The sequence below is a fragment of the Psychrobacter sp. 1Y10 genome (assembly GCF_052259005.1).
Classification (GTDB): domain Bacteria; phylum Pseudomonadota; class Gammaproteobacteria; order Pseudomonadales; family Moraxellaceae; genus Psychrobacter; species Psychrobacter saeujeotis.
In genome coordinates, this window is sequence record NZ_JBQQES010000001.1 from 461,370 (window position 1) to 519,040 (window position 57,671).

47 protein-coding genes and 3 tRNA genes (1 of these 50 only partly in view) are annotated in these 57,671 nt (G+C 42.5%); 20 read left to right on the forward strand and 30 right to left on the reverse strand.

Going from position 1 to position 57,671, the window contains the following annotated elements; all coding sequences use genetic code 11:
• A protein-coding gene (gene purM / locus ACTXGH_RS01990; protein ID WP_439295900.1) for a phosphoribosylformylglycinamidine cyclo-ligase crosses the window boundary here: on the reverse strand, positions 1–470 show its beginning. Its footprint begins 580 nt before the window's first position; 470 of the gene's 1,050 nt are visible here — the first part of the coding sequence; it begins with the start codon at positions 468–470; its stop codon lies off the left edge, out of view.
• A gap of 360 nt (positions 471–830) precedes the next feature.
• On the opposite strand from purM, the gene ACTXGH_RS01995 reads away from it, so the two are divergent.
• The 3 genes from ACTXGH_RS01995 to ACTXGH_RS02005 all read left to right on the forward strand — a co-directional run bounded on the left by ACTXGH_RS01995 (position 831) and on the right by ACTXGH_RS02005 (position 3,869).
• Positions 831–1,937, forward strand: a complete 1,107-nt coding sequence (locus tag ACTXGH_RS01995) for an AI-2E family transporter (protein WP_439295899.1) — start codon at positions 831–833, stop codon at positions 1,935–1,937.
• A gap of 321 nt (positions 1,938–2,258) precedes the next feature.
• Positions 2,259–3,062, forward strand: coding sequence for a DnaA regulatory inactivator Hda (gene hda / locus ACTXGH_RS02000; protein ID WP_299217015.1), 804 nt, complete (start codon positions 2,259–2,261; stop codon positions 3,060–3,062).
• Between the two features lie 99 nt (positions 3,063–3,161).
• Positions 3,162–3,869 carry a DUF2057 family protein gene (locus ACTXGH_RS02005; RefSeq protein WP_439260435.1) on the forward strand — a complete coding sequence of 236 codons (708 nt, stop codon included), beginning with the start codon at positions 3,162–3,164 and terminating at the stop codon, positions 3,867–3,869.
• A 106-nt stretch (positions 3,870–3,975) separates the two neighbouring features.
• Here the strand turns inward: ACTXGH_RS02005 and ACTXGH_RS02010 are convergent, their stop codons facing one another.
• Entirely contained in the window at positions 3,976–4,461 is a 486-nt protein-coding gene (locus ACTXGH_RS02010; protein ID WP_439260436.1) for a Dps family protein, read from the reverse strand.
• Between the two features lie 213 nt (positions 4,462–4,674).
• On the reverse strand, positions 4,675–5,337 hold the full coding sequence (locus ACTXGH_RS02015) for a YcxB family protein (RefSeq protein WP_439260437.1): 663 nt from the start codon (positions 5,335–5,337) through the stop codon (positions 4,675–4,677).
• A gap of 527 nt (positions 5,338–5,864) precedes the next feature.
• Between ACTXGH_RS02015 and serS the strand changes: the two genes are divergently transcribed.
• The gene (gene serS, locus ACTXGH_RS02020) at positions 5,865–7,151 is read left to right on the forward strand and encodes a serine--tRNA ligase (RefSeq protein WP_439295898.1); all 1,287 of its coding nucleotides are present in this window, start codon (positions 5,865–5,867) and stop codon (positions 7,149–7,151) included.
• Between the two features lie 278 nt (positions 7,152–7,429).
• Entirely contained in the window at positions 7,430–9,427 is a 1,998-nt protein-coding gene (tkt, locus tag ACTXGH_RS02025; protein WP_439295897.1) for a transketolase, read from the forward strand.
• An 852-nt stretch (positions 9,428–10,279) separates the two neighbouring features.
• On the opposite strand, the gene ACTXGH_RS02030 is transcribed toward tkt, so the two are convergent.
• A complete protein-coding gene (locus ACTXGH_RS02030; RefSeq protein ID WP_439295896.1) occupies positions 10,280–11,542 on the reverse strand; it encodes an alpha-hydroxy-acid oxidizing protein in 1,263 nt (420 codons plus the stop codon).
• A gap of 247 nt (positions 11,543–11,789) precedes the next feature.
• Between ACTXGH_RS02030 and ACTXGH_RS02035 the strand changes: the two genes are divergently transcribed.
• From ACTXGH_RS02035 to ACTXGH_RS02050, 4 genes are all read left to right on the forward strand, one after another.
• Positions 11,790–12,743: an MBL fold metallo-hydrolase gene (locus ACTXGH_RS02035; RefSeq protein ID WP_439295895.1), complete on the forward strand. Its 954-nt coding sequence runs from the start codon at positions 11,790–11,792 to the stop codon at positions 12,741–12,743.
• A 149-nt stretch (positions 12,744–12,892) separates the two neighbouring features.
• Positions 12,893–13,603 (forward strand): pirin family protein, encoded by a 711-nt coding sequence (locus ACTXGH_RS02040; RefSeq protein WP_439260821.1) that lies wholly within the window; start codon positions 12,893–12,895, stop codon positions 13,601–13,603.
• Between the two features lie 169 nt (positions 13,604–13,772).
• Positions 13,773–14,456, forward strand: coding sequence for a nuclease-related domain-containing protein (locus tag ACTXGH_RS02045; protein WP_439260451.1), 684 nt, complete (start codon positions 13,773–13,775; stop codon positions 14,454–14,456).
• A 457-nt stretch (positions 14,457–14,913) separates the two neighbouring features.
• On the forward strand, positions 14,914–15,234 hold the full coding sequence (locus ACTXGH_RS02050; protein ID WP_439260453.1) for a hypothetical protein: 321 nt from the start codon (positions 14,914–14,916) through the stop codon (positions 15,232–15,234).
• A gap of 188 nt (positions 15,235–15,422) precedes the next feature.
• On the opposite strand, the gene ACTXGH_RS02055 is transcribed toward ACTXGH_RS02050, so the two are convergent.
• The 11 genes from ACTXGH_RS02055 to exaC form a co-directional block, all read right to left on the reverse strand.
• Positions 15,423–16,394 (reverse strand): peptide ABC transporter ATP-binding protein, encoded by a 972-nt coding sequence (locus ACTXGH_RS02055; protein ID WP_439295894.1) that lies wholly within the window; start codon positions 16,392–16,394, stop codon positions 15,423–15,425.
• Positions 16,391–17,467: an ABC transporter ATP-binding protein gene (locus ACTXGH_RS02060; RefSeq protein ID WP_439295893.1), complete on the reverse strand. Its 1,077-nt coding sequence runs from the start codon at positions 17,465–17,467 to the stop codon at positions 16,391–16,393. Before ACTXGH_RS02060 ends, ACTXGH_RS02055 begins: the two co-directional genes overlap by 4 nt.
• A complete protein-coding gene (locus ACTXGH_RS02065; protein ID WP_299216986.1) occupies positions 17,467–18,378 on the reverse strand; it encodes an ABC transporter permease in 912 nt (303 codons plus the stop codon). The genes ACTXGH_RS02060 and ACTXGH_RS02065 overlap by 1 nt, the downstream gene beginning before the upstream one ends.
• Before the next feature lie 139 nt (positions 18,379–18,517).
• Positions 18,518–19,534 (reverse strand): ABC transporter permease, encoded by a 1,017-nt coding sequence (locus tag ACTXGH_RS02070; protein WP_299216983.1) that lies wholly within the window; start codon positions 19,532–19,534, stop codon positions 18,518–18,520.
• Between the two features lie 164 nt (positions 19,535–19,698).
• Positions 19,699–21,339 (reverse strand): ABC transporter substrate-binding protein, encoded by a 1,641-nt coding sequence (locus ACTXGH_RS02075; RefSeq protein ID WP_439260460.1) that lies wholly within the window; start codon positions 21,337–21,339, stop codon positions 19,699–19,701.
• Between the two features lie 418 nt (positions 21,340–21,757).
• A complete protein-coding gene (locus ACTXGH_RS02080) occupies positions 21,758–22,084 on the reverse strand; it encodes a DUF779 domain-containing protein (protein WP_439260461.1) in 327 nt (108 codons plus the stop codon).
• Positions 22,085–22,124: 40 nt separating this feature from the next.
• Complete coding sequence (gene eutC, locus ACTXGH_RS02085; RefSeq protein WP_439295892.1) at positions 22,125–23,078, reverse strand: ethanolamine ammonia-lyase subunit EutC; 954 nt, start codon at positions 23,076–23,078, stop codon at positions 22,125–22,127.
• Between the two features lie 65 nt (positions 23,079–23,143).
• Positions 23,144–24,523: an ethanolamine ammonia-lyase subunit EutB gene (locus ACTXGH_RS02090; protein WP_439295891.1), complete on the reverse strand. Its 1,380-nt coding sequence runs from the start codon at positions 24,521–24,523 to the stop codon at positions 23,144–23,146.
• A 60-nt stretch (positions 24,524–24,583) separates the two neighbouring features.
• Positions 24,584–26,026, reverse strand: coding sequence for an ethanolamine permease (gene eat, locus ACTXGH_RS02095; RefSeq protein WP_439295890.1), 1,443 nt, complete (start codon positions 26,024–26,026; stop codon positions 24,584–24,586).
• Between the two features lie 231 nt (positions 26,027–26,257).
• Positions 26,258–27,286: an alcohol dehydrogenase AdhP gene (gene adhP / locus ACTXGH_RS02100; RefSeq protein ID WP_299216969.1), complete on the reverse strand. Its 1,029-nt coding sequence runs from the start codon at positions 27,284–27,286 to the stop codon at positions 26,258–26,260.
• Positions 27,287–27,423: 137 nt separating this feature from the next.
• On the reverse strand, positions 27,424–28,950 hold the full coding sequence (gene exaC / locus ACTXGH_RS02105; protein WP_439295889.1) for an acetaldehyde dehydrogenase ExaC: 1,527 nt from the start codon (positions 28,948–28,950) through the stop codon (positions 27,424–27,426).
• A gap of 456 nt (positions 28,951–29,406) precedes the next feature.
• On the opposite strand from exaC, the gene ACTXGH_RS02110 reads away from it, so the two are divergent.
• From ACTXGH_RS02110 to ACTXGH_RS02120, 3 genes are all read left to right on the forward strand, one after another.
• The gene (locus ACTXGH_RS02110; RefSeq protein WP_439295888.1) at positions 29,407–31,344 is read left to right on the forward strand and encodes an AAA family ATPase; all 1,938 of its coding nucleotides are present in this window, start codon (positions 29,407–29,409) and stop codon (positions 31,342–31,344) included.
• A 53-nt stretch (positions 31,345–31,397) separates the two neighbouring features.
• The gene (locus ACTXGH_RS02115) at positions 31,398–32,591 is read left to right on the forward strand and encodes a type I glyceraldehyde-3-phosphate dehydrogenase (protein ID WP_439295887.1); all 1,194 of its coding nucleotides are present in this window, start codon (positions 31,398–31,400) and stop codon (positions 32,589–32,591) included.
• 74 nt (positions 32,592–32,665) lie between these two features.
• Positions 32,666–32,756: transfer RNA gene (locus tag ACTXGH_RS02120), tRNA-Ser, on the forward strand.
• Between the two features lie 108 nt (positions 32,757–32,864).
• Here the strand turns inward: ACTXGH_RS02120 and ACTXGH_RS02125 are convergent.
• From ACTXGH_RS02125 to ACTXGH_RS02145, 5 genes are all read right to left on the reverse strand, one after another.
• Positions 32,865–33,680 carry a hypothetical protein gene (locus ACTXGH_RS02125; RefSeq protein ID WP_439260473.1) on the reverse strand — a complete coding sequence of 272 codons (816 nt, stop codon included), beginning with the start codon at positions 33,678–33,680 and terminating at the stop codon, positions 32,865–32,867.
• Between the two features lie 493 nt (positions 33,681–34,173).
• Entirely contained in the window at positions 34,174–34,503 is a 330-nt protein-coding gene (locus tag ACTXGH_RS02130; protein WP_299216955.1) for a CopG family transcriptional regulator, read from the reverse strand.
• Positions 34,504–34,740: 237 nt separating this feature from the next.
• A tRNA-Asn gene (locus ACTXGH_RS02135) sits at positions 34,741–34,816 on the reverse strand.
• A gap of 337 nt (positions 34,817–35,153) precedes the next feature.
• Positions 35,154–35,229: transfer RNA gene (locus ACTXGH_RS02140), tRNA-Asn, on the reverse strand.
• 248 nt (positions 35,230–35,477) lie between these two features.
• Complete coding sequence (locus ACTXGH_RS02145) at positions 35,478–36,680, reverse strand: pyridoxal phosphate-dependent aminotransferase (protein ID WP_439295886.1); 1,203 nt, start codon at positions 36,678–36,680, stop codon at positions 35,478–35,480.
• 336 nt (positions 36,681–37,016) lie between these two features.
• Here ACTXGH_RS02145 and ACTXGH_RS02150 point away from each other — a divergent pair, with 336 nt between their 5' ends.
• Positions 37,017–37,571, forward strand: coding sequence for an acyl-CoA thioesterase (locus ACTXGH_RS02150; protein ID WP_439295885.1), 555 nt, complete (start codon positions 37,017–37,019; stop codon positions 37,569–37,571).
• A gap of 155 nt (positions 37,572–37,726) precedes the next feature.
• Positions 37,727–38,791 carry a cation diffusion facilitator family transporter gene (locus ACTXGH_RS02155; protein WP_439295884.1) on the forward strand — a complete coding sequence of 355 codons (1,065 nt, stop codon included), beginning with the start codon at positions 37,727–37,729 and terminating at the stop codon, positions 38,789–38,791.
• A 161-nt stretch (positions 38,792–38,952) separates the two neighbouring features.
• Here ACTXGH_RS02155 and dps read toward each other — a convergent pair whose 3' ends face one another.
• Positions 38,953–39,435, reverse strand: a complete 483-nt coding sequence (dps, locus tag ACTXGH_RS02160) for a DNA starvation/stationary phase protection protein Dps (protein ID WP_439260476.1) — start codon at positions 39,433–39,435, stop codon at positions 38,953–38,955.
• Between the two features lie 542 nt (positions 39,436–39,977).
• On the opposite strand from dps, the gene uvrB reads away from it, so the two are divergent.
• The 4 genes from uvrB (at position 39,978) to ACTXGH_RS02180 (ending at position 45,435) form a co-directional block, all read left to right on the forward strand.
• Positions 39,978–42,089, forward strand: a complete 2,112-nt coding sequence (gene uvrB, locus ACTXGH_RS02165; RefSeq protein WP_299216926.1) for an excinuclease ABC subunit UvrB — start codon at positions 39,978–39,980, stop codon at positions 42,087–42,089.
• A gap of 244 nt (positions 42,090–42,333) precedes the next feature.
• Positions 42,334–43,386, forward strand: a complete 1,053-nt coding sequence (locus tag ACTXGH_RS02170; RefSeq protein WP_439260478.1) for a pyridoxal phosphate-dependent aminotransferase — start codon at positions 42,334–42,336, stop codon at positions 43,384–43,386.
• A gap of 280 nt (positions 43,387–43,666) precedes the next feature.
• Positions 43,667–44,719, forward strand: a complete 1,053-nt coding sequence (locus tag ACTXGH_RS02175) for a pyridoxal phosphate-dependent aminotransferase (protein WP_439295883.1) — start codon at positions 43,667–43,669, stop codon at positions 44,717–44,719.
• Positions 44,720–45,054: 335 nt separating this feature from the next.
• Positions 45,055–45,435, forward strand: a complete 381-nt coding sequence (locus ACTXGH_RS02180) for a hypothetical protein (protein ID WP_439260482.1) — start codon at positions 45,055–45,057, stop codon at positions 45,433–45,435.
• Positions 45,436–45,565: 130 nt separating this feature from the next.
• Here ACTXGH_RS02180 and ACTXGH_RS02185 read toward each other — a convergent pair whose 3' ends face one another.
• Both ACTXGH_RS02185 and ACTXGH_RS02190 read right to left on the reverse strand, forming a co-directional pair.
• Positions 45,566–45,952: a hypothetical protein gene (locus ACTXGH_RS02185; RefSeq protein ID WP_439260484.1), complete on the reverse strand. Its 387-nt coding sequence runs from the start codon at positions 45,950–45,952 to the stop codon at positions 45,566–45,568.
• A gap of 188 nt (positions 45,953–46,140) precedes the next feature.
• Positions 46,141–46,656, reverse strand: a complete 516-nt coding sequence (locus ACTXGH_RS02190; protein WP_439260485.1) for a hypothetical protein — start codon at positions 46,654–46,656, stop codon at positions 46,141–46,143.
• Between the two features lie 292 nt (positions 46,657–46,948).
• Here ACTXGH_RS02190 and recJ point away from each other — a divergent pair, with 292 nt between their 5' ends.
• A complete protein-coding gene (gene recJ / locus ACTXGH_RS02195; RefSeq protein ID WP_439260486.1) occupies positions 46,949–48,772 on the forward strand; it encodes a single-stranded-DNA-specific exonuclease RecJ in 1,824 nt (607 codons plus the stop codon).
• A gap of 30 nt (positions 48,773–48,802) precedes the next feature.
• Here the strand turns inward: recJ and ACTXGH_RS02200 are convergent, their stop codons facing one another.
• The 7 genes from ACTXGH_RS02200 to ACTXGH_RS02230 all read right to left on the reverse strand — a co-directional run bounded on the left by ACTXGH_RS02200 (position 48,803) and on the right by ACTXGH_RS02230 (position 56,176).
• Positions 48,803–49,468 (reverse strand): trimeric intracellular cation channel family protein, encoded by a 666-nt coding sequence (locus tag ACTXGH_RS02200; RefSeq protein WP_439260487.1) that lies wholly within the window; start codon positions 49,466–49,468, stop codon positions 48,803–48,805.
• A 24-nt stretch (positions 49,469–49,492) separates the two neighbouring features.
• Positions 49,493–50,128 (reverse strand): trimeric intracellular cation channel family protein, encoded by a 636-nt coding sequence (locus ACTXGH_RS02205; protein ID WP_439260488.1) that lies wholly within the window; start codon positions 50,126–50,128, stop codon positions 49,493–49,495.
• 101 nt (positions 50,129–50,229) lie between these two features.
• A complete protein-coding gene (locus ACTXGH_RS02210; RefSeq protein ID WP_439295882.1) occupies positions 50,230–51,339 on the reverse strand; it encodes a multidrug resistance efflux transporter family protein in 1,110 nt (369 codons plus the stop codon).
• 33 nt (positions 51,340–51,372) lie between these two features.
• Positions 51,373–52,104 (reverse strand): 7-carboxy-7-deazaguanine synthase QueE, encoded by a 732-nt coding sequence (gene queE, locus ACTXGH_RS02215; RefSeq protein WP_439295881.1) that lies wholly within the window; start codon positions 52,102–52,104, stop codon positions 51,373–51,375.
• Between the two features lie 326 nt (positions 52,105–52,430).
• Positions 52,431–53,252, reverse strand: a complete 822-nt coding sequence (dapD, locus tag ACTXGH_RS02220; protein ID WP_439295880.1) for a 2,3,4,5-tetrahydropyridine-2,6-dicarboxylate N-succinyltransferase — start codon at positions 53,250–53,252, stop codon at positions 52,431–52,433.
• A 125-nt stretch (positions 53,253–53,377) separates the two neighbouring features.
• Positions 53,378–54,304 carry an alpha/beta fold hydrolase gene (locus ACTXGH_RS02225; RefSeq protein ID WP_439260492.1) on the reverse strand — a complete coding sequence of 309 codons (927 nt, stop codon included), beginning with the start codon at positions 54,302–54,304 and terminating at the stop codon, positions 53,378–53,380.
• 114 nt (positions 54,305–54,418) lie between these two features.
• A complete protein-coding gene (locus ACTXGH_RS02230; protein ID WP_439295879.1) occupies positions 54,419–56,176 on the reverse strand; it encodes an amidohydrolase in 1,758 nt (585 codons plus the stop codon).
• A gap of 315 nt (positions 56,177–56,491) precedes the next feature.
• On the opposite strand from ACTXGH_RS02230, the gene arsS reads away from it, so the two are divergent.
• Positions 56,492–57,463: an arsenosugar biosynthesis radical SAM (seleno)protein ArsS gene (gene arsS, locus ACTXGH_RS02235; RefSeq protein WP_439295878.1), complete on the forward strand. Its 972-nt coding sequence runs from the start codon at positions 56,492–56,494 to the stop codon at positions 57,461–57,463.
• The last annotated feature ends 208 nt before the right edge of the window (positions 57,464–57,671 follow it).

A 57,671-nucleotide genomic window follows, 5' to 3' on the forward strand; every position in this document is an offset into this window, starting at 1 on the left:
GCTAAGTCATAATCATCATCTTGATACATGCCTGGCATCTCAGCCGTCTCGCCACCGATAAGTGCGCAGTTAGCAAGTTTGCAACCATCACCAATGCCAGTGACCACAGTTGCCGCCACATCAACATCTAGTTTACCAGTTGCATAATAATCTAAAAAGAATAACGGCTCTGCACCGCATACTAATAAATCATTAACGCACATGGCAACCAAATCGATACCGATAGTGTCATGACGGTTTAGTCGTAAAGCCAATTTAAGCTTGGTACCAACACCATCAGTACCAGATACCAGTAGCGGAGAAGTATACCCTGTTGGGATACGACATAACGCACCGAAACCGCCCAGACCACCCACAACTTCAGGGCGAGTAGTGGCTTTTGCTACGGATTTGATTCGTTGAACCAATGCATCGCCTGCATCAATATCAACGCCGGCATCTTTGTAGCTTAAAGAAGGCTTGTCACTCATAGTCATCTCACAATTGGGGATAGATAATTGGAATCAATAATTGAAGTTATTCATCAAAATGAATAGTTGTAGTCAGTGTTACAGAATCTGAATGTAGTGCGCGCATTATACCCAAAAATAGACCATACTCGCAAAGCAACTTACCAATATTTAGCCAAGATTCGCTATAAGTCACAAATAAAAAGCTAAGACACAAAAAATGACTGCTTTTTTACTGTACTTTGCGATAATAAGACGCCTAAGTCATTATAAAATTAACGTACTAATGATGGCTGCTATAGTAAATTATTCTATAAATGACATAACCAAACTTGGTAACGTTATTATTTTTAAATCAGATTAATTGTAGGATTGTCCTTAATGATAAACCAACCAATAGATCCATTTTTTCGGCGCTTATTTATTGTCGTTGCTATTGTTATAACCTTATTTCTGTTGTATTTAATGTTGCCAGTTATTATACCGTTTTTAATTGCTTTTATATTGGCATACTTACTAAATCCATTGGTTAGACGTTTATCCAAGTATGTTAGACGTTGGATAGCGATTATCGTTGTTTATGCCATATTGACGCTGAGTATGATACTGCTACTTTGGTGGATTGTGCCAACGTTATGGCATCAGTTGCAGGCAGCTTGGGAATATTTACCAAAGATTTTAAGTTGGTATGATGAGGTTGTGCGCGAATGGTTTAGTGCTAATACTCGTTTTCGTCTACCAGAGTTAGAGGCGAAAGGGCTGTCTGAGACATTAATGGATTATATGCAAACACATTATAGATTTTCAGACGCCAGTACTTGGATGACTCAAATAATCGCCTCAAGTATGAATTTTATTAATAGCGCTGGACTTATTGTGCTAGTGCCCATTTTGACTTTTTACTTTTTGTTTAATTGGGACAAACGTTTACTTAGCTGGAAAGTTGCCATCCCCACTGCTTATTGCAAAACAGTGATTGAGGTTGCTCAAGAGTGTGATCGTGCATTGATGGCTTTTATCAAAGGTCAGCTGTTGGTCATGGTATTATTGGGAATCATTTATGCTGTACAATTACAACTTATTGGGCTTGAGCTTGGTATAATCATCGGTATGGGAGCAGGTATCGCAAGCTTTGTTCCTTATCTAGGCTTTGGTCTTGGTTTTATTGCTGCCGTTATCGCTTGTCTCTTCCAATTTGGTTTAAATTGGACTTATCTGTCTTTAATAGTGGGTGCGTTTTTGGTAGGTCAGGCAGCAGAAGGTTATATTCTACAGCCGTTGTTGCTGGGTGATAAGATTGGCTTGTCACCACTGTGGGTGATATTTGCAGTATTAGCAGGCGCAAGTATATTAGGGTTCGTTGGTATGTTGATTGCCTTACCTGTATCCGCTGTACTAAACGTATTGTTTCATCATTTATATGATTATTACCGTTCTACGGATCTTTATAAAGGACGTAAACAGTTAAATTTATTCGAAAAAAAGTAAGTCATATAGTACCGGAGCTCATAGCCTACATTGATGGCAGTAGTCGGACAGCAGTCTGCATACAAATGGTTAATGTAGGTTAGGGAGTAAAAGAGTTGTCAGTCATTTTATAAATATGTTATATATAGGCGCAGTATTGACTAGAGTAATTGCTTATTCATTGTTCTTAAAAAAAGACATTCATTAACAAAATGTCGGTTAGAAAAGTCACAGTCAATAGCAGGAAATTCATGTTACACAGTATTCAAGTCAGTTAAAAGAAAGTCATTAATCAGGTGGTTTTTTCTTTTTTTTGTACGATGCAAAACGAGTTGATGATTCATGGCAGAAGCACAGCTAAGTCTTAATCTGGACATTAAACACGATGCAAGCCTCAGTGACTTTTCAGGTCCAGGTTGGATGTCGATTATTGATGCAGTGCGGCAACTACATGTCGGCCTGATAGGTCAGCTGTACTTATTTGGTAGCCCCGCTACTGGCAAATCTCATTTATTATCGGCTATTTGTGAGTCATTTATTGAGATGGACAAGACTGCAATTTGTCTATCGCTCAATGAATTGATCCATACAGATGTCCATGTACTGTCATCTCTAGAAAATTTTGATCTTATTGCTATTGATGATTTGGAAGTATTAGAACATAGTAGTCAATGGCAAGAAGCCTTATTCCATTTGATAAACCGTAGCCGAGAAGGGCAGCGGCAGTTGCTATTTGCTGCCAATCGACCAGCCAGTGAGCTGCCGTTTCAGCTGACTGACTTACTGACACGTTTAGCACAAGCGCCTACTTTTAAAGTACCTAATGGTCATGAGCTAGCTGATCGTCAAGCATTATTACAATCTATATTACGCAGGCGAGGTTGGCAGTTCGATGGGCGTATTATTGATCATCTGCTTACCGATGGTCCTCATCGTATCGGTGCAATGATGGAAGTACTCAATTATATTCAGCCGATGTTCTCTAATCTTGGACGTAGCAATATATCAAAAGCAGTCATAAGCGATGCTTTGCGTACTATTGATGAGCAAACGCTTGCCGCTGAGCTTGCAGACATTGCTCAAGAAGTCCATGACGATAGTGAAGCGGCAAATAATGATAATCATACAATACCCTTAGATTTTTAGATATCAAAGCTCACTAAGGTAAGCTCATTAAAGATAGATAGCTTGATGCTGTAACTGTTAATTTTCTCACTAAATTTTTTATCGTGGATAGGATGTCTTATGAAAATCTCTGCTTCTTTGCTCAAAAAAATGACCACCAGTATGCTATTTGTAAGCGTAGGTGCGGTATCTATGCTCTCACATGCAGAGGTTACTTTAAACGTTGATGATCATATCAAAGTAACGGCTATCAACGGACAGGAAGTCAAACAAAGTGCATTTCAGCCTTTAACGAAGACGTTTACTTTGCAGCCGGGTCAACATGCTATTACTGCTAAATACGACCGTTTATATAAATTATCTCATGATGAGCATGATTATTTGCGTTCAGGCAACATCAGCGTAACAGCAGGGTTGGCTGACAACCAAACATACCGTTTGGCTATGCCCAATCAACCAGAAGACTATAAAGCCGCCAAAGAATATGCTGAGCGTCCAACACTGGCGATACTAAGCAATGACACAGTGATTGCTAGTCAACAAAGTCTTGGTGGGAATAACGGTGGTTTACTCTCAGGCATCGGTAAGGCTCTAGGCGGCGTATTCGGTGGTGGCAATGATGCTGAACTACAAAATCAGCGTGCCATTGCTGCAATAGAACAGCCAAGCACATCACAAATTGTGACCACACAGCCTAGAGTAAACACTGGCGCGATAAGCTCTACAACTACAGCACAGACTACAAATACGCTTGATAGCTTTATGCAGATCTGGCTTAATGCAACCCCTGCTGAGCGCGAAAAAATGCGTCAATGGATCCAAAAATAAAGTCTTAGTATTAAAAAGCTTCACTATTATAAAAATAAGTAATAAAAAAGCACCTAATGATAGGTGCTTTTTTGTGTCTTGATTTCTATATGTTTTAATCAGACTATTAACCTAAGAATGCATTGTACATCCATATCAGTTTTTCTTGCTCTTGTACGTATGCATCTATCAAATCAGCAGTACCTTGATCCTCACCTTCTGCCGCTAGTGAAGACACTTTGCGTTGTTCTGCGATTAATGCTTGCAACCCTGAAACCACGCCTTTAACGCAGCTTGTGCCATCTTTAACGTTTTTATCTTCACTGATGCTAGTATGCTGCGTAAAATCGCTATAAGCATGGAGTGGCGTACCACCCAAGGTCAAGATACGCTCAGCAATCTCGTCAATCTGTAATTGTAGCGACGTATATAATTCTTCAAATTGAGGATGCAATGTAAAAAAGTGCTCGCCTTTTACGTTCCAATGATAACCGCGTACGTTTAAATAAAATACATGATACGTTGATAGTAGATTGTTTAACTGTGCAATGACTGCGCTCATGTCTGCTTTTTCTAGACCGATCTGATTAGTAGCGTTATTAGAATTACTCATAGTATCGTCCTTATAGTGTGAGTGTGGTTATACGATAATAAATAAAGAAGAGCAGGTGTTCTACTAAATTTGGTTATAGATAAAATACTTCGTCGTTCATCTATATCCATCAATATATACTCTATCTCTTCCTTTGATGCTTATAATAATAGCAAACTATGATGCATTAGTTAATTTTAATAAATATAACTATATGATTTATTCTATAAAACCTTACTGTGAAGGTGGTTGTAAGCTTTCAGGGTTTAAGCCGCGTATCGGCACGACTTCTTGTAAGTGCTGGCGGACAGTATCGATAGGGAATTTCTGTGCTTGTAAACGTTTGGGTACAATTTGACTGCCTTGTTGCCCTTTCATTTCAAACATCATAAAGATATAGTCATCAGTCTCATCCCAGCTTTTTATGGCAGTCCATGGGATGACCGCTTGTTGGGTAGCGCCAGCTCGCATCTGCATACCGCGCATCTTATTACTGTTCATCAAGTCTGGCTGATTGGAGGGCATTGCCATGACTAAGCCGTGTTTTTGCACTCCAAGCTTCATTTGACGCATCTCATCTGGCATCTCTTGTTCAGCGACTTGTTTATCAAACTGTTTTTTAACATACCATTTAAAGCCTAAAGTACGAACCAATAGGTAAATGACGACCGAGACCAGCATGACCCAAAATATAATAGTGGAATAGCCTGTCACGAATATTAGCCCTGCAACCGCCAGTATGACGACCACCGCCATAATAATCCATTCTTTCATTTTGATGCTTTTTAGACCGAAAGAGGGGCTGGCACTGGCAAATAGCTCATACTGTGCTTGATGAAATTCAGCCTCAGTCAGGTTTAGGGGGACAGGTTGTAGCGTGTAGGGGTACAGGGCCATAAAGGTTTCTCAAATACTTATATTAAAAGTGTTGGGTTGAAATTGCCAAAACGAAGCAGCTACGCATATTTGGCTGAAAGTGGAATAAAGGTATGCGCTTATCTTACCGAAAAGTACTCTTAAATGGAACATATAAGGATATCTGTTCACTGATAGATGCCATATTAATGATATTAATGCACGTATTTATAGCTCAATTGATTAAATAGTGAGCTCTACGTGTCAAAAGGGTAGTATAAAACCACTGCATTTTAGCGTGCTGCAATTGGAATAATTCAAATAATGTGCTGCAGGTAATGTACTGCAAATAATAATTAATCATCTTGTTAAAAAATGGTCGAAACTCAGTTTAAACAGGGTCGAAACATGGTCAAAACTGCTAGGTCTTGGTATTATAGCGACTACTATTTATTCTCATAACTAAATCAGCTGTCATCAAATTTGATTCTCACTCTCAGCTGTTCGATTATTATATTAATAATATTATTTAAACCTTTTATTCACACTCAGCGTTACAGGCAACTATTATGATTGATCCGAAACTCTTACGCGGCGATTTGAGCGATTTACAACAGCAGCTGGCCACTCGTGGCTACGAGCTTGATATGGAGTTCTGGCAAACCATCGAAAATGAGCGTAAATCGCTACAAGTCAAAACCGAAGAGTTGCAATCGCGCCGTAACGCGGGTGCTAAGCAAGTAGGCGCGCTAAAGAAATCAGGCGAAGATGCCAGCGAGCTATTGGCTGAGATGCAAAGTGTCAGCGGTGAGATTAAGGCAGCAGAAGACGAGCTGCGCACTCTACAAGAACGTATCAATCAAGCTGCCCTGCAAATCCCAAATACCCCAGCAGCAGATGTGCCAGTGGGGACGTCAGAAGATGATAACGTCGAAGTACGCAAGTGGGGCACGCCACGCGAGTTTGATTTTGAGATTCAAGACCATACTCACATTGGTGAGACGCTCGGTATGCTTGATTTTGAAGCCGCAGCGAAGCTTACTGGTAGCCGCTTTAATGTATTAAAAGGTCAGTTGGCACAGCTTCACCGTGCCTTGATTCAATTTATGCTCAATACGCATACCATTAAGTACGGCTATACAGAAACGTATGTGCCTTATATTGTCAACTCTGAGAGCCTGACTGGCACCGGTCAGTTGCCAAAGTTTGAAGATGATTTGTTTAAATTGACCAATCATACCAATAATGATGAGATGGATTTTTATCTCATTCCAACGGCGGAAGTACCGATGACCAACTTGGTACGCGGCGAGCGTTTAGATATCAAAGAGCTACCGCTTAAGTTCACCGCGCATACGCCTTGTTTTCGTAGTGAAGCCGGCTCACACGGCCGCGATACTCGTGGTCTTATCCGTCAACATCAGTTTGAGAAAGTTGAGATGGTCAATATTGCCTCAGCTGAGCAGTCAGATGAGCTATTAGAGGCGATGACGGGACAAGCTGAGTATGTTTTGCAGCAGCTTAACTTACCATATCGCACGGTCAAATTGTGTACTGGCGATATGGGCTTTGCCGCGCAAAAGACTTATGACATCGAAGTATGGTTACCAAGTCAAGAGACCTATCGTGAAATCTCAAGTTGCTCTAACTGCGGTGATTTCCAAGCACGCCGTATGGGCACGCGGGTCAAAGACGGCAAGCAGACCAGTCTTGCGCATACGTTAAATGGCTCAGGTTTGGCAGTCGGCCGTACCTTACTTGCGGTGATGGAAAATCATCAAAATGCGGATGGTAGTATCACTATTCCAGAAGTATTGCGTCCGTTTATGGGCGGTGCTGAGACTATATCAGCTTAATAAATGTTTTACTGTAGTAATGGCAAGTTAGCATGATAACTTGTCATTTATTACTTTTAGCCGATTGTTAAAGGTTGTTTGACAAAACCAATATAAGCCATAAGTTAAATACGAACGTTTTTATGATGCCGTTTTTGGCTTGGCTCATGGCAAATATGTTAATATTGCACCTTAATTAAATACCTTATTAGCAAGAGCGTTTATCGCGCTTTTATTTCATTGTTCAATCGATTTTCCTCTTATCCTCCATACTTCTCATTCGAATATTAGGACACTCTATGCCCACCCCAATTAACGAACGTAAATTAGCCAATGCCATCCGTGTACTCTCATTTGATGCGGTTCAAAAAGCCAACTCTGGACACCCAGGCGCGCCGATGGGTATGGCTGATATTGCTGAAGTTCTGTGGCGCAAATTTTTAAAGCACAATCCTGCTGACCCGCAATGGCACAACCGCGATCGCTTTGTGTTATCGAACGGCCATGGCTCGATGCTTATTTACTCGTTACTACATTTATCAGGTTATGATGTTAGCGTTGACGACTTAAAAGGCTTTCGTCAGCTACATTCAAAAACCCCCGGCCATCCTGAGCTTGGCTATACACCAGGTGTAGAAACCACGACTGGTCCACTCGGTCAAGGTATTGCCAATGCGGTTGGTTTTGCTATCGCTGAAAAGACCTTAGCGGCACAGTTTAATCGTGACGGTCATAACATCGTCGACCACCATACCTATGCGTTCTTAGGTGATGGCTGCTTGATGGAAGGTATCAGTCATGAAGTTTGCTCATTAGCGGGTACGTTAGGGCTTGGCAAATTGGTATTTTTCTATGATGACAACGGTATCTCTATCGATGGTGATGTCGAAGGCTGGTTCACTGATGATACTGAGGCCCGTTTTGAGTCGTACGGCTGGCAAGTCATCAAAGTTGATGGCCATGATACTGATGCGATCACGCAAGCAACTGAACAAGCGATTGCAGAGAAAACTCGTCCAAGTTTAATCATTTGTAAAACGACTATCGGTGCTGGTAGCCCGAACAAACAAGGTCTAGCCGCTAGCCATGGTGCGCCACTTGGTGATGATGAAATTGCCTTGACTCGTGATGCGTTATCTTGGAAGCATGCACCGTTTGAATTAGATGATGAAATCTATGAAGCATGGGATGCCAAAGCCAAAGGCGATGTCCAACAAAAGAACTGGGATGCGGACTTTGAAGCGTATAAAAAGGCCTATCCAGAACTGGCAAGTGAGCTATTGCGCCGTTTAAATGGTGAATTGCCAGCGGATTTTGATAAGCAAGCGCAGGATTATATCCAACAAACTCAAGAGCAGGGCGGTGATGTTGCCAGCCGTAAAGCCAGTCAAAACGCGATTAATACCTTGCAGCCATTATTACCAGAATTGTTGGGCGGTTCAGCGGATCTAGCAGGCTCAAACCTCACACTATTTAAAGGCGCGAAAGGCATCGAAACCGATGCTGATGGCAACTATATCTACTATGGCGTGCGCGAGTTCGGTATGACCGCGATTGCCAATGGTATCGCGCTACATGGCGGCTTTATCCCTTACGTTGCAACCTTCCTCATGTTCATGGAATACGCACGTAATGCCGTCCGTATGGGCGCATTGATGAAGCAACGTATCATCCACGTCTACACGCATGACTCTATCGGTCTGGGTGAAGATGGCCCAACGCATCAGCCAGTTGAGCAATTGACTAGCCTACGTACTACGCCAAACCTACGTACATGGCGTCCGTGTGATGCGACTGAATCTGCTACGGCTTGGGTAGAAGCGATTAAGTCAGAAAATAATCCGTCAGCGCTCATCTTTAGCCGTCAGAGCCTGCCGCATCAAGCACGTGATGCTGAGCAAGTTGCCGATATCACTAAAGGTGGTTACGTACTAGCGAAAGAACAGGGCGAGTTAAAAGCAATCATTATCGCGACCGGTTCAGAAGTTGGCTTAGCTATGGAAGCGTATGCAACGTTGAGCGCAAATGGCGTTGGCGTCCGTGTGGTCTCTATGCCGTGTGCAGAAATCTTTATGGAGCAAGATGCTAGCTACCGTGACGCTGTATTACCTGCCAATATCCGTGCTCGCGTCGCTGTCGAAGCGGCCCATGTCGACTACTGGTATAAGTTCGTCGGCCTAGATGGCAAAGTCATTGGCATGACCACTTATGGTGAGTCAGCACCAGCTAGCGATCTATATAAAGAGTTTGGTATTACAACTGACGCTGTGGTTGAGGCGGTAGATAGTTTGGTTTAGAAAGATCGTAGGCTGCGGCTTTAGTCCAGCATTTAGCTATGATTTTTAGTTAAGTTAATAATGTTGCACGAAAGAGAGCTGCTGGAGAAATCTGGCGGCTCTTTTTTTGGTTGGTTTTTGGTTTTAAATCATTAAAAATGAATCGATGGGTAGGTTGGTGTCGAAGTACGAGACCCAACGACTTGTTAAGCGGAACGTTGGGTGTCGCAAGCTCCACCCAGCCTACAGACTAAGCAATAAAATAGTGAGGTACGGCTATTAGATAGAATAAGCCACAGTATTGTAAACGAACACGCATAAAAGCATGCGGAGCATCATAATACTCTAAATCACCGTTAAGTTTATGACCAATAATCCATAATACGCCAGCGGATAATATGAGTAGAAAAGCGTAGGTGAACCCAATATCAGCGTCCCAGCCAAAAAACGATAAATGTATCAAAAAAGAAAAGGCTCAAAAGACAAGAGTTAATAAGCCGTAACCACGCCATGAAAGTACTATGTTCTACCTTTACTATTAGCTAAAAGCGTTTAATAAAATCCATTGAATTAAAACTGTTAGTTCTATTATTAACTGATTCATAAAATGCAATTAATGTACCAATATTGACTTCTAAACTAGAAACAGCCGACAAGACGAAAGCTATGCTTAAATGAAGGTACGAATAAACCTTTAAAGAAAACTGAGCCATGATTCGCATATTTCCTCACTCTTAAACCATTCAGATATCGAGGCCAATTTTTTTCTGACCTGTAATACAACCAAACCCCAAACCAAAAAAAAGAGCCACCAGCATCACTGGTCGCTCTTTTTCGCATCTCTAAAAGTTGGATTTAAAACCTCAAAAAGCCCTAACCTTTAAACGTACTATATTCTTCATTTTGTCCGACGATCTCAATATAGTCAGGATTCAAATCAGATAATTTTGCAGCGCCTGATAATAGCATCGTGTTTTTTAAGTCCGCATTTAAGAAGTTAATAACGGATTCTACACCTTGTGCGCCGCCCAGACCTAGGCCATACAGCATAGGACGACCTACTGCTACCGCATCGGCACCCATCGCAATCGCACGGACGATATCGATACCACGGCGGATACCACCATCTAAGATCACGGGTACGCGGTTATTAACGACTTTGACGATAGGCGGCAACGCGGTCATGCTGGCAGGAACGCCATCGATTTGACGACCGCCGTGATTGGAGACCTGAATGGCATCAGCGTCCGCGCGGATAAATCTGTCAGCATCATCTGGACGTAATACTCCTTTCACAATGACCGGCAGTCCTGTGAGTCGTTTGATGAACTGAATGTCTTTAGGCGTGAGTGCTGTTTTTTGATCAAAGAAGTCACCAGAGCCGCCTTTTTTAGGATCATGGTTGCCAAAGTTACGGTCGGGGCGGAACGGGCTACCCATCGCTTTGAAGTCATCAGGCTGTCCTGGTCCTAGGGCATCAGCCGTTAGGATAATTGCCGAATAGCCTGCTTTTTTGGCACGTGTTAATAGTGAGCGTGTGACTTGTATATCGTTGTTCCAATAGAGCTGAAACCATTTTGGACCGCTGGTAGCTTGAGCGATTTCTTCTAGCGTCGCGTTTGAAGCACCTGATGAGCAATACAAAGCTTTAGCAAGACTGGCGCCGCGAGCCGTATCCTTCTCTCCTTGGTCATGCACCATAGCATGCGCGCCCATGGGGGCAACCATGATAGGAGATGGCATGTCTAAACCTAACAAGCGCGTTTTGATATCAATATCTTTACTAGATAAGCCAACTAGGCGTTTGGCTGCAATACGATAATCATTAAAGGCACGGCGGTTTTCGCGTAGTGTCCACTCATCACCTGCGCCGCCTGAGACAAATTCATAACCTGCTTTTGGAATCGCACCGCGTGCTTCGACTTCTAAGCGATCAAGACTGATGATGTTGATTTTCTTTTCTGCGGTACTGGCGAGATAGGGAGTTGATGGTCTGCTAGCGTCATTGGCTGCTGCAAATACTTGCGTGCTCATCAATGGCAAGGCGCTAAGACCGATGCCAGCTGCGCCTAATAACTTACGTCTTGAGATGGTTTTTTTGGTTAATTTGCTAGTGTCGTTCACTGATAGTTCCATTATTCATCCTCTTATTAGTCAGTTATGGGTATGAGTATTTATGAACACATTATTATAAAAAACATTGTTTATTGTTAAATTATTGTTAATTATTAACGTATAAAGTTAATTTAAAATTTAAATAGCCCTCTGTTTATTATATATTATTACGAGTTAGTAACGTCTTGTGACTTACCTTTTCTATTCTCTAACTTTTTTTAGGGTTAAGTCAATACCAATATTATTTCAATAACATGAGGGGCTTATAATGAATTTATTCAAAAAATCCATCTTGACGCTTGCCAGTCTTGCCTTATCTGTGGCGGCAACTGCTGCTTCTGATACGGGTATCAGTGTTGATAAATCAAAAGTTGCTAAGCGTGCTGTATTGCCAGATTTTACGGTAGGTATGTGCGATGATGCAGCGCCAACGTTAACGAAGCTTAAAGACAACTTATATCGTCATACCAATGGTTCAGGCTTGGCTGTACATAGTGGTATCGTGATGATTACCGATGAAGGCGCACTAGTCGTTGATGGCGGCGCAACTTGTGCTACAGAATGGCTCAGTAAAGAGATCAAAAGTCGTTTTGGTGTCTCTGTCAAATACAATGTCTTAACCCATGCTCATGCGGATCACATGGCAGGTAGCCAAGTATTTCAAAAGCAAGGCGCGACCATCGTTGCACACAGAAATGTGATTGAGCCTGTGATTGGGGAAAGAATGCCTTATGCCATCCCTGATAGAGTGTTCGACGAAGACATGACCATTACTCTCGGCGGTGAGACGGTTGAGCTACACCGCGTCGATCCTAGTCATTCAAACAGTATGACCATGGTGCTATTCCCGCGTCAAAAAGCGCTACAGTGCACCGACGTCTGCCAAAACAAAACCATGCCTTACAATGATTTCTTAGACTTCTATTATGATGGCTGGATCAACACTTTAGATTGGGTGATTGAGCAAGACGTTGATATTATCGATATCGGTCATTACACCCCAGCGACTAAAGCTGAGCAAGTCGCACTGCGCGATTACATGGTTGATTTGCATAAGCAAGTATTGACTCTTGAACGTGCTGGACAAAGCTGGGATCAGTTATATCGCAATGTTGAGTTTAGCCCAGAAGTACAAAGCTGGACCAACTTTAGTAACATGAAAACACTGAACACGCTTGGTATGCACCGCTGGGTGAAAAACCATCGCCGCGGCATGTGGTAATTAGCGATTGAATCAAACTGTCATTTTAGAAAGCTTTTTGATTAGTCGTCTTCATAAAAGAGTTGTTAGAGTATTCTGGCAACTCTTTTTTATGAGATAAAATGTGGAATATCGTTTTTTTAGTAATTCAAACCAAACGAGGACTCATGATGAAAACCATCCATCATCCAGCAAATACACGCGGCGGCTCGTATCATGGTTGGCTCAGGAGTAAGCACACTTTTAGCTTTGCCGACTACTATGACCGTGAGCGGGTAGGGTTCGGCGTTCTCAAGGTGATTAATGATGATCATATCGAGGGTGGTCATGGCTTAAGCTCACACTCACACCGTAATATGGAGATTGTCAGTATCTCGTTGTCAGGTACGCTCTTGCACAAAGACGATATAGGTAATGAAAGTGTCATCAATAGTGGTGAGATTCAGATAATGTCCGCAGGTACAGGGGTAGTGCACTCTGAGAGCAATGCCAGCTCAGAGATACCTGTTAAGTTTCTACAAATTTGGCTTGAGCCAAACAAAAAAGATGTGACACCGCGCTATCAGCAAGTCAGCTTGGTTGAGCTATTAAACCGTAATCAGTTTAATCAAGTGCTCTCACCAAGTATGCATGATGCTGGCGTATGGCTTTATCAAAACGCATGGTTTAGTGTCGGTGAGTTTGATGCAGGCGTGACTAAAACCTATACGTTAAATGATGCTAGCAACGGCGTTTACGTATTTGTCATTTCAGGCAGTGTGGTCATTGATGGCAATGTCTTACAGCAGCGCGATGGATTAGGTATTAGTGAGACTGATAAGTTTACGATGGACGTGATTAGCAAGGCGCAGGTATTGGTGATGGAAGTGCCGGTTGGATAGCTGTTTTCGGCTATAAAAGCCAGTAGGTTAAACTCAATGTACCGATAATGAGTGCTCTATATTTTCAAAATTATTAAATGGTGCTTTTATCTCAAGTTTTAAAAACAGGTATGTTTTTTGCTAACTTTCTATTAACTATGATAATTCAATAAATAATAGGTAGTTAAAAGTGTCCCTTATCTCTAGCTTTAAAGGTATCCTAGGTGAAACCATTATCAACGTCGCTATGTGGCTAAAGCTTGATAAAGAGATCTATCACCGTTTAAACAATATTACCTTGCCAAGAGACAATGGCGGCAGCACCCAGATTGACCATGTCATCGTCTCGATCTATGGCATCTTCGTCATCGAAACCAAAAATTATAAAGGCTGGATATATGGTAGCGAGAAGCAAAGACAGTGGACGCAAGCCTTCCCAAATGGAAGGAAATTCAAATTCCAAAACCCATTGCGCCAAAATTATCTGCACATCAAGACGCTTGCAGATTTATTAGGATTGGAATTGAACTACTTTCATTCGATGATTGCTTTCATCGGTGAGTGTGAGCTAAAAACCCGTGATGAGTTACCTGAGCACGTATTGACGAGCGGCATGGTGTCTTATGTGAAGAAAAAGCAAGATAAGATATTAAACGATGAAGAAGTCAAAGCTATCGTCGAGGAGATTGAAAATAATAGATTTAGCAAATCTTGGAAAACTAACAGTCAGCATAAAGCCTATTTAAAAGATAAACATAGCAACCCAAGTAAGTCGCCTAACAATAAATTTGTAGAGTCTAAGCCAAAAACGCCTGAAACGGCAGCCGTTGAGATAATAGAAATCTTAGATCAAACACCAGTTTGCCCAAAATGAAACAGTAAGATGACTCAGTGCACCGCTAAAAAAGGCGTGCGCGAAGGTAAAGTTTTTTATGGTTGTAGCCAGTTTCCTAAATGTCGCGGTGTGATAAACACCGATTAATCATTTGATGCTAATAGGGCTTAATACGGTTATTCTATAGTTAATCTGCTATAAAACGATACAACGAGACTGGTATAAATTTTTTGTAGCCTCTGCCAGCGTAGACAAAGTAAGTAAGAAAAATTTATACCAGTTGCGCATCACGTTACAACGTATTGGTTTTATTTAGTAACGACTATATTTAGTAACGACTACATGATGAATAACGATCAATATTATGTTTGGTCTACCAATTCAAGGGCGCTTTGCGATGTGTATTTGTTTTGTACTAACACGTTGATTAGACAATGATATTAACTTAACATCAAGTATTTAAACGATTTATACAATACAATTGAGGAGTTGCCTTATGTCAGACAAATCTGCTAAGAATAATACAAAAGATGATATCACACTCAGTAAAAAGGTTAAGAAGCAGCTGAGTAAGCTTGATAAGCTGCGTCAAAAAGAACAAGATAAAATAGACAAGGCGCGTCAAAAGGAGCTTGGTAAAGTAGATAAGAAACGTCAAAAAGAGCAAGGCAAAGTAGATAAGATGATTCAAGGCTTAATTGACGATATCAATCAAAAAGCTAGTAAAAAACAGGAAAAAATAGATACCAAAATTAAGAAAAAAAGAAATAAATTAGACACGGCTGGTATAGAACAAGACCAACCATGGCAGTACTAAGTAATATATAAAAGTACCAAAATAAATATAAATTTGGTAGCACTCATTCAGACTTAGATGTGTATGACTTTATAGTTGCAATATTACCTTAGTCGGTAAATAAAAACTTTAATGTCAGCGCGTCTAAGTCTTTTTTTATCTCGTATTTAACATTGTATTGCAAACTAAAGACTAGGCGATTATTTATATCAACCATAAATCTCTTCCAACCGTAAACAAGAGACCAATCGACCGTCCCACTCTCGCAGCTTGGGCTCTATTTCGCTACACTTAGGTTTGGCATAAGGACAGCGTTTATGTAGCGCGCAGCCACTTGGCGGATTAAGTGGACTTGGAAGCTCACCATGTAAGGTTAAGTCATTTTTATGGCCAGTTACAGTCGGTGCTGCTGCTAATAAAGCAATGGTATAAGGATGTTTTGGTGCATTATAAATGGCTTCTTTAGGACCGTGTTCGACCGCCTGACCTAAGTACATCACCATTACATCATCAGCGACATGGCGTACCACTGAGAGGTTGTGCGAAATAAAGACGTAAGCAGTATGGTATTCGTCCTGTAAATCCATGAATAAATTCAATACTTGTGCTTGAATCGAGACATCGAGGGCTGAGGTAGGCTCATCAGCGACGACAATCTTTGGATTGAGCATCATCGCGCGGGCAAGGGCAATCCGTTGACGCTGACCACCTGAAAACATATGCGGATAACGACCAGCATGTTCGGGACGTAGACCGACATGCCTCATCATCTCATTTATCTTACTACGCTTTTCTTCCTTTGATAACTTGGTATGGATATCTAACGGTTCAGTCAATTGATAACCGATAGTATGGCGCGGGTTGAGGCTGCCATAAGGGTTTTGGAATACCATTTGGATTTCGGTGCGCAAATCTTTTAATGCTTTTCTACTATAACCAGTCGTCGCCTCATCGTTAATAAATAACTCGCCATCAGTAGGCTGTTCAATAAGTGTGAGCTGGCGGGCGAGAGTCGATTTACCGCAGCCTGACTCACCAACGACCGCAAGCGTCCTGCCAGCTTCAAGCTCAAATGAGATACCGTTTAAGGCTTTAACATAAGCTTTAGGTTTGCCCAAACCTTGCGATACTGGGTAATGCTTGTGTAGATTCACTGCTTTTAAGACCACTTTATTACTCATAACTGGGACTCCACAGTAGCAGTGTTAGCGATAGAAGTGCGAGAAGGTAAGTTTGGCAGGTCTGAGTGAATACAGCGTACGTTGCCATTAGGCGTCTCCAGAATGGGCGGTGGTACTTCACAAGCTGGCTCCTTATAAGGACAACGCGGAGACAATAAGCAACCGCTTGGGCGATCATATTGACTGGGTACGACACCCGGCAAACTATTGAGTCTATCTTGACCGATAGCCAGCTCGGGGATGGCTTGTAGCAAGGCTTCAGTATAAGGATGAGCAGGGGTTTTAAAGATCTCTGGCACGGTACTGGTTTCAACCACTTGCCCGGCATACATGACGACGACATCGCGTGAATTTTGTGCGACGAGGCCTAGGTCATGGGTAATAAGTACCATCGCCATTTGTTTTTCACGTTGTAGTCGGCTAAGCAAGTCCATGATTTGCGCTTGCACCGTGACATCAAGAGCGGTGGTTGGTTCATCAGCGATAAGGAGTTTTGGCTCGCAAGCAATCGCCATCGCAATCATAACTCGCTGACTCATACCACCTGATAGCTGATGCGGATAGACCTTAAGTCGGTTTTTGGCGTCAGGCATCTCAACCAATTCAAGCAGCTCTAAGATACGTGTCTGGACTGCTGAACCGCGCAGACCAAGGTGCTTGCGTAGTACTTCACCCAGTTGCATCTCAACCGTAAAACTTGGATTTAGACAAGACATCGCATTTTGAAAAATCATCGAGATGTCTTTGCCAATAATGCCACGCTTTTCTTTGGCTGACATACTCAGCATGTCTTTATTATCAAACATCACCCGCTTAGCACGAACCGTTGCAGAGGGCGGCAACAGTCCCATTAAGGCCATCATAGTGACGGACTTTCCTGAACCAGACTCACCAACTACTGCCACAACTTCGCTTTGCCTAATCGTTAACGACACATCATCTACTGCGCGAAAAGCACGCGCCCCTTCACCAAAGGTTACCGAGAGATTTTTAATATCTAGCAGTAATGGGGTATTGGTTGCCGCAGTATCTGTTGAATTTACTACAGCAGCATTGTTCAAAATCTCTGTCATTAGGTCACCTGCTTCAATTTGGGATCTAGCGCATCGCGTAGGCCATCACCAGTTAAATTAATTGACAAAGCAGCTAAGAAAATAGCGACACCTGGCCAAATGGCTAGCCAAACATTACTTTGAATATACTGACGCGCTGTACCAAGCATCGCGCCCCATTCTGCATCTGGCGGTTGCACGCCAAAACCTAAGAAACCAATCGCACCTGCTTCTAAAATAGCAGAGGAGAAAATCATCGTCGCTTGTACGATGAGCGGGGCCATACAGTTGGGCAGAATGGTCACGAACAATAAACGCAACACGCCAGCACCCATCACTTGTGAGGCAACAAAATACTCACGTTGTAGCTCTACCATCGCGGTAGCACGTGTCAGGCGGATAAAAGGTGGCGTACAAACCAAGGCAATGGTAATAATAGTGTTGGTCATAGAAGGGCCTAGGATAGCCGCAATGATGATAGCCAATAGCAAGCTTGGATAAGACATCAAAATATCATTGACTAGCATCACCGCTTTGCCCCAAACTTTTGGCCAAAACGCAGCGCTAAGTCCTAATGAAACACCGACTAGCATAGCGAGGGTAGTGGCACTTAGACCAATAAACAATGAGTAACGGGCGCCATACATCACCCGAGACAAAGTATCTCGACCTGCATCGTCAGTGCCGAGCCAAAACATTGCATTGCCACCGTCCAAGAAAGCAGGTGGGAGCTGCTCTTGGCCGGTGAATAGCTCATAAGGATCGTGAGGCGCAATAGCGGGCGCAAGTATGGCAATAATGACCATTAACGCGAGTACAATAAAACCAAGTACAGCGCCTTTATTTCGGCAAAATGTCGATAAAAACAGCTGCCAAGACGAGGGCGGTGTGGCTGCTAGATTGACATCGGAGGGAAGAACAGAAGGCTTCATGAGCAATTCCTGTAGTGGTCAGCACTTTAAAAGCGTTTAGAGTCTTATTCCTAAAAAATACTTAAAATTTTAAAATTGCTCTAAAGCATGTAAGCGCCAATCATCACTATTTGTAATATAATTATTTATCAATGTTAAATTAAGAAGTATGTCGAATACGTGGATTGATAAGACCATACAAAATATCAATAAATAAACTAACCAAGATCAAGGCGGTGGCGACCAGTAAAATACCGTTTTGCACAATTGGATAATCACGAGTAAAGAACCCATCAAGTAGCCAATTACCAACACCTGGCCAACTAAAGATAGTCTCAGTGATAATGGCTCCAGCAAGTAATGTGGCCATCTGTAAGCCAACGACAGTAATTACCGTAATTAAAGCATTGCGCATAACGTGCACTAATATCACTCGGCGCGGCGATAAGCCTTTGGCTCGTGCTGTACGTACATAGTCCTCATCTAACACCTCTAGCATTGCAGAGCGCGTCATCCGCGCAATCATCGCTAGAGGAATGGTTGATAAGGCAATAGACGGCAGAATAAAGTGTTTTACCACATCCCAAAATGCACCAGGCTCTCCTGACGTCAAAGAACCCAATAGCCATGAGCCATACAAGGGCTGAACATCCAAAAACTGAGCGACAGATATCACTCCAGCGACTGGTAAAAGACCTAAATAATGGGCGAATATACCTGTTAGGATAGGTCCCAATAGATAGATAGGCATAGAGTATCCTGCTAGCGCCCCTGACATCAAAGTGTAATCAATCCACGTACCACGCCGGAGTGCGGCGAAGATACCTAAGCTGACACCAATGACACTAGCAATGACAATGGCGCACAAAGCCAGCTCTAAGGTTGGGACAAAATGGGCAAAGAAGTCTTGTAATACTGGAGTACGTGTACGAAAGGACTGACCAAAATCACCGGTCAAGATGCCGGTTAAGTAATCCCAATATTGGACGATGAGTGGTTTATCTAAACCAAGTCTTTCTAAGGCACGGGCATGTAATTCTGGATCGACCATACGCTCACCCATCATAATCTCAACGGCATCGCCAGGGACGAGACGAATCAGGGTAAAGGTTGATAGCGTTAAGCCAAGGTAGACAGGAATTAAAATGGCAATACGGCGCAAAATATAAAGTAGCATGGGCTGCTCAATAGTTGTGGTTCAATGATTAGAGTGTTGACAGTGAAAAGAGTGCCCGTGACAAAACAGTTAGTTTATATAAAATCGGCTAGAGCAGAGGGTCTGACCTAGCCGAATACGAATTAAACAATCATGTATGTCGTACCGGACTTTATCAGTTCAGGTTATTCAACCTTGACACCATCGAAGCGTATTGAACCCAGTGGACTAATCTTATAATCGACAACGTTTGGTGCTGTGAATACGGTCACCACCGAATGTGCCATCGTCGTCCAAGGCAGCTGCTCTTTGAATATCTGCTGAGCTTGTACATAATCACTAACGCGATCATCTTGATTGGTAATCTGGCGGGCATTGGTCACTAAAGTGTCAAAGTCCTTATTACACCAGCGTGAGTAGTTGTTACCACCGACAGCATCACAAGATAATAACGTACCAAGCCAGTTATCTGGGTCCCCATTATCACCGGTCCAACCAGCTAGAATAACATCGTGCTCACCTTTAGCAGCGCGATTCAGGTACTCGCCCCATTCATAAGTGACAAGCTTGGTATCGACGCCAATCTTCGCCCAATCTGCTTGTAGCATCTCAGCCATTAGCTTGGCGTTAGGGTTGTATGGGCGTTGAACTGGCATATACCATAGGTCAATTTCAAGATTATTAGCGCCGGCTTCTTTGATGAGCGCTTTGGCTTTTTCAACATCATAAGAAGCGTCCTTAAGCGACTCATCATAACCCCACTGTGTTGGCGGCATAGGATTGGTCGCTTTGAGTCCTTCACTTTGATAAACCGCATTGATAATAGCGTCTTTGTTGATGGCCATATCCAATGCTTGACGAACTTTTAGGTCACTAAGCTTCGGTTTCTCAACATTGTAGCCCACATAGCCGACGTTGAAGCCAGGCTGATCAAGCACCGTGGCCTTACCAGATTTTTTGACAGAGTCGATTTCAGCAGGCTTAGGATAGGCGGACACATGGCATTCACCAGCTTGAACTTTTTGGGCGCGAACCGCTGAATCTTTAGTAATGACAAACACTAGATTATCGATGTGAATATCGTCTTTGTTCCAATAGTCTGGGTTTTTGGTGTAGCGAATTTGCGCGTCTTTTTGATAGGAAGTAAAGACGAAAGGTCCGGTACCAACAGGTTTAGTATTGATATCAGCGGCATTATCTGCAGCCATTAGCTGATCTGCGTATTCAGCAGAGTTGATGTAAGCAAAGGCCATTGCTAGGTTCTGTAAAAACGGTGCGTTGGTCTCACTAAGGGTAACTTTTACCGTATAGTCATCAACCTTTTCGATATCAGAGATGATATCAGGCAGCCCCATACCAACCGAATATGGGAATTCAGCAGGATAGGCTTTGTTGAATTCAAAGTCTGGATTGGTGATACGTTCTAGCGTAAAGACAACGTCATCAGCGTTAAAGTCGCGGGTTGGGGTAAAGTAGTCTGTTTTGCCAAATTTGACCCCTTTACGTAGATTAAAGGTATAGGTTTTGCCATCTTCGCTAATATCCCAGCTTTCAGCCAGCCCTGGTTGAATCTCGGTGTCAGCTCTTTTGAATTCTACCAAGCCGTTATAGATAGGGTAGGCGCTGGCATCAAAGTCAGTACCAGAAGTATACTGTGCTGGATCGAAGCCAGCAGGGCTGCCTTCTGAGCAATAAAGCAATGTTTTAGCTGCTTTGGCATCTGAGCTGGCAGCGGATTCATCAGTGGTTTTGTTGTCGCCGCTACAAGCGCTAATACCTAAAATAACCGTAGCCAACAAAGTAAGTTTGAAGAGTGATTTTTGCATTATTACATCCTATGTAAATGATAAGAAGTTTACCAATATATGCACAGGTTCATACCTAAACCATAAACACAATTGGCAAACTCTTAATTCCCTTTAAAGTTTTTATCAATATAATATTTTTAATATGCAATGCAGAACAAGAGTAATGTTTTGACCACTTTAGGTCAAGCATGCAAGAAAACAAATATAAATAAATTGTTTGAATATACTCTTTCAAACAGCAGTAATGCAAGTTATCTGTGAACTAAATTCAACAAACACTGCCTTATATTAAGAACGTTTGTTTTTTAATTGAGTATAAACAACTAAACAGTAACCAATATTTAATCAAAATAAATAAATAAAAATGACTAAGGCGTATTAATTAATTAGTACATCTTTGACAGCACAGGCATAATGAGCCAAGTTATTGAATCACTTATATTTCACATATCTCCGAGCGCACGATAAAGCGTTTGCCCTCTGGTATCTCAAGTGAAAAACTCGCACCGCGACCGTCTACCACATCGATAGTTAGATCGGTATGCTGCCATAGTTTATATTGTGCTTTACCCATATAAAATGGACAGCCTGCAAGCTCACCGACTAACACATCTTGCCCGCCAACTTTAAACTCGCCCAACGGATAACACATCGGTGAGCTACCATCGCAGCAACCACCAGATTGATGGAACATCAGGTCACCGTGCTTAGATTTTAGTAGTTCAATTAATTCTTTACAGGATTTTGTCGCTTCAAGTTTCATGTCGGACTCCTTGTCATGACAATAATTTATGCAATTTATTTTATAGCAGTTTTATCGCTGGTTGACTTTGATCTAGGGTTGGCAGCTCTTGCTCATCTTTTAAATCAACACCGGATAGTTTAAGTTCACAAGATTTTTTCATTAGTGCTAATAGTCGATTCGCTGCCATTTTAATGGGCAGTCCAGCAGCTCGCACATTAGAGATACAGTTGCGCATGGCGTCATGGCTATCAGTATGCGCGTCCCAAGTATAATAAATACCTAAGCTGTCAGGGGAGCTAAGACCGGGTCGCTCACCAATAAGCATTACCAGCATTTTGGCCTTGAGACGTTCTGCAATTTTATCGCCTAAAGCCACACGGCTGCCCGTTGCAATGACTAAGGGCGCGATGCTCCAGCCTTCTTCTTTAAATAATGGCAATAGCTCCGCGACCAGCTTTGGTCCATTTTCTTCTAGCGCCCGTGCTGACAGACCATCTCCCATCACGATGATGACATCATAAGATTTATCCGTGCCTGATTGCTCTAAAAAGTACTCTAATTTTTCAGAAGATTCAGTGTTTAATAGCCTTCCCCAATCTGGACGTTTAAGATAGTCAGATTTGTTTTCTGCCTGACTCGTTACTTTGAATAGCTCCCATGCCTCATCTGATTGTTCTAGAGCTTCCTCGTTACTTTTCTTTGAATCCTCTGTTGCATTCTCTGTGTCCATATCTTTAAAAGTAAGATGGCATTGTGTAGACAAATCATCAACTAAGCGTTCGATATCTAAGTCTTGTAGTACCGCATCTTTGGCTTCGGCATGATCAAGCTGAAACTTTAATAAAGGCTTGGTAGGAATACTACAGCCAACTCGTCCTAGCGCGATTCTAGAGTCTGTATATTCTTTTAACTTTTGCCAAGGATCTAGATGAACCAATTCAGATCGTTGACTCGTTTTGGGTTTGTCTTCGTCAATAATCGACTGCTTAACTTGCGAATCATTCACAGACATAGCATTCTCCTTTATGATTCGGTATTGCGTGACTTTATAGATTTATTTTAATCATTATTATAGGTTTACATAATGCCAGAAAGCAGGGACGATGGCTTGTCTGACCATTTGATACTGTTTTGCGTTTGAGTATAAATGCTGTTTTCACTGAGCCAATGCGCAAACTCAGGGGCAGGGGTCAACCCAAGCAGTTGCCGAGCGTAGAGGGCATCATGGAATGAGGTAGTTTGATAATTGAGCATGACATCATCGGAGCCTGGAATACCCATAATAAAGTTGATTCCAGCGGTCGCAAGCAAGGTCAATAAGGTATCCATATCATCTTGATCGGCATCGGCGTGATTGGTATAGCAAATATCACAGCCCATAGGGACGCCAAGCAGCTTGCCACAGAAATGATCCTCAAGGCCTGCGCGAATGATTTGTTTGCCATCAAACAGATATTCAGGGCCAATAAATCCAACGACCGTATTTACTAACAGTGGATTAAATTCTCTAGCCACTGCATAAGCTCTTGCTTCCATTGTTTGCTGATCGACATCGAAATGCGCATTGCTTGACAGCGCACTGCCTTGTCCGGTCTCAAAATACATAACATTTTGCCCGACCGTGCCACGATTTAGGCTGAGCCCCGCTTCATAGCCTTCTCTCAATAGGGCCAAATCTATACCAAAGCTAGTATTGGCTTTTTCACTGCCAGTAATTGACTGAAAGACTAAATCAACGGGCACTTTTTTCTCAATCAATTGGATAGCGGAGGTGATGTGAGTCAATACGCAAGATTGAGTAGGAATTTGATATTCAGATATCACATGGTCTAGCAGCTTAAGTAGTTCTGATAAATTTTGTAGATTGTCAGTGGCGGGGTTGATGCCAATCACAGCGTCCCCATTGCCATACATCAAGCCATCGATAATACTGGCAGAAATACCCAACATATCGTCGGTAGGATGATTGGGCTGTAAGCGCGTAGACAAGCAACCATCAAGACCGATAGTGTTGCGAAACTTAGTAACGACTTGGCATTTCTTGGCGACTAGAATTAAATCTTGCACGCGCATTATTTTGCTAACGGCAGCTACCATCTCTGGAGTAAAGGCATATTTTAATTGGGCTATTTCATCCCTTGTGGCAGATTCCCCCAATAACCAGTTTCTTAAGTCACCAACGGTAAAGCTGGATATTTTGGCAAAGGCTTGTTTGTCGTGCTGTGCCATAATCAGCCGAGTTACTTCATCGTCTTCATAGGGGATGGTGATGTCATCTAAAAAGTCGATTAATAAACAATCGGCTAAAGCCATTTGCGCGGCTACACGTTCAGTGGCATCAGAGGCTGCAACCCCAGCCAATTCATCACCTGAGCGTCGCGGTGATGCTTTGGCAAGTAACACTTTTAAACTCTCAAATTGGTAGGTTTTCTGCCCTACAGTATGTTGATAAGCCATTTTGTTCACCTTCTATCTATCAATTTTATAGGCTATAAAATATAAGCTCTATAAACATTATTAACTTAAATCATCTGACGCGGCTTGAATCTCGGCGAACTCTTCTTCTGGCGTGCCACTCACTAAGTGATGACGGCTAAATATGACGAAGTAGAGAATAAATACGATATAAATCCCCGCCGCCATAAACCAAACTTTGGGATCGACCATTAGCCCTGCGATTACGGCAAAAAAGGCGAGCACAAGTGCTATACCTGACGTCATGATGCCACCCGGTGTCTTATAAGGGCGCGGCAAGTCAGGACGCGATAAACGCAGCTTGATATGAGAGGCCATCATTAATACATAAGAGATAGTCGCACCGAATACCGCCATTAGAATAAGAAGATCTCCTTCACCAGTAAGTGATAATAGAAAACCTATAATGCCAGGAACAATAAGAGCCAAATAGGGGGCTTTATTGCTGTTAGTTAGCGATAGTTTTTTGGGTAAATAACCCGCACGCGATAAGGCGAAAATCTGCCGAGAGTAGGCATAAATGATGGAAAAGAAGCTGGCGATCAGACCTGCGAGACCAACGAAGTTTACAAAACTTGCCAACCACGTATTTTCACCATATACGGCGATTAGGGCATCAACCAAAGGCGCTCCTGAATCTTTTAAGGTATCTGCACCCGCAGCACCTGGTCCTAAGAATAAAATAAGCAGCGCGAATGACGCTAAAATCAACATGGCACCGATTAGCCCACGTGGTAATGACTTAGCAGGATCTTTAGCCTCTTCAGCCGCTAGAGGCACACCCTCAACCGCTAAAAAGAACCAAATCGCATAAGGAACGGCAGCCCAAATCCCGATATAACCAAAGGGTAGAAACGGACTTGCTCCTGCTTGTGTACCAACGGCAATATCAAATAGATTTTTACTATCAAAATGAGGAAACATCGATACGATAAATACCACTAAGGCAATACAGGCAACAGCGGTAATGCCAAACATAAGCTTTAATGCTTCGCCTGCGCCTTTTAAGTGGATAGCTATAAAGACGATATAGCATGTCAAATATATGATCCAGCCTCCGATACCGAATAACGACTCGCAATATGAGCCAATGAACACTGCGATAGCGGCTGGTGCGATGGCATATTCAATCAAAATCGCAGTACCAGTTAAATATCCTCCTAAAGGACCAAAAGCGGTACGGGCGAAACTATATCCACCGCCTGCTGTAGGCAACATGGTGGACATCTCTGACATCGATAAACACATGCACAGATACATGAGAGCTACGGCTATCAAGGCCACAAACATCCCGCCCCAACCACCTTGTGCTAGGCCAAAGTTCCAACCAGCAAAGTCTCCGGAGATGACATAGGCGACGCCAAGACCTATTAATAAAACCCAACCAACCGCGCCTTCTTTAAGTTGACGTTTGGCGAAATAATCTTTTTCAGCTTGAGTGCTGCCAGAGACCGCGCTCTTATGATCGTTAGGCGTGCTTGTCATGTTATTCCCCTACATAAAGACTATAAGTAAACTGAGGGTACTGCTAACTCATACTGTAAATAACTTGTCATTAAAAATTATTAACAACTGACATCTGAAAGCTGAAAATAAAAGGTCGTATCCCTTCAACTCAAATTGCTAGTAACGCATGGTTGAAATGATACGACCTGTTATTAATGATTAAAGACGATAACCATTAAACCAATGTCAAAATGTCACAAAGCTATAAGGCTACATAGCGTAGTCAATCACAATGCGACCCTCGATTTTTCCTTGGCGCATACGTTCAAGAATATCATTGATATTCTCAAGCGGCTCAGCAGCTACGGTCGCTTTCACTTTGCCTTCCGCTGCCATATCTAGCGATTCTTGCAAATCAAGACGCGTACCAACGATTGAACCACGAATAGTGATGCCGTTTAGTACCGTATTAAAGATAGAAACAGGGAAGTCACCCGTTGGCAGGCCGTTACATACCAAAGTACCACCGCGTCGTAACATAGTTAAAGCTTGATCAAACGCTTTAGAGGATACGGCAGTTACGAGCACCCCATGAGCGCCGCCAATCTCTTTTTGTAGATACTCACCAGGATCAGTGTTCTTGGCATTAACGGTAACTGTTGCGCCCAGTTTTTTGGCAAATTCAAGCTTTTCATCGTCAATATCGACAGCGGCAACATTCAATCCCATAGCAATAGCGTACTGTACCGCCATGTGACCAAGTCCACCGATACCTGAAATAACGACCCAATCACCCGGCTTGGTGTCGGTCATTTTTAGACCTTTATACACGGTAACACCTGCACATAGGACTGGTGCAATCTCAACAGAATCAACGCTCTCAGGGATAATGCCAACATAGTCGGCATCTGCCAATACGTATTCTGCAAAGCTACCATTCACTGAGTAGCCAGAGTTTTTTTGTTTTAGACATAAAGTCTCCCAACCGCCTAAGCAGTGGGTGCAGTGACCACAAGCAGAGTAGAGCCAAGGGACACCGACTCGGTCGCCTTCTTTGACATGATGTACGTTTTCGCCAACAGCGGTAATGAGGCCTACGCCTTCGTGTCCGGGGATAAATGGTGGGCTAGGTTTGACTGGCCAATCTCCTTCAACCGCATGCAAATCAGTATGACAGACACCTGATGCTTGCATTTTGACTACGATTTGACCGGCACCTGGGGTCGGAATGTCTACTTCTTCAATCTGCAGAGGTTGGTTGAATTCATGCAGAACCGCAGCTTTCATTTTGTTACTCATGGTGTAACTCCTTATTACTAGCAGTCACTAACGCTCAACTCAATCGTTCAAACCGCCAATTATGTTAGATGTAGATGCTTGGTAAGCATCAAGGTCGCACTTTACGGCTTTGCCATAAAGTGCATTGAGGGATAGATTTAAAAGAAGCCCATTTTTTTAGGACTGTAAGACACCAGCATGTTTTTGGTTTGCTGATAATGATCGAGCATCATTAGATGGTTTTCACGGCCGATACCGGACTGTTTATAACCACCGAAAGCAGCATGCGACGGATAGATGTGATAGCAGTTGGTCCATACACGACCCGCTTGGATACCACGTCCGAAACGATACGCTTTATGTACACTGCGTGTCCAAATCCCAGCGCCAAGACCATATAACGTGTCATTAGCAATGCTCATCGCTTCGTCGTCGTCTTTGAACTTTGTGACGGCAAGTACTGGTCCAAAGATTTCTTCTTGGAACACGCGCATGTCATTAGTACCTTCGAAGATAGTCGGCTGCACATAGTAACCTTCCCCAAGATCGCCATTGTGTTTAGCTTTTTCGCCGCCCACTAAGACTTTTGCACCTTCTTTTTTACCGATATCGAGATAAGAGAGGATTTTTTCTAATTGATCTGAGCTGGCTTGCGCACCAATCATGGTGTCAGTGTCTAATGGATTGCCCATTTTGATAGCTTCGACGCGAGCGATACAGCGTTTCATAAATTCATCATAAATGCTTTCATGTACTAAAGCGCGTGATGGGCAAGTACAGACCTCACCTTGGTTCAAGGCAAACATCACTAAGCCTTCTACTGCTTTGTCTAAGAAATCATCATCTTCGTCCATGATATCGGCAAAGAAAATATTTGGACTCTTACCACCAAGCTCAAGCGTTACTGGAATAATGTTTTCACTAGCATACTGCATGATAAGACGACCGGTGGTCGTTTCGCCAGTGAAAGCCACTTTATTAATGCGTGGGTTAGAAGCCAATGGTTTACCTGCCTCGACACCAAAACCATTCACGATATTTAGTACGCCTTTTGGCAAAATATCAGCGATGCCGATGGTTTCTAGCATGAACAAGATAGAAGCTGGCGTTTGCTCAGCAGGCTTCATGACGATACAGTTACCAGCAGCAAGAGCTGGGGCAATTTTCCATACTGCCATCAGAATAGGGAAGTTCCATGGGATAATTTGACCGACGACACCAAGCGGCTCATGAAAGTGATAAGCAACCGTGTCTTCATCTATTTGGCTAATACCACCTTCTTGGGCACGAATCGCGCTGGCAAAATAGCGGAATTGATCGATAGCTAATGGAATATCTGCCATGAGAGTCTCACGCACAGGCTTACCGTTCTCATAGCATTCGGCAATAGCGATAGACTCTAGATTGGCTTCCATACTATCGGCGATTTTGAGTAGTAAGTTTGCGCGTTCAGCAACGCTGGTCTTACCCCAAGCGTCTTTGGCAGCATGAGCCGCATCTAACGCGGCTTCGATATCTGCTTCTTTTGAGCGAGCGACCTGACAGATGACTTTACCATCGATAGGACTTGGATTATCGAAATACTCACCATCAACGGGTGCAATCCACTCACCGTTGATAAAGTTGTCATATTTTTCGCGGAATTGGACAGGACTGTCTTCAGTATTAGGGTAGGCGTATAGCATCAACGACTCCTTGTTGTGTTGTTTGAGAGAGATCACAGGAAAGTTTATTTATTGTTTTATAAAATATTATAAAAAATAGATACTTACGTGTTTCATAATTAGTCTTCCTGACTAATTACTCACTCTATCGTACTTAGCTTTAAGACAGAGTGATAATGACTTTTTATAATGATATATTCTGTATCGCATAACTTTACGTTATATAAGCGCTGAAGATTAAAGTGGTTCGCAAAACTGGCGTAACTGTTATAATCGTTGCCAAGTAATTTAAGCGGTTGTCTTCAAAGCACTTATCCATTGTATGGGCTTCAATCTTGTCCAGTGTGCGCAGTGTACTTTTTATATGCAGCCGCATTTACTTTCTTGTTTTTTTAAGTTGCCTCAATTATACGTATACAATCGGTGACTTTATTTCTTATACTTTTTTCTCATTGTTAACTTAATTGGTTTGAATATATGCGTCAATCTTCTGCTCTTGATATTTTAAAAACAGGTCAAAATGTCTTTTTGACAGGCTCAGCAGGTTCAGGTAAGACTTATACGCTCAACCAATATATCAATTATCTGCGTGCACGCCGCGTACCAGTAGCAGTTACGGCAAGTACAGGCATTGCAGCAACGCATATGAACGGCACGACTATCCATAGTTGGTCGGGTATCGGTATTAAGGATGAGCTGACGGATCGTGATTTAACCAATTTATCGCGCAAGCAGTTTTTGGCAGATAGATTAAAAGATACAGCGGTGCTAATCATAGATGAGATATCCATGCTCCATGCCAAGCAGCTCAATTTGGTCAGTCAGGTCCTCAAATATGTGCGCAAAAACGACAAGGCATTTGGTGGTATTCAGGTCGTCGTCGCTGGAGATTTTTTTCAGCTCCCACCGATTGGAAGTAAGGGCGAGAGCAATCGTGAGAAGTTTGCTTTTATGTCGGAGGCTTGGCTTGATGCTAAGTTTCATATTTGCTATCTATCAGAGCAGCATCGACAAGTGAGCGAGGTGGCTAATGGCGGTCTTGATTTGGATGACATTTTGAACCAAATTCGTCGGCAAGAAGTCACTTTTGAAGCAATTGCTGCGCTCGAGGCCACCTTTGATCAAAACGTCGATATTAAGCGCACTCGTCTCTATACGCATAATCTTAACGTCAATAAAATCAACGACAAAGAACTAGCAGCGTTAGATGGCGATATGATGCGCTTTGAAGCTACCTCTACGGGCGATAACAAGTTGGTTGAGACCCTAAAAAAAACCGTACGTACTCAAGATGAGCTGATTCTCAAAGTTGGCGCTAAGGTGATGTTTATTAAAAACAATACTGAACTTGGCGTCTCTAATGGTACGATGGGTGAGCTAATAGGCTTTGCCGCTGTCAAAGTTGACGACAGTAAAGACCATAATGATACGCTGATTGAAGACGATGAAACCAATAGCGATAATGAAACTAAGACTGCTAAAGAAAAAACCAAAAACAGTAAGAAAAAAGATACAGATACCGAGCAATCAAAAAATAAAAAAACTATCATGCAAAAAATGCCCGTGGTGAGACTCAATTCTGGTCGTGAGGTCATCGCTGAGCCTGAAGAATGGATCATCGAAGATGAAACGGGAGATGTACTAGCAAGCTACCATCAAGTGCCGCTCTGTCTGGCGTGGGCGATTACCATTCATAAGTCACAAGGAATGACATTAGATGCTGCTGAGATTGACTTGTCGCGTACCTTTGAGCTTGGGCAAGGCTATGTAGCTTTGTCACGATTAAAATCGCTGGCAGGGCTACAACTGCTAGGTATGAATGATATGAGTTTACAGCTTGATCCGTTAGCGCGTGGCGCCGACAAGCGGTTTTTGGTACTATCTGAGGAAGCCGATGCCAACTATGCGATGCTTGATGAAAAAAGCATGAAGCAGGCGCATGATAAGTTTGTTTTAAAGTCGGGCGGTACGCTGAGCCAGTCTGTGATTGATGCCTATACAAGCCTACAAAAAAAACGCCGCGAAAAACAGCAAGTGCAGCAAGATAAGAAGCTAAAGTTGGGCAATCAAGTCTCAGATAAGTCAGAGAGCACCTTGCTTGCAACGCGACTATTGTTAGAGGAAAGCTTGTCCATCGCTGATATTGCTCAGACACGTGAGCTTGCGCAGTCAACGATTATGCGCCATATTAGTGATCTAAAACGTCAAGACCCAAGTCTTTCTTGTGATCATCTACGTCCTGATGACGATACAATGATGGCAGTAGGTAATGCTTATGTGGCAATCAAAGTGGCCAACAATCCTAATGATTTTAACGATAATGGCAGTGTAAAAATTAAGCCTATTTACGAGAGTCTTAAGCAAAGTATTGATTATAATACCATTAGATTGGCGCTAATTTTTATTACACCATAGACTTACTATTTTCGCTCCTACATCATCTCCTACCTTTATAGCGATACTTTTTTATGCCTGAATTCTCTAATACCACTTACCACCTAAACTCTAAATCTATAAGAGCGACGACTCATGCTGCTGGCGAGCACACACAGCCATTGAGAGTCGCCATCAATGGCTTTGGACGTATAGGTCGTAACGTATTACGTGCGTTGCTAGAGCGCTTTGAGGTACTTGGACGCGCCATTCATGTGGTGGCTATTAACGATTTGGCCCCAGCTGAGACTTTGTTGCATTTATTGAAATTTGATAGCACGCATGGGCGTTTGAGCAGACTGGGGGTCAGTGCCGAAATTGTTCAGGACGGCATCACTGATAAGGAACAAAAACCATCTGCTACTGCAAAAAGTGACATCCAGCTGTGCCTAACAAAAAACAATCTAACCTATTGTATTCGTCTATTATCAAGGCATGATCCAAAAACGCTGCCTTGGGACACTCTTGGTATCGATGTGGTATTGGAATGTACAGGACATTTTCGCTCTTATGCTCAAGCCAATCTACATATTGAAGCAGGTGCGCAACAAGTTATCATCGGTGCTGCACCCTTTGACGATGTTGACGCTTGTATCGTAATGGGTGTTAATACTGAGCTACTGACGCGTGAGCTACCGATTGTCTCAGGTGTCTCTTGTACCACGCAAGCGCTAGTGCCACTGATTGATACGCTCGATAAGGCCTTTGGTGTCAAGTCCGCAATGATGACTGAGATTCATGCTGTCACAGCTGATCAAACGGTCCTTGATCAAGCACATCGTGACCCAAGACGCGCGCGAGCGTCTGGTCATAATATCATTCCTACAACATCTAGTAGTATTGCCGCCTCAGAACGCGTGTTGCCAGCGATGATGGGCAAGATTAATGGACATTCTATTCGTGTGCCCACCATTAATGTCGCAGCAATCGATGTAACGTTTGTATTTAACGCATCGGGCATCAGTATCGATGCCATACGCGAAGTACTCAAGTCCGCCAGTCAAGCGCATTTGCTAGATATTATGGCCTATACTGATGAACCATTGGTCTCAAGTGACTTCATCCATCAGACAGAATCACTTATTATCGATGGGCAGCAACTCATGCAAGTGGATGATCAATACAAGGTTTTTGCGTGGTACGATAACGAGTGGGGCTATGCCAATAGGCTACTTGATATGTGTTTGCACCTGGCTTCTAGCAAGCAGACATTCACTAAAAAACAATAAGAAGTAAAATAATTTAATTTATTTTAGATATGCGCTTGCAATATGAAACGATATCTATATAATGATGCACCAATGGAGACGTGGCAGAGCGGTTGAATGCACCGGTCTTGAAAACCGGCAAGGGTTCATAGCCCTTCGAGAGTTCGAATCTCTCCGTCTCCGCCAAATTTAAAAGGCCCCAATCATTAATTGATTGGGGCCTTTTTTTATGGTTATTTTTTATATAGTTATAACCTTTGTACTTCTTTTGTTTAGTGCTGACTATAGCGCTGTTTACTCCAGAGGAGCCTCCTTAAACTCAATCTGCTGACCATCAGTTAAAAGTAGAACACCCTCACTAATCTCTATCGTAACATCTTGTGCGTTCCTAATCGCACGCATGACATTCACATCCTCAATACTACTTTCAATGACGATTTTACCTGACTGCTCAGGCTCAACAGCTGGTTTAAACTGCGTAAGCGGAACATTGAATTTTTTACCTTCTGTCAGTTTTGCATTTTTCATCAGCAAAGTCCCCTTAAAGCTTTCAATAGGCACCGAGCCATGATTGGATAGCATAAACTGCAGCTTTACCTGATTTAGGCTGTCACTATCACTACTTTTTACAGGTAACAAGGCGAGAGGGTAAGTCAACGTATTCATAGCATCTATCTGCTGATTGACCGTAACAGGGCTTTTTTTGCCAGTCGGGTTGTTAGGGTGCAGGCGCTCATATTCACGTTGCTGTACTAGTGCTTGCTTAATCGTTATACGCGGCATGGCGCCAGACTCGTAAGCATCGCTAAGCTTCATCCGTAGCATATAGCGGCTAAGAAGCTGTCTATCACTCTCAGGCAATTGCTCAAAAGTAGCGCCTAGCTTTTTTTGCCAATGATCAGAGTTCGTCGGTATGGTTTGCTTACTCGGGTCAGTTGGCGGCTGTGAGCAGCCACTCAATAAACCCGCTGCCACTAGTGACAAAACAAGCAACATAGCGGTACCTAAGCGCTGATAAAAGTGCTTATTATAAGGTATGGGCAGGAAGTCAAAGCTACGGAATAAAATGAGTGTACTCGCTATCATGCGCTTCTTTAAAGGCCTTACCATGATCTACCTCCTTGTTATAATCGATCCACTATAAAATAAACAAAAGCCACTAAAATAAGTTATATACAGCAACGAGCTGCGTGTGCATAGCAAGCAAAAAAATAATTTCAACAGTGTTTTTTAATCTTTGTACAGCTTTTACTTAGGACTGACTATATTTTTTTAATCAACTCTATAATCGACGTCAATTAGAATATACCTTACTTCGGTAAATAGTATTAGGAGCCATCATTAGCTATTGTGTTAAATTATGCTTAATACTAGTGACTTATATAATAAAAAAGAAGGCGACAATGAGGGGAAATAAGAGGCAAAATATCGCAAAGTGGGATGGCAAAGTGAATGGTAAAGACAGTGGTGGAGAATAAAGTAAGTAGAATACTTTAAGTAAAAAAGTCGGTCGCTAAGTGACTAAAATACACTTAGCGACTGGCTTTTTTAGGGTTATCTTAAACTATCAATAACAACGATCAGCTCGATAAAAACCTCAGTGCTAGTCGTCGTTTTGTAATTCCGTCAACGGATGCGTGATACTATTATTGTGCGTAACCACGATCGCTTCATCGATGATACGTTGGCTGACACCACGCTTACGCAGAGTCTCGATGAAAACTTCATCATGCGCTAAAGTATAATCTTGATGATCACGGTCAAGACCTTGGCGAATATACAAGCGGATTAGCCCTTGAATACGTTTGAACCCAAGCTCTGATGAGGTTGCCTCTAGTAGCTCAATCATCTCTTCAGAAAGACGAATGCTGACTGGGCGCATGATTTTTTGCGGATGATCAGAGAACTTATTTTTTATGCGTACAGGTATCATAATAAACCATTACTTTTAGTGACTAAAAACAAAGAACTTCAACGAGAATGATAGTAGCTATTCATTTGCAATAAGTGCTTGAAGTCGTTACTTATAAACATTTTAGATAGCTGTCATAAACAAACAGTTATCAATACTACTTACCATACAACAAAACCACTGCAAAAAACACTACAGTAGTAAAAATAGCAACCATAAAAAAACCTTCATCTAATATTGATGAAGGTTTTCATTATATGGCTCTCCAACCTGGGCTCGAACCAGGGACACACGGATTAACAGTCCGTTGCTCTACCAACTGAGCTATTGGAGAATAAGCTGTGATAACGGCAAACCTACTGTACGTGTCTAACATAGCAAGCACTAAGCTCGTTTGCGTTATGTGGGGCACATTTTAGCCAAGTAGCTGTAGACTGTCAACCAAATAAATCATTAATCATGGTTATTTATTATAATTTCTTTTTTAATGAGATTTAAGAGGTACTGTACGACGTATTTGACAGTTCTGATAAGCTGTTTTAGTCAATGATAAACATAAGACCTAGTATTATAGATAGAACACTCATAAAAAAACCCTCATCAAATCGATGAGGGTTTTGGCAAATGCCATAATTGAATTACAAACAATTCAAGATTTTACTACTAAAATGTGGCTCTCCAACCTGGGCTCGAACCAGGGACACACGGATTAACAGTCCGTTGCTCTACCAACTGAGCTATTGGAGAATAGGCTGTAAGTATGTAATGACTTACAACAAGCTTAGAAATCCTCTAACGAGTTCTTGCTAAGTGGGGCGTATTCTAGCAAAAATAAAAAATACGTCAAGCCTTTTTTTGCATAATTAGTAAAAATTATCATTTTAATGATGTGATAGAGGGTTTTTATCAAAAAATACCATGAAAAAGCCACTCTATAGAGTATATAAGCGGCTTTTTTTGTAGAAGCAATAGTGGAACCAGCTGTTCATTGCAATTTATTCAGTAACGTCTAAATCAGCCACTGCTTTTTCGATGCGTGATAAGGCATCTTTTAGCGTCGCTTCGTCCGTTGCGTAAGAGATGCGCATATAGCCGCCAAGGCCAAAGGCGTCACCTGGTACGACAGCTACGCCAACCTTATCTAATAACCATGCTGAAAACTCAGTACATGATGACAGACCAGCGGCTTTAATAAGTGGTTTGATTTCAGGATAGACATAAAAGGCGCCGTCAGGACGCAGGCAAGTAATGCCCTTAATAGCATTTAGACCATTGACGACCAAATCACAACGTTTCTCAAAAGCTTCTACCATTGGCGCAAGTACGCTCTGGTCACCGCTAATAGCAGCTTCGGCGGCGACTTGGCTGATAGAAGCGGGGCACGAGGTTGATTGTGACTGAACTTTTTTCATTGCGCCGATGAGTTTGGCAGGGCCACCTGCATAGCCGATACGCCAGCCTGTCATCGCATAGGCTTTTGAGACGCCGTTTAAAATAATTGCGCGGTCTTTTAGCTCAGGTGCAGCGTTTAAGATATTGTAGAACTTATCACCCGTCCAGCGAATGTGCTCATACATATCATCTGAGGCCACATAGACGTGTGGATGCTTCTTCAATACTTCCGCAATGGCTTTTAGCTCATCCAAAGTATAAATCATGCCTGTTGGATTTGATGGGCTATTTAATACCAATAGTTTGGTTTTGTCCGTGATGGCGGCTTCTAACTGCTCAGCTGTGATTTTAAAATCTTGCGACGCTGGGCATTCGACGATGACAGGTTTACCGCCTGCGATGATAACCATGTCAGGATAACTGACCCAGTATGGCGCTGGAATGATGACTTCATCACCTGGATTGATAAAGGCTTGAGCAAGGTTGAAAAAAGACTGCTTACCACCGACTGACACTAGGATTTCATTTGGCTCATAGCTGATGTCGTTATCGCGCTTGAACTTCTCGATGATGGCTTTTTTGAGTTCTGGTGTCCCATCGACAGCGGTGTATTTGGTAAAACCGTCATTGATTGCATCAATGGCCGCTTTTTTGATGTGCTCTGGCGTATCAAAATCAGGTTCGCCAGCGCCAAGGCCAATGATGTCTTTGCCAGCCGCTTTTAGCTCTTTGGCTTTATTGGTAATCGCTAGAGTCGGTGATGGTTTGATGCTATTGACACGGTCAGACAATTGCAATTCACTCATGGGAGATCCTTTTTAACTGGGAGGGAAACTGGTTGATCGAGACTAGTTGTATGGTGTTGTAATTATTATCAATACAAGATAAAAGCATGTTAAATAAAGAATATACTACCCTTTATATAAGCTCTTATAACCTTGCTTTTAGCATTGTAGCATGCTGATATTGTGCTGTCTCAATGGTTAATAGGGGATGGGAGACTGATTTGGCTCCATGTGATAAATGTTATTAAGTTAAACATTGTTATGAGGGTAAGGGCTGTCACAAAACAGGTGGTTTGCGTTACACTAATGCAAATCACCTATACTACTTTTAACTGCTCATAGCGAAACGGGAAGATTATGCCACAACTAAACACTTCGTCAACAGCCAAAAAAGCGCCTCTAAATCATGAGCTGTACATGTCAGTACTGATGACACCTGATATGGCCAATTTCATTGGTAATGTGCATGGTGGCGATCTGCTAAAAATGCTTGACCAAGTTGCTTATGCTTGCGCCAGCCGTTATAGCGGTAGTTATGTAGTGACGCTCTCTGTTGACCAAGTGATGTTCCGTGAGCCCATTTATGTGGGTGAGCTGGTCACTTTTGCTGCAAGCGTTAACTATGTGGGTACCACCTCAATGGAGATAGGCATTCGTGTTGAGGCAGAGGATGTGCGCGCACGTACTATCCGGCATACCAATAGCTGCTATTTCACAATGGTTGCTATCGATGACAATGGCAAACCCAATCCAGTTCCACCGCTTGACATTAAAAACTCTATGCAACAGTGTCGCTTTGATGCAGGTTTGGCGCGTAAAAATTTGCGGATGGATAGCTCACAACGTCCTAGTTGCGATATTAACAACATGATTGAAAGTCCAGAAAATACGACTAACAGTAAACCTAAATAAGCCTATACCTCAGCTCAAAGCCCTTTGACATGACTCACTAAAAAGCTACTGATATTTTCAAGGCCCTATTTTAAGCTAAGCTGTTACCTACCATAAACAGCATGGCTCCTATAAAGTGCACATGCCTTATCACGTATCGTTTTATTGAGTTTAGTATGAGTTTAGAGCCGCCCAATACCAACCTACAATCCCATCCTACTGATGATCCCAACATAGTAAGTACGCGCACACGCGGTGTTGGGAAGTCTGATGATAATACTTCTGCATCCGAGCATAAGTCTTCAAGTTCGCTGACGACAGTACTAATCGCAGTTGGGGCAAATCTTATTATCGCTATTGCGAAGACGTTGGCGGCATTTATGACTGGTTCTGCATCGATGATAGCGGAATCAGCGCATTCTTGGGCAGATGCGGGCAATGGGACACTATTGATTGTCGCTGAAAAAAAAGCAGTGAAACCTGCTGATAGAAGTCATCCTTTGGGCTATGGTAAAGAGTCGTATGTCTGGTCGATGATTGCCGCTTTTGGTGTCTTTATGGCAGGCTCTATTGTATCTATTTATACAGGTATCACTGAGTGGAATGCAGCGGAGAGTGAGACCAACTATACCATTGGTTTTATTATATTGGCGATCGCTTTTGTACTTGAGGGGTTTTCATTAGTACAGGCTTATCTACAAAGTAAAAAACATGGTGAAGCAATTGATGTAAGTGCGATTGGTTATGTCGTTGATACGTCGAACCCAACGCTACGCGGCGTGTTTTTTGAAGACTTGGCAGCTGTGATCGGTTTGGTTGTCGCTGCTGCTGCGATGGGTATGCATGCCTATACTGGTCAGCCATTTTGGGATGCGCTTGGCTCTATCATTGTTGGTTTGCTTTTGGGCGCAGTCGCCATATTTTTAATCAGTCGTAACCGTGACTTTTTAGTAGGCCATAAAGTCTCTGATAAAATGCATCGTTATGTGCTAGGCAAACTACTTGAACATCCAGATGTCGATAGCGTGTCGTATTTACATTTGGAATGGGTCGGTCCCAAAAAAATATTTATGGTGGCAGCAGTAGATATTGCAGGCAATCAACGCGAAGAATCTCTCGCTCGTAAGTTTGAAACTATCGAAAATCAATTCCGAGCCAATCCACTGTTCCAAGAGGCTATTTTAACCTTATCAGTACCTGACGCTGAAGTTTTGAATTTAGAGAATAGTGAGGCTGTTTGATATTTCTGATAACTTTCATAACGAGTGACAACGCATTCCTAATGCCTCACAACGAATGACGAATTAATGAATCTCTGACGCTCAGTAGGTAGATATAAAAAAAGGGGTCACTTATTTAAAGTGACCCTTTTAACTTTAAGATAATACTTATATGCTAAATATTATTTTTTTGGTGCGTTAGCACCGATGAACCAAGCATCTTTATCGATAATACGACTGACTTCAGTAAATAAGTCCGCTGTATCTTCGTCACCAGCTTCTCCAGCAGTATCAATGGCTTTGCGCAGCTCTTCTGCAATCTTCTTATAACGATTGGTCAACTCACGAACATGCTGATCAACTTCAGTGATATCAGTAGGGTAAGTCTCTAGTACAGAGTCTTCAACGACACGTTTTGAGATACCGTTCGCTTTACCACCTAAAATAACAATACGTTCGGCTACAGTGTCATATGCTTCTGTTAAACGCTCGTAGGTGTCATCTAACAATTGATGCACACCGATAAAGCCAGTACCTTGTAGATTCCAATGGCACTGTTTGCTATCCATGCTCAAGTCGATCAAATTGGCTAAATTAGAGTTTAGCAAATCTACCATTTTTTTCGCTGTATCATCAGTAATACCGCTTGCGTAACGTTCTCTCATATTTTACTCCATTATTTAAATTTATTTTGCTGAGTTTAAAATTTTAAGACGAATTGTTCTTTATTAATATTTTCTTAAACAGCTGTCTCACGTTAGCCTTTGTGTTTTATCTAAAAATAATTCTAAGATTGTGACGATTGATTTGTGACAATCTATTAATAAGATAATGACTAACGCTTCGCTTGAGTGTTACCAGTCAATTCATAAACGATGATAGCAGTTTACATGAATGATTGAACCCTCAAGCGTTATGCTTTATTAAGTGGTCGTGTAATGACTTTGTTAATCGTGAAAAGCTTTGTAAATTTGGTCGTAATTAAAGGTACTGTGACTAGCATTATCAGCTCAAATTTTCTCTATCTACTATTAACGAATATGAGTCTGTCGAAAGTTGATACTTCGAGGCCCATTTTTAACAGTTTGCTCAATCATAATGTTAGTACACCTGCTATCTATAACTAAGGATAAAACTTACTATTATCCTTTAAAAAGAGCAGTTTAACCCCCATATTATTTTAAACTTAACGAGGAAGAAAGCCATTATGCGAATGCCTGAACCGCGCTCGTCGCGTCAGTTAAACCAATTGGCCACTCAGCTCCAAGGCGAAGCTGAAATCGTTGGTGTCAATGCGTCTGGGACGCAAATATCAAGTCGCGCCTTTGAGATGGTCACCGATTTTGAGCCAGCGGGTGATCAGCCGCAAGCGATTGAAAAACTGGTCAAGGGTATCGATAAGGGTATGGATGAGCAGTTGCTACTTGGGGTGACCGGTTCTGGTAAGACTTATACCATGGCTAAGGTCATCTCCGAATGCCAACGTCCAACCATTATCATGGCACACAACAAAACCTTGGCTGCCCAGCTATACGGTGAGTTCAAAGCGTTTTTCCCTAATAACGCGGTTGAGTACTTTGTCAGCTACTACGACTATTATCAGCCTGAAGCTTACGTTGCAGCGAGCGATACCTTTATCGAAAAAGACAGCGCCATTAATGATCATATTGATCAGATGCGTCTATCAGCGACACGTGCGCTACTTGAGCGCCGTGATGCTATTATTGTGGCTTCAGTATCGTGTATTTACGGTTTGGGCGATCCAGAAAGCTATCTAAAGATGCTGTTACATGTCGTGGTTGGAGACAAGATAGACCGTACTGCAACCATTAAGCGTCTGGTCGAGATGCAATATACACGCAATGAATTAGACTTTGGACGTGGTACTTATCGATTGCGCGGTGAGCTATTAGATATTTATCCTGCTGAATCTGAGCAGTTGGCTGTGCGTGTGCATCTGTTTGACAATGAAGTCGAAAAAATCACATGGTTTGATCCCTTGACAGGTAAAACCGTACGTAGCGTACCGCGCATCACTATTTATCCAAAATCTCATTACGTAACCCCTCGTAATAAATTAGAAGCAGCCAGTCATACCATTCGCGAGGAGCTTGAGCCGCGTTTAGAGTATTTCCGTGATAATAATAAGTTGATTGAAGCTCAGCGTCTCAAAGAACGCACCCAGTATGATCTTGAGATGATTCAGCAGCTTGGCTACTGTAATGGTATCGAAAACTACTCGCAGCACCTCTCCGGTCGCCCCTCAGGAGAGGCGCCGCCGACTTTATTTGATTATATTCCAGAGGATGCGTTATTGTTCCTCGATGAATCGCATGTGACCGTTTCGCAAATTGGCGCGATGTATAAAGGCGATAGATCGCGTAAAGAAAACTTGGTCAATTATGGTTTTCGTCTGCCAAGTGCGATGAATAATCGTCCGATGAAGTTTGAAGAATGGGAGCGTATCAAGCCCAAAACCATTTATGTGAGTGCCACGCCTGCGTTATATGAGCTTGAGCACAGCGAACAAGTGGTTGAGCAAGTGGTGCGCCCAACGGGTTTGATTGATCCAGAGATTGAAATTCGTCCCGTGCTCACGCAAGTCGATGATGTGTTATCGGAGATTATCAAACGCCGCGAAAAAGATGAACGCGTACTGATTACGACGTTGACCAAGCGTATGTCAGAAGATCTGACCAGCTACCTTAAAGAGTATGATGTCAAAGTTGCCTATCTGCATTCGGACATTGATACGGTTGAACGGATGCAAATTATTCACGAGCTGCGTACTGGCGTACACGATGTGTTGGTCGGTATTAACTTATTGCGTGAAGGTTTGGATATGCCAGAGGTGTCGTTGGTTGCGATATTTGACGCCGATAAAGAAGGCTTTTTGCGCTCTGAACGCTCCCTCATTCAGACTATTGGTCGTGCAGCGCGCCATTTAAATGGTAAAGCCATCCTCTATGCTGATCGTATTACGCCCAGTATGCAAGCGGCGATAGACGAAACGGATCGTCGTCGTGATAAGCAAATTGCTTTTAACCTTGAGCACAACATCACACCAAAAGGCGCGCGCCGTAGTATCACGGACAAGATTGACACGGGCGAAAGCTTGGATGCCAATGACAATCAAGTGATTCCAATTAAGAGTCATCTGCCTGATGTCGATATCAGTATTTTGCGCAGTCCTGATCTGCTGGCTAAAGAAATCAATCGTCTTGAGAAGCTTATGAAGCAGTTTTCTCGTGATTTGAAGTTTGAGGATGCAGCGAAAACAAGGGATAAGGTATTAGAGTTAAAAGCGCATTTAATCTAATAGTTTATTTAAACCGTAGTGAGTATCCGTCTTATTTAGCGGTTAAAGGATAAGTTGCATCTTTGCAATTTATCCTTTTTTATTGGCTGCTAAATGCTTGAAAGTAGAAAGATTTTTGTGAAATATAACTAATAACTAATGTTTGGGGTCTAGAAAACTTGTAATCATACCAAATGCCACTTAATATGATATCAATCATCAAATTTGATTTTATCTTCCACTGATATTTAGGCGTATCGTTCCTATGCATAATAATAAATTTTTGGAGTTAAACGCGAATGAAAACTCGCTCGGCATGTCGGATTCTGCCAAACAGGCCGTTACGGAGTCTTTAAGTGCAGGTTTTCGTTATCCAGACAATCCACGTGCTGCACTCATTAACAAAATTGCCACTATGCATAATGTGGCAGAAAACCAAGTCTCGTTAGGTAATGGCTCGACTGAAAATATGCGAGCTACCATTCAAATGCTGCAACACAAAGCATTTAAAGAGGGCAAAGAGTTCCAAATGGTAATTCCTGTGCCAACGTTTGATTGTGCTGAGATGTACGCAGATTCTATTGGCGCCTTGGTAGTCAAGATACCTTTAACGGCCGAAAATTATGATTTAGACTTACAGAATCTGCAAAAAGCTGCTGATGAGTTTGATGGAATTAGTTTACTTTATCTTTGTAATCCTAATAATCCGACAGGGACTATTACCTCAACGGCCAAGCTTAAAACTTGGATAAGTAACGCACCAGACAACCATTACTTTTTATTGGATCAAGCGTACTTAGAATACGTGACAGACCCAACCTTTGAAAGTGGATTTGAGTGGGTAAAACAAGGATTGTCAGATAACCTTATTGTCATTCATACTTTTTCAAAGTTATATGCTTTAGCCGGTATGCGAGTGGGCTACGCGATTTCTAACCCGCAGGCTATCGCTGCTGTTGAAGCGTTTATGTCTATGGATAACACCAACTTGTCAGGTGCGGTCGCTGCTCTTACGACCTTAGATGATATAGATTTTTTGAAGCTAAGTTCACGCACAACTAAACAATCCCGTCAGATGGTTGAAGCAGCATTAGACGAGCTTGGACTTCGCTATTTACCTTCACAGACCAACTTTATTTTTCATGAAATCAAAGGAGATTTGCGCACATATATCAATAGGATGCGTGATAGTGGCATCAAAGTAGGTCGCGAGTTTCCTCCTGTGACAGGGTTCAACCGCTTAACACTTGGCACACCTGATGAGATGACAGTATTTATTAAAGTACTAAAGTCATTTCGTGAAAAGGGCTGGGTGTGATTAATGGTTTAAAAGATTAGTGCGTTTAACAGGACCAATCAATATTGAAAAAGGTGAGGTGCATAAGTTGCGTCTCACCTTTTTTATGGCGTGTTCAAAACTAAAAAATGCTCTTTTGACCATATTAGTTACTCTAGAAGCTAGGTAAAATTGCTTCCAGTAGCACTCAATTTTTTTAAAATAAATCAATAGGAAGAAACCTTGTAATCAGATGTAATGCCACTTAATATGACACCCATTCACCCCATCACCCACCTTCAAATCAGGTCTATTATCCATTGTGCATACTTATAACTTACTAGAGTTAAACTCTAACGAAAACTCACTTGGCATGGCAGACTCTGCCAAACAAGCTATCTTAGAATCTTTTGATATCGGGTTTCGTTATCCAGACGATCAGCGCGCAGCTCTTATTAATAAAATTGCTGAGGTCAACGGCGTAACAGAAAGCCAGGTCTCACTAGGCAACGGCTCCAGCGAAAATATCCGAGCCGTCGTGCAAATGCTACAAACCAAAGCTTTAAAAGCAGGCAAGCAATTTCAAGTCATCGTGCCTGATCCTACTTTTGCTTATGCAGAATTGTATGCACTCTCTATCGGCGAGTCTGTCGTAAAAGTACCACTAACGCCTAACAATTACGATTTAGATTTTGACAACCTGCAAAAAGCAGCTAATGAATTCGATGGCATCAGCTTGTTTTATCTTTGCAATCCTAATAATCCAACGGCAACTATCACTGTAACGGACAAGCTAAAAGCCTGGATAAAAGATGCCCCAGCGAATCACTATTTTTTACTGGATCAAGCTTATTCAGAGTACATTACCGACCCAAGTTTTGAGAGTGGGGTTGAGTGGGTAAAGCAAGAGCTATCAGCTAATCTGATCGTCGTTCGTACTTTCTCAAAACTATGTGCGCTGGCAGGTATGCGCATGGGCTATGCCATTGCCAATCCGCAAACGACCGCTGCTATCGAAGCTTTTATGTCCATAGATAACACCAATTTATCAGGTGCAGTGGCCGTCATTGCGACCCTAGATGACGAAGAGTTCTTGGCGCGCAGCTTACGCATTACTAATCAATCACGTGAAATGGTTGAGGCGACGTTAGATGAGCTGGGTCTGCATCATTTGCCTTCACAAGCCAACTTTATTTTTCATGAAGTTAAAGGCAATGTAAAAGTCTACATGGACAGAATGCGAGAGCATGGCATTGTGGTCGGACGCGAGTTTCCACCAATTGAAGGTTTTAGCCGCCTAACACTTGGCACACCTGATGAGATGGCGGTGTTCATTGAGGTATTAAAGTCGTTTCGTGAGAAAGGTTGGATTTAGTTGACGATGTAAAAGAGATTAATTAGCACTAAAATTAATACTTAAAAAGGTGAGTTGCATGGTTTGCAGCTCGCCTTTTTTATGTAGTTGTTATTTGATAGATATACTGACTAAACTCATCTGACTTCTATAAGCTAACATTTGTAAACCTACTTTAATATCAAGGCTAACGACTGCCTTTCACCATTACCAACTGCAAACGCACAATTACATTTTTTGTCTTAAAAACAAAGTAGACATCTTATAATATAAAAAATAAGACACGGTTTGGGTCATGATTGTATTTATGATTATGACCGTTTTACTGACAATAGACACAAAGGAGTATTTGACAGATGGATATTAAAGACATCTTCAAAAAAGAAGTAGAAAAACAGCTGCTCGATGTAGAAGATTACATCTTTACGCCTGAACGTATTGACATGGCTATTGATAATGGTGAGCTCAATTGCGTGTTGAACAGTGATGGCTCTGTAAATATGTTTTATACCAAAGAAGGCATTACAGATGTGCGGGCCGCAGCGCGAAAGCATCCCTTTACTGCGTTTGAAACTGAGCTGCATCATGGTATTTATGATGATGTGATTGAAGATTTAGTCGATGGCGTAAACGACATTATCAGCAGCCATTCTAAATATTTCCGTCCGTCTAGGGTCTTGCCTATGGGTGCTTCTTTAGGTAATGACGGGGTAATTACAGATGCTGATAAATACTAGACAGTAAAAGCTAAACAGAATAGACGTTAGAAGTATCAGATGCTAGAGAGGTTAAACGCTAGTCATTGCCAACACCCAATGTGCTTATTGATAGAACACATTGGGTTTTTTGCTTAAATGAATGGAACACTTATTGAGTGAAGCTTGCGTAGCAAGACTGCAACGATTTGGCAACCACACGTGTGACCAGCTGTGTTCGGTACGCAGGATCAATGGCAGCATTACCTAACTCAACGATAGTAACTTGCTGCGGAGCTTGCTCACTGACGCAGCCACAAACCTTACTTTTTACCGCTTCTTCTTGTGTTTCAGTCATAGCTGCGCTTGCAATACGCCAAGCACTTTGATTTTCAATTTGACTACGGCATTGGTTGTCAATAGCGGCTTTAAACACGTTCATACCGATTTCATTGGCGGTACCTATTGCAGTGTTTGCATTGGTATTGGTCCCTGTTGTTGTACATCCAGCCAAGGTCAGTGAAGCAAGAAGCGCAGTTGAGGCTAGGGTTTTTTTCATGATTGTTCCTTCAAGGTGTTTAGTAGGGTCTAAATTGAGGCACGTTAGACTGCATTTATGAATCACTAATAAAGCCTAACGATATATTTTGGCTGATTAAGAACTAAAAAACCAGCTAAGATAAAGTATCTTAACTGGTTTTATTTCATCATTACAGTGAGTTGAGTATTCAACAGTCTCTAATGGTTTTAAACATTTTTACCGTGTTGTTTATTCTGAATATCTTTTGCCAGCTTGTAGCATTCGTTGATATGGTCAGTCGCAATTTTTTTGAAAATCATGTAGCCCATCGTAGCTGCTACCATCTGACCGCCAAGTGGAATGAACTTAGTGACTTGTTTCGCCGCAATACGACCACCGAAGCCTTGTACGGTCTTTTTGACAATACCGCGCGTTGCCATAAGTCCTGCAAAATCAACAGTACGATCTTTTAAAGCGCTCCAATGGATTGCCCGTGAATCTAAATCTACCGCTGACTCACGTCCTTCAATCAGACCAAAGCGTTCGCTAATTTCAGGTAACAACTGGGTAAGCATACCAGCATCAACTGCAACATCAAAAAATGGCACAGGGACGACCGCTACACCAGCAGAGTATTTGGCACGCTTTTTGACCAATTTTTTACATTCTTTTTTGACTTGTTCTAAGTCTAAGTTTGGATCGATGGTATTTGGTAGTTTTTCAGCTGCTGGAGTGGTTTTCATAAAGCTTCCTTATAAAAAATGAAAAGTTTAACAGATAACAAATATCTCAGATGGTTACCATTTTATGGATTTATAGTCAGCTTACAATCATTGCTTTGTATCAAAATGCAGAAAAACACACTTACTATGCACAGTTTTTGTAAAAACGTAAATTCTGAAATATAAATTTGGGTTAAAATCATTAAAGAGCATGGGCAAGTTAAAGCGTATAAATTGCTATAATTATTTATTATGTACTCAATCGTTATAAATTCCCGTTGTGACCCTTTGTGAAAGCCAGTAGAATACGGCTATGCTAAATTTGACCCCTCGTTATACCAGCACTCGCATCGACGAGCTGCCCTCTGCCTTGCAACCCCTTGCTACTCAATCGCTTACGCTTGCACGTTTGTATGCAGGGCGCGGTATTACTGCGCTTGATGAGCTTGAAACGGGTTTGTCTGGACTACTACCAGCTGAGAGGTTGCACGGCGTTACCGAAGCGGTGCGTTTATTAGATATCGCCATTGATGAAGGTCAGCGTATTCTTATCGTTGGCGACTTTGATTGTGATGGCGCGACCAGTACTGCGCTGATGATGCGTGCGCTCACCAAGATGGGCGCGGTCGTTGATTTCTTAGTACCAGATCGCTTCAAATATGGTTATGGATTGACACCTGAGATTGTCGAGCTGGGTATTGAGACTTATAAGCCCGATATGATAGTTACTGTTGACAATGGTATCTCAAGTCATGAAGGGGTTGCCCGTGCGCAGGCTGAGGGCATTATCGTCATTATTACCGACCATCACCTTACGACCAAAGAGACACCGCCTGCTGAGGCCGTAGTGAATCCTAATCAACTCGATTGTGATTTTAGCAGCAAAGCATTGGTAGGGGTCGGCGTGGCGTTTTATGTACTTGGACGTTTGGCAAAACTACGGCGTGAAGCTGACAAATCTACCATCCAAGTCAGTCAATATTTAGATTTAGTGGCACTTGGTACGATCGCCGATGTTGGCGTGCTTGATAAGAATAACCGTATCTTGGTACATCATGGGCTAAATGCCATTCGTCAAGGGCGCTGCTGTATAGGTATCTTAGCCCTGCTTGAGCAAGCGGGTCGTGACCCTAAACAATTACATGCACAAGATTTCGGTTTTGTTTTGGGTCCGCGTATTAATGCCGCTGGGCGTATGGACAATATGCGTATCGGTATTGAATGTTTATTGACTGAGGATTGGGGCACTGCCCAGCGCCTAGCGCAAGAACTTGAACAGCTAAATCGTACGCGACGTCAGGTAGAAGGCGAGATGCGCGCGCAAGCTGATGGCATTGTGCAGGCATTGACGGCTGATACAGACAACGATAAAGATAACAATCAAGTTATTCACTCTGGTAGCCCTATTAACAACAAATCTAGCCGCTCTAGCAAGCGTAGTATTATTTTATATCAAGACGATTGGCATCAAGGCGTCATCGGTATCGTTGCTGGACGTTTAAAAGAAAGTCATTATTTGCCCAGTATCGTTTTCGCACCAGCGGATACAGAGCGTACTGGAGATGATGATGCGATCAAAGGCTCAGCGCGTTCAATTGCTGGCGTACATATTCGTGATGCCATTGAGCAAGTAGCGGAGCGCTATCCTAATTTAATCAGTCATTTTGGTGGTCATGCGATGGCGGCAGGTTTGACTATCAAACGTAGCAACTTTGATGGTTTTGTGACGGCGTTCAATGAAGTCATGGCAGAGGTGGACAATACAGTATTCGCCGAGCAAAAATTCACCGATGGGCCATTACAGGCAGGCGATTTTAGTTTATGGTTCGCAGAGCATTTAGCACATGCCAGTATTTGGGGTCACGGGTTTGTACCGCCGATATTTGATGGTGTATTTGAAGTGTTAAGCTTCAAAATCTTAAAAGACAAGCACCTTAAACTGTCGTTGCGTTATCCTGAAGTGCAATATCCGATTGAGGCGATTTATTTTAACTTTGATAGCAGCGCTTGGGACTATCGCGCCGAAAAAGTGCATTTGTTATTTCAGCTAGATATTAATGAATGGAATGGCAAACAAAGCTTGCAGCTTATGGTGAGAGATTTGGCACTTGTAAAAGAGACGGTAGAAGCAGGCTAGGGTATTGAATAAGCTTGTCATTGCATATCTTTAATACTTCCATTCGAGGGTCGGAAACTGCCAGTCATAGCGAATGGCAAGCATCCTCAAGGTAAAGATAGTTGTCATAGCAGAGATATCAGCAGCCCAATCAGCTACGCCTAGATTCTGCAACGCAAAGTAGAGAATACCGCCCGTCAATGCAGCAGTAATATAAATCTCTTGCTGGAGCACTAACGGAATCTCATTACAGATCATATCGCGAATGATACCGCCGACAATGATTGTAATGACGCCCAGTAACAACGCCACGGGGACATTGGTTCCCATACTATCGGCAACCTTGATACCGATTAAAGTAAACGCTGATAAACCAATCGTATCAGAGAGTTTTAAAAACTTATCGACCCGTTTTGAATTGGGATGGAAAAATATTTGCATCGCTAATGAAGAGATAGTGATAACCGTAAGGTAACTCATATCCACCATCCAAAATAACGGATGACGATCCAAAATCACATCACGTACCGTACCACCGCCAATTGCCGTCACTATCGATACCAGTAAACAGCCAAATACATCGAAGTTTTTATGTTTGGCCAGTATCGTACCAGAAATACTACAAGCAATAATGCCGATCATATCAAACAGATATATCAAAGAGCGTGGGTCAAAAGTGGTAATCAGTTCCGTAGGGTCCAATGCTATCGTTAACATGAGAAAATCTCACTAAAATTCATTCTAATCAACCAAACGAATAGAAGGCAGATGCCAATCAAAGCGCAATGCTAGCATCCGTACTGCAAAGATAACACCAAGCATGATAAATTCATTGAGTCCTGCATCTACACCTAGGCGCTCAAGTAGTAAATAAGTTACTGATCCGGCGATACTGGCAGAGATATAGATCTCACGCTGTAGCACCAGTGGTATCTCATTACAAATAATATCACGTAGCATACCGCCGATAATGGCGGTCCAAACTCCCATCATAATGGCAACGATCGGAGACACATCTTGGTGTAAAGCAACTTTAAAACCAATGACGCTAAAGGCGGCTAAACCAATGGCATCGAAGAGCTTGAGCGCGTTATCGATCTTATGATACAAATGAAAAAAGATTTGTAGAATCAAGGACGTCACGGTAATGACAATCACATAATTGAGGTCGGTCATCCAAAATAAAGGATGGCGATCTAATGCCATGTCACGTATTGTACCGCCGCCAATCGCATTAACCATCGATACCAAGATGCAACCAGCAATATCGAAGCCTTTATGCTGTGCAAGTAAGGTTCCTGCAATCGCACAGGCGATAATACCAACCATGTCCAATAAATATAATAAAATATCAGGAAAAATCAAATCATTAACCATGGTTATATTACCAAATCATAAACATCAAAATGGTTGGATGTTTTTTGAGCTGTTGTTTTATATATGATTTAAACGAAATTCGCCTCATATTAGATCGTCGTTTAGCCATCTTTAGCAAACAGTATCAAACCTACGATAATAAGCACAATACCAAACAAGCCCATGGCTGATGGCAGCGGATTACCCAGCAAGATCATACCACCGATCAGAGCAAAAATAATCTCACTGGCTTGGGTTGAGTCAACGCCCGCCACCTCACTTGACGTGACTGCTTGTTCGCGCGCATACAAAAAAAGACTGGTCGCCGCTACGCCTGATAATAGCGCAACCAGTAGGGTATTAAACACCTGCGCGCCACCCGGTAACTCAGGACGCACTATAATGCCTAATACCAACCAAAATGGCAAACTACCCACAGTCATTAACCATACTTTGTTAAATGCATTCTGTAATAGGTCTGTCTCGATAACCGGAATACAGCCCATCAAGGTTTGTAGATTGGAGGTTTTTGTAGGGGCATGATTGATGCCATGCTCACTAAGAGCGCTCGAATCATCATGAGCACTGGCCAATAGGGCGGTCTCAGCACGCATAGGATGTGATGACTGCTGGTCAGCTTGCGTGTTGGCCTTGTATTGCTTGGCATTATAAGAAGCCTGCCAGACCAACTGATTGCCAATGGGGTAGCTAAACGCGGCAATCAGTGCTGGGAGCGCACCGTACAGCAACATTTGTGTCAACGGGATGGTATTGGCATTATTGGGGGCATGTAGACCTTCGCTGATATTAACCAACACCACGCCAGCAAATACTACCAGCGCATAGACGACAAATTTTTTATCAAAGCGCTGACCAAATGCCAGTAACACCAACAGGCTAGATACCACCGTAAACATAAAGGTTGCGGCCACTACCCAACCACTGGCATGGTCACCTGCATAACAGATGCCTGTATAAAACACACCAAAGCCGATACTGCCAGTGATACACCAAAATACCCAATGCTGTCGAAAAACTGACCACAGCGCGCTGATGCGTCCCATGCCGTGCTGAATCGCAATCATTACTGTTAGCAATAGCAGCATAAATACATAGCGCAGGCTGGCTGACCAAAACCAATGACCACCAGCTGCACTCATCAGCTCATTTAACACAAACGTTGAGCTAAAAAACGCACCAGCCAGTAGGCCTAACAAAATCAATCTGACCATTCCTGTGTCCTTACAGTAGGCTTTAATTATGAGTTATTTACCTTTGGCATCTGCCCAAATTATCTTATGTAATTGCAATTGAAAGCGTACTGGCAGTGCATCAGCGAGCATCCACTCTGCCAGTTCACGAGCTAGTACTGGCACGTCAGGGCTAGCCTCTTCACTGGCATCATCTGCTACATTAAACATAGGTGAAAACCAAACGGTATCGACCAATGTATCAAGCTGATGCTCAAGCAGCATCGTCTTTGCCCAATCGTAATCAGTGCGATTCATAATGACAAACTTAATTTGATCATGCTGAGTTAAGTGGTCAAGATTTGACCATAGGTTTTTATCAACCTCCCCTGAGCTTGGCGTCTTAAGGTCCATGACTTTACTGACCGCTGGCGGTACGTTTTCTACCGTGAGCGCACCTGCTGTTTCAAGAGAAATTTCATAGCCGCCGTCTAATAGGCGTTTAATCAGTTCAATGGCATTTGGCTGCGCTAAAGGCTCGCCGCCAGTAAGGCAAATGCGCTTGCAAGGATAACCTTCAATCGTGGTCATAATGGTTTCTAATGCTTGACGTTCACCGCCGCTAAAAGCATATTCAGTGTCACAGTAGACACAGCGTAGCGGGCAGCCAGTCAGGCGCACAAATATCGTCGGTAAGCCGGAGGTAATCGCCTCGCCTTGTAGAGAGTAAAAAATCTCTGTCAAGCGCAGGCCTGCGGTCGGATCAGTGACGGGAATATAAGTGTTTCTTAGAGAAGACTCATTCATAGTATTATCAAACAGAATAAGATGTCGATACCGTGGTTAAATGTCTCAAATATACAAACTAAAAATAAAAAATAGGCTAAATCAGAGAGGCTGTTACCATATGGTTATCAGACAATATAAAAATAAGACACAAGAGAGCTGACAAGTTTAGGGACTTGGCAAGTGACATGTGCAAGTTGGGTATTACTTTTTAGATAGGATAGGCATATTTTATGCCGAATTATAGCGTAAGATGGCTTATTAAGCTGCAAAAAAGATGCTGAAGCTTATCTTCAGCACCTTGGTGTTTCTCTTGGCTATCTGGTTAAATGCTTTTATAAAAACGCTTATGCCAAGCGTAATAGCTCGTTAACTGAAGTTTTAGCACGTGTCTGCGCATCTACTTTTTTGACGATGATAGCGGCATATAAGCTATATGTACCATCTTCAGAAGGTAGTGAGCCTGGTACAACAACTGAACCTGCTGGTACACGGCCGCGATAAGTCTCACCAGTTTCACGATCATAAATGCGCGTAGACTGACCGATATAAACCCCCATAGAGATGACAGCGCCTTCTTCGACGATCACGCCTTCAACGATCTCAGAGCGCGCACCGATAAAGCAGTTGTCTTCAATGATAGTAGGATTGGCTTGTAATGGCTCAAGTACGCCGCCGATGCCTACGCCGCCTGATAGATGCACGTTTTTACCGATTTGCGCACACGAGCCAACCGTTGCCCATGTATCAACCATCGCCCCTTGATCGACATAAGCACCGATATTGACATATGACGGCATCAGTACCGCACCTGCAGCGACAAATGAGCCTTTACGAGCGATTGCTGGCGGTACAACGCGAACGCCAGCTTCTTTAAACTGCGCTTCAGTCCAATCGGCAAACTTAGTGGGTACTTTGTCATAAAATTGTACATGTTCGCCAGCTGGCATGACATAGTTGTCGTTAAGGCGGAATGATAGCAAGACCGCTTTTTTGGCCCATTGATTGACGACCCATTCACCATCCTTTTTTTCAGCGACGCGTAGGCTACCGTTATCAAGCTGTTCTAACACTTGCTCAATGGCGGTGCGTACGTCTTGTGGCATCGTACTTGGACTGTATTCGTTACGGTTTTCGAAAGCTTGCTCGATGGTTTGTTGTAATGACATAAAGGGTTCCTAAAATTAGTAAAAGGGAAAGTTTGTAAGGAAATAAGGACGTTAACTTAGACAAAAAACATACTTGCCGTATTGTCGCTAATTTAGCGAATTTTAGCAAACCAAGTCAGTATTCATTACGCACTTAAATGTTTTATCCAATTTAAAATATCATGATAGACCACGCTATGATCTTGCTCATGTAGCGGTTCGTGACGCATGTTAGGGTATAAACGCGCGTCAGTATTTTGAAAACCTTGCTTGTTTAAGTTTTTGGTGATGTTACGAATACCGCGCCCCATATTGCCGATGGGGTCGTTTTCGCCACTGACAAATAACATGGGGAAGCTCTTGTTGATGGTGGATGCCCAGCGTTTATGTAGTCCAGCCTTCATCAACGCAAACAGGGTCATAAAGCCATTGTTGGTAAATTCAAAGCCAGTTAGCGGATCGGCCTCATAAGCTTCGATATTGTCAGTATTTTCACTTAGCCAAGCAAAGGGAGAAGAAGACAGGCGTTCACTAAGCTTGGCATTAAGTACCTTATTCATAATTTCAGCAAATACGGTGTTTTGTTTTTTGGGGGCTGTTTTGGCAAGAATAGCATTCAACGGCAGCAGTACTTTTACAAGTGGGTTGGCATCAGCAGTCCCCATAAGAATGGCACCTGTAAAGTCTTGCGCATGATGTTTAAGTACCACACGCACAATAAATGAGCCCATAGAGTGCCCCATAATAAAATGCGGGACGTCAGGATGACGCTCTTTTAAGGTGTTTGCCATGATGATGACATCTTTTAATAATGATTGTGCTGGATGTTCATTACCAAAAAATCCTAGCTCGTCTGATGACTTAATTGTACGACCATGACCGAGCTGATCATAAGTGGCAACTGCGATGCCGTGATCGGCTAAAAACTGCGCAAAATCGCTATAGCGGCCGCTATGTTCTGCCATACCGTGTACGATTAATAAAGTCGCTTTGATGTCGTCTTTAGGTTCAAAAAACGTATGGTGCAGATAATGGCTGTTGTCAGATGAGGTGATCGGCGTCGATGTACTCATAAAATTCCCTGATAAATCAAATAGGTCAAAAAGGTCACAATAAAGATGACGACAATACCGTCACGTGTTAAGACATAACGGTAAAAATAAGCGTCATTATACTTAAATATTGGCTCAACGTTGATAAATCGTTTTGCCTTCTTTGATGGTTTGAACTACCTCGATATCTTTAATGCTGTCAGGCGCCGCTGTCAATGGATTGGCGTCCAAAATGACCAGATCAGCCAATTTGCCTGGCGTTAAAGTGCCTTTGCTGTCCTCTTCAAAGTACTCATATGCCGCATGTGAAGTGGTGGCTTTTAACGCTTGATAGGGGCTGACGCGCTCATCACGACCGATAATCTGGCCGCTACGCGCGGTGCGATTGACCGCTGACCATACGGCGAATAATGGATCGACTGGAGTCACGGTATCGTCTGAGTGATTGGTAAATTTCAGCCCCATCTTATCAGCGGTCGCAAGTGGACTTAAAAAGTTGGCGCGCGCTTCCCCTAAATTTTTGACATGCACGTCTCCCCAAAAGTAGGCGTGATTGGTAAAAAATGACGGCAGCATGTTATATTTTTTAAAGGCCTCTAGCTGATCCATTCTGGCAAATTGCGCGTGAATGGGTACGGTGCGGCGATCTTTGTCTAGTGGTTGTCCGGTTTTGTTTGCGGCATATTCGTGGGCTTTGATGATCATATCAGTCGCCGCATCGCCATTATTATGAATAAATAATTGGTTGTCGCGCGCATAGGCTTTAGCAAACATCTCGTTCAGCGCATCTTGGCTCACGCTTGGTAGTCCTCGGCAGTCTGACTCACAATCGGGTACTGGGGTCAGATACGGCTGGCTAAAATACGCCGTCTTGCCTTGCGGTGAGCCGTCGGCGATGATTTTGGTGCCTTGAACCTTAAAGCCGTTTTGGTAGGTTTTCCAGACAAGGTCTTTATCGGCTAAGTTTTCATCCAAGTCGCTGACGCCAGCGAGCGACACCAAATCAATCTTTAATTTACCGGCATCGGCTTGCGATTGAAAAAACTTGATCGCATCGCGCGTGGTTGAGCCATCTTGCGCGGTGGTGACGCCATGCTGAGCATAATAATCTTGGGTTTGCTCAAAAAACTCTGCCTGATTAGGCTCAAGGACCTCTAGCATCTTACGCACAAACGGATACATGGCGGTTTCTTGCACCAAGCCATTGGGCTCACTACTGCCTTTTACGCGAGCGATATTGCCGCCTTCAGGGGCTTCGCTATCAGCGTCAATACCCATAGCCGCAAGCGCTTTTGAGTTGGCAACGCCCATGTGCCCGCTGGTATGCTGCAAATAAACGGGATTGTTGGGTAGCGCTTTATCGATCTCATCTTTGGTCGAGTGACGATCCTCGTCAAGTTGACTTTCATCATAGCCCCAGCCGTAGATCCACTCGCCATCAGCGATATTGTTGTCTTTTTTATAAGCGCTTAAAGCCTCTAGCATTTTATCAATACTATCAACCTTGCCGACGGGCGGCGGATTGAGGTTCACTTGTCCCATGGTGTTTGAGACCATACCAAAGTGGCTGTGCGGATCGATAAAACCTGGTAGTAAGGTTTGGTCTTTTAGATCTACTTGTGCTGCGTTTTTATATTTTGATTGGGCAGAATTCAAGCTTCCAACATAAGCAATTTTGCCTGCTTGAGTAACTAAAGCTTCAACCATTCGTGGCTTATCACTCTCCATCGTAATAATATTACCATTATAGTAAACAGTCGCTTGGGCAGCTGTTGTCTGTACCACCGCCGGATTGGCTTTTTGATTATCAACATTCTGATTAACAGTACAGCCAATGATGCCCATAATCCCAAGGCTTAATAAAGTTGGTTTTATAAATATATTCGTGGTCATTATGCTGTTCCTAATTGTATTAAATATATAGCTGGATGAATGTAACCAATCTAACGATAAAGCCTTATATGGTCAATGTTATTTGGCTATTTATATTACTTTACAATATTGATAAGCATTTAGCAGTGAGAAACAAACGCTAATGCTGATAAAAATATAAAACATATTAATGAAAATATACAAAAGAAAATAAGGTATTATTGATTAGATTAACTTTATTTTGACGGTGAATTTATAAGATTATTTTTGTGACGTTAAAATCTTAGCTATGTCTATTTATACTAAAGAGGACTGACAATTGGGTTCTATATCATTATGAAATCTACCATTGAATTACTCGAAGACACTGACTTTCCTGCTATTAAAAGACGAGGACTTACTGTCCTACAAGTTAATATGGGTTATCTATGTAATATGTCTTGTGTACATTGTCATGTTGCAGCCAGTCCGTACCGAACGGAGATGATGTCGCGTGAGCTGATTGAGCTTATTCCAAAAGTGCTACAAACACAAAATATCGATACGCTGGATTTGACTGGCGGCGCCCCTGAGATGCATGAGGACTTTAAATATTTAGTCAAGGCGGCACACAAGCTTGGTGTCAAAGTGATTGATCGTTGTAATTTGACAATTTTGATGGAAGAGGGATATGAGGATATCGCTCAGTTTTTGGCAGACCATGAGGTTGAAGTGGTCGCCTCCTTACCTTGTTATTCGCTAGAAAACGTCGATAAACAGCGTGGCAAAGGCGCGTTTGATGACAGCATCTTAGGTCTGCATAAGTTAAATGCGCTCGGTTATGGCAAAGACAACCCCAACCTTGTGCTCAATCTTGTCTACAACCCGCAAGGCGCAAGCTTGCCGCCCAATCAACAGCGACTAGAAGCGGACTATAAGCGCGAGTTAAAAGAACATTTCGATATTGAGTTTAATCAGCTGTTTGCCTTAACCAATATGCCGATCCAGCGCTTCGGTGCGGTGTTATTGGCTAAGAACGAATTTCATCCTTATATGGATTTACTCAAAGACAATTATGACGCTCGTAATTTAAATGACGTCATGTGTCGCTCGACGATTAGTGTCAATTGGCTGGGTGAGTTGTTTGATTGTGACTTTAACCAACAGCTACAGATACCAGTACCGAATAAGTCTCGTCGTCATCTTAGAGATTTATTAACGCAATACCCTGCTGGTGATGATATCGCTATTGCCGATCACTGTTATGGCTGTACTGCAGGACAGGGTAGTAGTTGTGGCGGTGCTTTAGAAGAAGAGAAAGAAACGTAGTTTAAGATTATTTTTAACCATTTTTATTCAACACACCTCAGTCATTCTTAAATAAAAATTCACGAGTTTTACTCCAAGCGATTGTTATAAATTTTTTGTAGCCTCTGTCTGTGAATGCGCCGCAAGCAAAAAAATTTACATCAGTAGCAATGTAATACTTTTAGACCAAATCTACTATGTCAGTAGCTACGGAGCGCGTTCCATGTTT

What these genes read in the sequence shown, in the direction of transcription:
- ACTXGH_RS01995 (WP_439295899.1), top strand. Translation starts at nt 831, where the DNA reads ATGATAAACCAACCAATAGATCCATTTTTTCGGCGCTTATTTATTGTC.
- hda (WP_299217015.1), top strand. Translation starts at nt 2,259, where the DNA reads ATGGCAGAAGCACAGCTAAGTCTTAATCTGGACATTAAACACGATGCA.
- ACTXGH_RS02005 (WP_439260435.1), top strand. Translation starts at nt 3,162, where the DNA reads ATGAAAATCTCTGCTTCTTTGCTCAAAAAAATGACCACCAGTATGCTA.
- ACTXGH_RS02010 (WP_439260436.1), bottom strand. Translation starts at nt 4,461, where the DNA reads ATGAGTAATTCTAATAACGCTACTAATCAGATCGGTCTAGAAAAAGCA.
- ACTXGH_RS02015 (WP_439260437.1), bottom strand. Translation starts at nt 5,337, where the DNA reads ATGGCCCTGTACCCCTACACGCTACAACCTGTCCCCCTAAACCTGACT.
- serS (WP_439295898.1), top strand. Translation starts at nt 5,865, where the DNA reads ATGATTGATCCGAAACTCTTACGCGGCGATTTGAGCGATTTACAACAG.
- tkt (WP_439295897.1), top strand. Translation starts at nt 7,430, where the DNA reads ATGCCCACCCCAATTAACGAACGTAAATTAGCCAATGCCATCCGTGTA.
- ACTXGH_RS02030 (WP_439295896.1), bottom strand. Translation starts at nt 11,542, where the DNA reads ATGGAACTATCAGTGAACGACACTAGCAAATTAACCAAAAAAACCATC.
- ACTXGH_RS02035 (WP_439295895.1), top strand. Translation starts at nt 11,790, where the DNA reads ATGAATTTATTCAAAAAATCCATCTTGACGCTTGCCAGTCTTGCCTTA.
- ACTXGH_RS02040 (WP_439260821.1), top strand. Translation starts at nt 12,893, where the DNA reads ATGAAAACCATCCATCATCCAGCAAATACACGCGGCGGCTCGTATCAT.
- ACTXGH_RS02050 (WP_439260453.1), top strand. Translation starts at nt 14,914, where the DNA reads ATGTCAGACAAATCTGCTAAGAATAATACAAAAGATGATATCACACTC.
- ACTXGH_RS02055 (WP_439295894.1), bottom strand. Translation starts at nt 16,394, where the DNA reads ATGAGTAATAAAGTGGTCTTAAAAGCAGTGAATCTACACAAGCATTAC.
- ACTXGH_RS02060 (WP_439295893.1), bottom strand. Translation starts at nt 17,467, where the DNA reads ATGACAGAGATTTTGAACAATGCTGCTGTAGTAAATTCAACAGATACT.
- ACTXGH_RS02065 (WP_299216986.1), bottom strand. Translation starts at nt 18,378, where the DNA reads ATGAAGCCTTCTGTTCTTCCCTCCGATGTCAATCTAGCAGCCACACCG.
- ACTXGH_RS02070 (WP_299216983.1), bottom strand. Translation starts at nt 19,534, where the DNA reads ATGCTACTTTATATTTTGCGCCGTATTGCCATTTTAATTCCTGTCTAC.
- ACTXGH_RS02075 (WP_439260460.1), bottom strand. Translation starts at nt 21,339, where the DNA reads ATGCAAAAATCACTCTTCAAACTTACTTTGTTGGCTACGGTTATTTTA.
- ACTXGH_RS02080 (WP_439260461.1), bottom strand. Translation starts at nt 22,084, where the DNA reads ATGAAACTTGAAGCGACAAAATCCTGTAAAGAATTAATTGAACTACTA.
- eutC (WP_439295892.1), bottom strand. Translation starts at nt 23,078, where the DNA reads ATGTCTGTGAATGATTCGCAAGTTAAGCAGTCGATTATTGACGAAGAC.
- ACTXGH_RS02090 (WP_439295891.1), bottom strand. Translation starts at nt 24,523, where the DNA reads ATGGCTTATCAACATACTGTAGGGCAGAAAACCTACCAATTTGAGAGT.
- eat (WP_439295890.1), bottom strand. Translation starts at nt 26,026, where the DNA reads ATGACAAGCACGCCTAACGATCATAAGAGCGCGGTCTCTGGCAGCACT.
- adhP (WP_299216969.1), bottom strand. Translation starts at nt 27,286, where the DNA reads ATGAGTAACAAAATGAAAGCTGCGGTTCTGCATGAATTCAACCAACCT.
- exaC (WP_439295889.1), bottom strand. Translation starts at nt 28,950, where the DNA reads ATGCTATACGCCTACCCTAATACTGAAGACAGTCCTGTCCAATTCCGC.
- ACTXGH_RS02110 (WP_439295888.1), top strand. Translation starts at nt 29,407, where the DNA reads ATGCGTCAATCTTCTGCTCTTGATATTTTAAAAACAGGTCAAAATGTC.
- ACTXGH_RS02115 (WP_439295887.1), top strand. Translation starts at nt 31,398, where the DNA reads ATGCCTGAATTCTCTAATACCACTTACCACCTAAACTCTAAATCTATA.
- ACTXGH_RS02125 (WP_439260473.1), bottom strand. Translation starts at nt 33,680, where the DNA reads ATGGTAAGGCCTTTAAAGAAGCGCATGATAGCGAGTACACTCATTTTA.
- ACTXGH_RS02130 (WP_299216955.1), bottom strand. Translation starts at nt 34,503, where the DNA reads ATGATACCTGTACGCATAAAAAATAAGTTCTCTGATCATCCGCAAAAA.
- ACTXGH_RS02145 (WP_439295886.1), bottom strand. Translation starts at nt 36,680, where the DNA reads ATGAGTGAATTGCAATTGTCTGACCGTGTCAATAGCATCAAACCATCA.
- ACTXGH_RS02150 (WP_439295885.1), top strand. Translation starts at nt 37,017, where the DNA reads ATGCCACAACTAAACACTTCGTCAACAGCCAAAAAAGCGCCTCTAAAT.
- ACTXGH_RS02155 (WP_439295884.1), top strand. Translation starts at nt 37,727, where the DNA reads ATGAGTTTAGAGCCGCCCAATACCAACCTACAATCCCATCCTACTGAT.
- dps (WP_439260476.1), bottom strand. Translation starts at nt 39,435, where the DNA reads ATGAGAGAACGTTACGCAAGCGGTATTACTGATGATACAGCGAAAAAA.
- uvrB (WP_299216926.1), top strand. Translation starts at nt 39,978, where the DNA reads ATGCGAATGCCTGAACCGCGCTCGTCGCGTCAGTTAAACCAATTGGCC.
- ACTXGH_RS02170 (WP_439260478.1), top strand. Translation starts at nt 42,334, where the DNA reads ATGCATAATAATAAATTTTTGGAGTTAAACGCGAATGAAAACTCGCTC.
- ACTXGH_RS02180 (WP_439260482.1), top strand. Translation starts at nt 45,055, where the DNA reads ATGGATATTAAAGACATCTTCAAAAAAGAAGTAGAAAAACAGCTGCTC.
- ACTXGH_RS02185 (WP_439260484.1), bottom strand. Translation starts at nt 45,952, where the DNA reads ATGAAAAAAACCCTAGCCTCAACTGCGCTTCTTGCTTCACTGACCTTG.
- ACTXGH_RS02190 (WP_439260485.1), bottom strand. Translation starts at nt 46,656, where the DNA reads ATGAAAACCACTCCAGCAGCTGAAAAACTACCAAATACCATCGATCCA.
- recJ (WP_439260486.1), top strand. Translation starts at nt 46,949, where the DNA reads ATGCTAAATTTGACCCCTCGTTATACCAGCACTCGCATCGACGAGCTG.
- ACTXGH_RS02200 (WP_439260487.1), bottom strand. Translation starts at nt 49,468, where the DNA reads ATGTTAACGATAGCATTGGACCCTACGGAACTGATTACCACTTTTGAC.
- ACTXGH_RS02205 (WP_439260488.1), bottom strand. Translation starts at nt 50,128, where the DNA reads ATGGTTAATGATTTGATTTTTCCTGATATTTTATTATATTTATTGGAC.
- ACTXGH_RS02210 (WP_439295882.1), bottom strand. Translation starts at nt 51,339, where the DNA reads ATGGTCAGATTGATTTTGTTAGGCCTACTGGCTGGTGCGTTTTTTAGC.
- queE (WP_439295881.1), bottom strand. Translation starts at nt 52,104, where the DNA reads ATGAATGAGTCTTCTCTAAGAAACACTTATATTCCCGTCACTGATCCG.
- dapD (WP_439295880.1), bottom strand. Translation starts at nt 53,252, where the DNA reads ATGTCATTACAACAAACCATCGAGCAAGCTTTCGAAAACCGTAACGAA.
- ACTXGH_RS02225 (WP_439260492.1), bottom strand. Translation starts at nt 54,304, where the DNA reads ATGAGTACATCGACGCCGATCACCTCATCTGACAACAGCCATTATCTG.
- ACTXGH_RS02230 (WP_439295879.1), bottom strand. Translation starts at nt 56,176, where the DNA reads ATGACCACGAATATATTTATAAAACCAACTTTATTAAGCCTTGGGATT.
- arsS (WP_439295878.1), top strand. Translation starts at nt 56,492, where the DNA reads ATGAAATCTACCATTGAATTACTCGAAGACACTGACTTTCCTGCTATT.